The organism is Allobosea sp. 10L422, assembly GCF_056395345.1.
This window is the reverse complement of record NZ_JBFTJI010000018.1, coordinates 1-54,052: the sequence shown is the minus strand read 5'-3', so window position 1 is coordinate 54,052 and position 54,052 is coordinate 1. Positions and strand designations below refer to the sequence as shown.

Annotated in this window: 58 protein-coding genes (1 of these 58 cut by a window edge); 26 read left to right on the top strand and 32 right to left on the bottom strand. The window is 66.6% G+C overall.

Annotated elements, in window-relative coordinates:
- Positions 1-130, bottom strand: partial view of an acyl-CoA thioesterase II gene (tesB, locus tag AC1DEZ_RS25640; protein ID WP_476781048.1) — the 5' end (the start) only. 737 nt of this gene lie to the left of the window's left edge; 130 of the gene's 867 nt are visible here — the first part of the coding sequence; its start codon is at positions 128-130; its stop codon lies off the left edge, out of view.
- 122 nt (positions 131-252) lie between these two features.
- Between tesB and AC1DEZ_RS25635 the strand changes: the two genes are divergently transcribed.
- Positions 253-1,500, top strand: a complete 1,248-nt coding sequence (locus tag AC1DEZ_RS25635; protein ID WP_476781047.1) for a ubiquinone biosynthesis hydroxylase — start codon at positions 253-255, stop codon at positions 1,498-1,500.
- Positions 1,501-1,606: 106 nt separating this feature from the next.
- On the opposite strand, the gene AC1DEZ_RS25630 is transcribed toward AC1DEZ_RS25635, so the two are convergent.
- Positions 1,607-1,801 carry a Trm112 family protein gene (locus AC1DEZ_RS25630; RefSeq protein WP_441514258.1) on the bottom strand — a complete coding sequence of 65 codons (195 nt, stop codon included), beginning with the start codon at positions 1,799-1,801 and terminating at the stop codon, positions 1,607-1,609.
- Between the two features lie 14 nt (positions 1,802-1,815).
- The gene (locus AC1DEZ_RS25625; protein WP_476781046.1) at positions 1,816-6,639 is read right to left on the bottom strand and encodes an NAD-glutamate dehydrogenase; all 4,824 of its coding nucleotides are present in this window, start codon (positions 6,637-6,639) and stop codon (positions 1,816-1,818) included.
- 192 nt (positions 6,640-6,831) lie between these two features.
- Between AC1DEZ_RS25625 and AC1DEZ_RS25620 the strand changes: the two genes are divergently transcribed.
- Entirely contained in the window at positions 6,832-7,380 is a 549-nt protein-coding gene (locus AC1DEZ_RS25620; RefSeq protein WP_476781055.1) for a peroxidase-related enzyme, read from the top strand.
- A 355-nt stretch (positions 7,381-7,735) separates the two neighbouring features.
- On the top strand, positions 7,736-8,104 hold the full coding sequence (locus tag AC1DEZ_RS25615; RefSeq protein ID WP_441514260.1) for a DUF2794 domain-containing protein: 369 nt from the start codon (positions 7,736-7,738) through the stop codon (positions 8,102-8,104).
- Between the two features lie 20 nt (positions 8,105-8,124).
- Here the strand turns inward: AC1DEZ_RS25615 and AC1DEZ_RS25610 are convergent, their stop codons facing one another.
- The 4 genes from AC1DEZ_RS25610 to AC1DEZ_RS25595 all read right to left on the bottom strand — a co-directional run bounded on the left by AC1DEZ_RS25610 (position 8,125) and on the right by AC1DEZ_RS25595 (position 13,035).
- Complete coding sequence (locus AC1DEZ_RS25610; protein ID WP_476781045.1) at positions 8,125-8,661, bottom strand: N-acetyltransferase family protein; 537 nt, start codon at positions 8,659-8,661, stop codon at positions 8,125-8,127.
- Between the two features lie 91 nt (positions 8,662-8,752).
- Positions 8,753-9,526 (bottom strand): Bax inhibitor-1/YccA family protein, encoded by a 774-nt coding sequence (locus AC1DEZ_RS25605; protein WP_441514262.1) that lies wholly within the window; start codon positions 9,524-9,526, stop codon positions 8,753-8,755.
- 219 nt (positions 9,527-9,745) lie between these two features.
- Positions 9,746-12,331, bottom strand: a complete 2,586-nt coding sequence (locus AC1DEZ_RS25600) for an ABC transporter permease (RefSeq protein ID WP_476781044.1) — start codon at positions 12,329-12,331, stop codon at positions 9,746-9,748.
- Between the two features lie 2 nt (positions 12,332-12,333).
- On the bottom strand, positions 12,334-13,035 hold the full coding sequence (locus AC1DEZ_RS25595) for an ABC transporter ATP-binding protein (RefSeq protein ID WP_441514264.1): 702 nt from the start codon (positions 13,033-13,035) through the stop codon (positions 12,334-12,336).
- A 180-nt stretch (positions 13,036-13,215) separates the two neighbouring features.
- Here AC1DEZ_RS25595 and AC1DEZ_RS25590 point away from each other — a divergent pair, with 180 nt between their 5' ends.
- From AC1DEZ_RS25590 to AC1DEZ_RS25575, 4 genes are all read left to right on the top strand, one after another.
- Positions 13,216-13,824 (top strand): arylesterase, encoded by a 609-nt coding sequence (locus tag AC1DEZ_RS25590; protein WP_441514265.1) that lies wholly within the window; start codon positions 13,216-13,218, stop codon positions 13,822-13,824.
- Positions 13,825-13,903: 79 nt separating this feature from the next.
- Positions 13,904-14,959, top strand: a complete 1,056-nt coding sequence (locus AC1DEZ_RS25585; RefSeq protein WP_476781043.1) for an aldo/keto reductase — start codon at positions 13,904-13,906, stop codon at positions 14,957-14,959.
- Between the two features lie 184 nt (positions 14,960-15,143).
- A complete protein-coding gene (gene thpR, locus AC1DEZ_RS25580) occupies positions 15,144-15,716 on the top strand; it encodes an RNA 2',3'-cyclic phosphodiesterase (protein ID WP_441514267.1) in 573 nt (190 codons plus the stop codon).
- Entirely contained in the window at positions 15,713-16,009 is a 297-nt protein-coding gene (locus AC1DEZ_RS25575) for a 4a-hydroxytetrahydrobiopterin dehydratase (protein WP_441514268.1), read from the top strand. The genes thpR and AC1DEZ_RS25575 overlap by 4 nt, the downstream gene beginning before the upstream one ends.
- Before the next feature lie 6 nt (positions 16,010-16,015).
- Here the strand turns inward: AC1DEZ_RS25575 and AC1DEZ_RS25570 are convergent, their stop codons facing one another.
- Positions 16,016-16,771 (bottom strand): RluA family pseudouridine synthase, encoded by a 756-nt coding sequence (locus tag AC1DEZ_RS25570; protein WP_476781042.1) that lies wholly within the window; start codon positions 16,769-16,771, stop codon positions 16,016-16,018.
- 70 nt (positions 16,772-16,841) lie between these two features.
- Between AC1DEZ_RS25570 and ftsY the strand changes: the two genes are divergently transcribed.
- The 4 genes from ftsY to AC1DEZ_RS25550 are packed head-to-tail and all read left to right on the top strand — an operon-like array spanning position 16,842 to position 19,935.
- Positions 16,842-18,110: a signal recognition particle-docking protein FtsY gene (ftsY, locus tag AC1DEZ_RS25565; protein ID WP_441514270.1), complete on the top strand. Its 1,269-nt coding sequence runs from the start codon at positions 16,842-16,844 to the stop codon at positions 18,108-18,110.
- A gap of 29 nt (positions 18,111-18,139) precedes the next feature.
- Positions 18,140-18,754 (top strand): septation protein A, encoded by a 615-nt coding sequence (locus AC1DEZ_RS25560; protein ID WP_476781054.1) that lies wholly within the window; start codon positions 18,140-18,142, stop codon positions 18,752-18,754.
- Positions 18,755-18,811: 57 nt separating this feature from the next.
- The gene (locus AC1DEZ_RS25555; RefSeq protein WP_476781041.1) at positions 18,812-19,225 is read left to right on the top strand and encodes an MbcA/ParS/Xre antitoxin family protein; all 414 of its coding nucleotides are present in this window, start codon (positions 18,812-18,814) and stop codon (positions 19,223-19,225) included.
- Complete coding sequence (locus tag AC1DEZ_RS25550; RefSeq protein WP_476781053.1) at positions 19,219-19,935, top strand: RES family NAD+ phosphorylase; 717 nt, start codon at positions 19,219-19,221, stop codon at positions 19,933-19,935. Before AC1DEZ_RS25555 ends, AC1DEZ_RS25550 begins: the two co-directional genes overlap by 7 nt.
- Positions 19,936-19,954: 19 nt before the next feature.
- Here the strand turns inward: AC1DEZ_RS25550 and AC1DEZ_RS25545 are convergent, their stop codons facing one another.
- Positions 19,955-20,179: a toxin-antitoxin system YwqK family antitoxin gene (locus AC1DEZ_RS25545; protein ID WP_476781040.1), complete on the bottom strand. Its 225-nt coding sequence runs from the start codon at positions 20,177-20,179 to the stop codon at positions 19,955-19,957.
- A gap of 44 nt (positions 20,180-20,223) precedes the next feature.
- Entirely contained in the window at positions 20,224-21,009 is a 786-nt protein-coding gene (locus AC1DEZ_RS25540; RefSeq protein WP_476781039.1) for an SDR family NAD(P)-dependent oxidoreductase, read from the bottom strand.
- A 218-nt stretch (positions 21,010-21,227) separates the two neighbouring features.
- Here AC1DEZ_RS25540 and AC1DEZ_RS25535 point away from each other — a divergent pair, with 218 nt between their 5' ends.
- The gene (locus AC1DEZ_RS25535) at positions 21,228-21,563 is read left to right on the top strand and encodes a YkvA family protein (RefSeq protein ID WP_441514275.1); all 336 of its coding nucleotides are present in this window, start codon (positions 21,228-21,230) and stop codon (positions 21,561-21,563) included.
- Between the two features lie 111 nt (positions 21,564-21,674).
- Here AC1DEZ_RS25535 and AC1DEZ_RS25530 read toward each other — a convergent pair whose 3' ends face one another.
- Entirely contained in the window at positions 21,675-22,649 is a 975-nt protein-coding gene (locus tag AC1DEZ_RS25530; protein WP_441514308.1) for an NADPH:quinone oxidoreductase family protein, read from the bottom strand.
- A 188-nt stretch (positions 22,650-22,837) separates the two neighbouring features.
- On the opposite strand from AC1DEZ_RS25530, the gene AC1DEZ_RS25525 reads away from it, so the two are divergent.
- The 3 genes from AC1DEZ_RS25525 to AC1DEZ_RS25515 all read left to right on the top strand — a co-directional run bounded on the left by AC1DEZ_RS25525 (position 22,838) and on the right by AC1DEZ_RS25515 (position 25,398).
- Positions 22,838-23,449 carry an invasion associated locus B family protein gene (locus AC1DEZ_RS25525; RefSeq protein WP_441514276.1) on the top strand — a complete coding sequence of 204 codons (612 nt, stop codon included), beginning with the start codon at positions 22,838-22,840 and terminating at the stop codon, positions 23,447-23,449.
- Between the two features lie 224 nt (positions 23,450-23,673).
- A complete protein-coding gene (gene rlmN, locus AC1DEZ_RS25520) occupies positions 23,674-24,903 on the top strand; it encodes a dual-specificity RNA methyltransferase RlmN (RefSeq protein ID WP_441514277.1) in 1,230 nt (409 codons plus the stop codon).
- A gap of 3 nt (positions 24,904-24,906) precedes the next feature.
- Positions 24,907-25,398 (top strand): hypothetical protein, encoded by a 492-nt coding sequence (locus AC1DEZ_RS25515; RefSeq protein WP_441514278.1) that lies wholly within the window; start codon positions 24,907-24,909, stop codon positions 25,396-25,398.
- Between the two features lie 7 nt (positions 25,399-25,405).
- Here AC1DEZ_RS25515 and AC1DEZ_RS25510 read toward each other — a convergent pair whose 3' ends face one another.
- Both AC1DEZ_RS25510 and ggt read right to left on the bottom strand, forming a co-directional pair.
- Positions 25,406-26,098, bottom strand: a complete 693-nt coding sequence (locus AC1DEZ_RS25510) for an acid phosphatase (RefSeq protein WP_476781038.1) — start codon at positions 26,096-26,098, stop codon at positions 25,406-25,408.
- A 66-nt stretch (positions 26,099-26,164) separates the two neighbouring features.
- Positions 26,165-27,901, bottom strand: a complete 1,737-nt coding sequence (gene ggt / locus AC1DEZ_RS25505) for a gamma-glutamyltransferase (protein WP_476781037.1) — start codon at positions 27,899-27,901, stop codon at positions 26,165-26,167.
- A gap of 127 nt (positions 27,902-28,028) precedes the next feature.
- Here ggt and AC1DEZ_RS25500 point away from each other — a divergent pair, with 127 nt between their 5' ends.
- From AC1DEZ_RS25500 to AC1DEZ_RS25490, 3 genes are all read left to right on the top strand, one after another.
- Positions 28,029-28,631 (top strand): LemA family protein, encoded by a 603-nt coding sequence (locus tag AC1DEZ_RS25500; protein ID WP_441514281.1) that lies wholly within the window; start codon positions 28,029-28,031, stop codon positions 28,629-28,631.
- Between the two features lie 106 nt (positions 28,632-28,737).
- A complete protein-coding gene (locus AC1DEZ_RS25495) occupies positions 28,738-29,535 on the top strand; it encodes a TPM domain-containing protein (RefSeq protein ID WP_476781036.1) in 798 nt (265 codons plus the stop codon).
- A complete protein-coding gene (locus AC1DEZ_RS25490) occupies positions 29,535-30,140 on the top strand; it encodes a TPM domain-containing protein (protein ID WP_476781035.1) in 606 nt (201 codons plus the stop codon). The genes AC1DEZ_RS25495 and AC1DEZ_RS25490 overlap by 1 nt, the downstream gene beginning before the upstream one ends.
- A 21-nt stretch (positions 30,141-30,161) precedes the next feature.
- Here the strand turns inward: AC1DEZ_RS25490 and AC1DEZ_RS25485 are convergent, their stop codons facing one another.
- The 11 genes from AC1DEZ_RS25485 to acnA form a co-directional block, all read right to left on the bottom strand.
- Positions 30,162-30,902: a DUF1223 domain-containing protein gene (locus tag AC1DEZ_RS25485; protein WP_476781034.1), complete on the bottom strand. Its 741-nt coding sequence runs from the start codon at positions 30,900-30,902 to the stop codon at positions 30,162-30,164.
- Between the two features lie 95 nt (positions 30,903-30,997).
- A complete protein-coding gene (locus tag AC1DEZ_RS25480; RefSeq protein ID WP_476781052.1) occupies positions 30,998-31,933 on the bottom strand; it encodes a lipid A biosynthesis lauroyl acyltransferase in 936 nt (311 codons plus the stop codon).
- Between the two features lie 258 nt (positions 31,934-32,191).
- Entirely contained in the window at positions 32,192-33,214 is a 1,023-nt protein-coding gene (locus tag AC1DEZ_RS25475; RefSeq protein ID WP_476781033.1) for a zinc-binding dehydrogenase, read from the bottom strand.
- A gap of 13 nt (positions 33,215-33,227) precedes the next feature.
- On the bottom strand, positions 33,228-33,512 hold the full coding sequence (locus AC1DEZ_RS25470; RefSeq protein WP_441514286.1) for a type II toxin-antitoxin system RelE/ParE family toxin: 285 nt from the start codon (positions 33,510-33,512) through the stop codon (positions 33,228-33,230).
- Complete coding sequence (locus tag AC1DEZ_RS25465) at positions 33,509-33,760, bottom strand: CopG family ribbon-helix-helix protein (RefSeq protein ID WP_441514287.1); 252 nt, start codon at positions 33,758-33,760, stop codon at positions 33,509-33,511. The genes AC1DEZ_RS25470 and AC1DEZ_RS25465 overlap by 4 nt, the downstream gene beginning before the upstream one ends.
- 55 nt (positions 33,761-33,815) lie before the next feature.
- Complete coding sequence (locus AC1DEZ_RS25460; RefSeq protein WP_476781032.1) at positions 33,816-34,562, bottom strand: SDR family oxidoreductase; 747 nt, start codon at positions 34,560-34,562, stop codon at positions 33,816-33,818.
- A 13-nt stretch (positions 34,563-34,575) separates the two neighbouring features.
- Positions 34,576-35,856: a beta-ketoacyl-ACP synthase gene (locus AC1DEZ_RS25455; protein WP_476781031.1), complete on the bottom strand. Its 1,281-nt coding sequence runs from the start codon at positions 35,854-35,856 to the stop codon at positions 34,576-34,578.
- A gap of 12 nt (positions 35,857-35,868) precedes the next feature.
- Positions 35,869-37,002: a beta-ketoacyl-ACP synthase gene (locus AC1DEZ_RS25450; RefSeq protein ID WP_476781030.1), complete on the bottom strand. Its 1,134-nt coding sequence runs from the start codon at positions 37,000-37,002 to the stop codon at positions 35,869-35,871.
- Positions 36,999-37,463: a 3-hydroxyacyl-ACP dehydratase FabZ family protein gene (locus AC1DEZ_RS25445; protein WP_441514310.1), complete on the bottom strand. Its 465-nt coding sequence runs from the start codon at positions 37,461-37,463 to the stop codon at positions 36,999-37,001. Before AC1DEZ_RS25445 ends, AC1DEZ_RS25450 begins: the two co-directional genes overlap by 4 nt.
- A gap of 153 nt (positions 37,464-37,616) precedes the next feature.
- The gene (locus tag AC1DEZ_RS25440; RefSeq protein ID WP_476781029.1) at positions 37,617-37,898 is read right to left on the bottom strand and encodes an acyl carrier protein; all 282 of its coding nucleotides are present in this window, start codon (positions 37,896-37,898) and stop codon (positions 37,617-37,619) included.
- Positions 37,899-38,102: 204 nt separating this feature from the next.
- A complete protein-coding gene (gene acnA / locus AC1DEZ_RS25435; protein WP_476781028.1) occupies positions 38,103-40,802 on the bottom strand; it encodes an aconitate hydratase AcnA in 2,700 nt (899 codons plus the stop codon).
- A 236-nt stretch (positions 40,803-41,038) separates the two neighbouring features.
- Here acnA and ccmA point away from each other — a divergent pair, with 236 nt between their 5' ends.
- Together ccmA and ccmB are read left to right on the top strand one after the other, a co-directional pair.
- Positions 41,039-41,662, top strand: a complete 624-nt coding sequence (gene ccmA, locus AC1DEZ_RS25430) for a heme ABC exporter ATP-binding protein CcmA (RefSeq protein ID WP_476781027.1) — start codon at positions 41,039-41,041, stop codon at positions 41,660-41,662.
- On the top strand, positions 41,659-42,327 hold the full coding sequence (ccmB, locus tag AC1DEZ_RS25425; protein ID WP_476781026.1) for a heme exporter protein CcmB: 669 nt from the start codon (positions 41,659-41,661) through the stop codon (positions 42,325-42,327). Before ccmA ends, ccmB begins: the two co-directional genes overlap by 4 nt.
- Here the strand turns inward: ccmB and AC1DEZ_RS25420 are convergent.
- Positions 42,315-42,557, bottom strand: a complete 243-nt coding sequence (locus AC1DEZ_RS25420) for a hypothetical protein (protein WP_441514294.1) — start codon at positions 42,555-42,557, stop codon at positions 42,315-42,317. The two genes, ccmB and AC1DEZ_RS25420, sit on opposite strands and share 13 nt — an antisense overlap.
- 306 nt (positions 42,558-42,863) lie before the next feature.
- Between AC1DEZ_RS25420 and AC1DEZ_RS25415 the strand changes: the two genes are divergently transcribed.
- Genes AC1DEZ_RS25415 through AC1DEZ_RS25405 form a run of 3 tightly spaced genes read left to right on the top strand, consistent with a single transcriptional unit; the run spans position 42,864 to position 44,394 of the window.
- Positions 42,864-43,622 (top strand): heme ABC transporter permease, encoded by a 759-nt coding sequence (locus tag AC1DEZ_RS25415; protein WP_441514295.1) that lies wholly within the window; start codon positions 42,864-42,866, stop codon positions 43,620-43,622.
- Positions 43,619-43,804: a heme exporter protein CcmD gene (gene ccmD / locus AC1DEZ_RS25410; RefSeq protein ID WP_441514296.1), complete on the top strand. Its 186-nt coding sequence runs from the start codon at positions 43,619-43,621 to the stop codon at positions 43,802-43,804. The genes AC1DEZ_RS25415 and ccmD overlap by 4 nt, the downstream gene beginning before the upstream one ends.
- Positions 43,801-44,394: a DsbE family thiol:disulfide interchange protein gene (locus AC1DEZ_RS25405; protein WP_441514297.1), complete on the top strand. Its 594-nt coding sequence runs from the start codon at positions 43,801-43,803 to the stop codon at positions 44,392-44,394. Before ccmD ends, AC1DEZ_RS25405 begins: the two co-directional genes overlap by 4 nt.
- 85 nt (positions 44,395-44,479) lie before the next feature.
- Here the strand turns inward: AC1DEZ_RS25405 and purQ are convergent, their stop codons facing one another.
- The 4 genes from purQ to purC all read right to left on the bottom strand — a co-directional run bounded on the left by purQ (position 44,480) and on the right by purC (position 47,035).
- Positions 44,480-45,175, bottom strand: coding sequence for a phosphoribosylformylglycinamidine synthase subunit PurQ (gene purQ, locus AC1DEZ_RS25400; protein WP_476781025.1), 696 nt, complete (start codon positions 45,173-45,175; stop codon positions 44,480-44,482).
- Between the two features lie 3 nt (positions 45,176-45,178).
- Positions 45,179-45,421, bottom strand: coding sequence for a phosphoribosylformylglycinamidine synthase subunit PurS (gene purS, locus AC1DEZ_RS25395; protein WP_441514299.1), 243 nt, complete (start codon positions 45,419-45,421; stop codon positions 45,179-45,181).
- A gap of 193 nt (positions 45,422-45,614) precedes the next feature.
- Positions 45,615-46,199: a hypothetical protein gene (locus AC1DEZ_RS25390; RefSeq protein ID WP_441514300.1), complete on the bottom strand. Its 585-nt coding sequence runs from the start codon at positions 46,197-46,199 to the stop codon at positions 45,615-45,617.
- Positions 46,200-46,240: 41 nt separating this feature from the next.
- Complete coding sequence (gene purC / locus AC1DEZ_RS25385) at positions 46,241-47,035, bottom strand: phosphoribosylaminoimidazolesuccinocarboxamide synthase (protein ID WP_265056972.1); 795 nt, start codon at positions 47,033-47,035, stop codon at positions 46,241-46,243.
- A gap of 318 nt (positions 47,036-47,353) precedes the next feature.
- On the opposite strand from purC, the gene AC1DEZ_RS25380 reads away from it, so the two are divergent.
- Both AC1DEZ_RS25380 and AC1DEZ_RS25375 read left to right on the top strand, forming a co-directional pair.
- The gene (locus AC1DEZ_RS25380) at positions 47,354-47,677 is read left to right on the top strand and encodes a DUF1476 domain-containing protein (RefSeq protein ID WP_441514301.1); all 324 of its coding nucleotides are present in this window, start codon (positions 47,354-47,356) and stop codon (positions 47,675-47,677) included.
- Positions 47,678-47,810: 133 nt separating this feature from the next.
- The gene (locus AC1DEZ_RS25375) at positions 47,811-48,590 is read left to right on the top strand and encodes an HpcH/HpaI aldolase family protein (RefSeq protein WP_441514302.1); all 780 of its coding nucleotides are present in this window, start codon (positions 47,811-47,813) and stop codon (positions 48,588-48,590) included.
- Between the two features lie 99 nt (positions 48,591-48,689).
- Here the strand turns inward: AC1DEZ_RS25375 and AC1DEZ_RS25370 are convergent, their stop codons facing one another.
- The gene (locus AC1DEZ_RS25370; protein ID WP_476781051.1) at positions 48,690-49,334 is read right to left on the bottom strand and encodes a DNA-3-methyladenine glycosylase family protein; all 645 of its coding nucleotides are present in this window, start codon (positions 49,332-49,334) and stop codon (positions 48,690-48,692) included.
- A gap of 90 nt (positions 49,335-49,424) precedes the next feature.
- On the opposite strand from AC1DEZ_RS25370, the gene gluQRS reads away from it, so the two are divergent.
- The gene (gene gluQRS / locus AC1DEZ_RS25365; RefSeq protein WP_476781024.1) at positions 49,425-50,321 is read left to right on the top strand and encodes a tRNA glutamyl-Q(34) synthetase GluQRS; all 897 of its coding nucleotides are present in this window, start codon (positions 49,425-49,427) and stop codon (positions 50,319-50,321) included.
- Positions 50,322-50,324: 3 nt separating this feature from the next.
- Here gluQRS and AC1DEZ_RS25360 read toward each other — a convergent pair whose 3' ends face one another.
- Both AC1DEZ_RS25360 and AC1DEZ_RS25355 read right to left on the bottom strand, forming a co-directional pair.
- Entirely contained in the window at positions 50,325-51,242 is a 918-nt protein-coding gene (locus AC1DEZ_RS25360; protein ID WP_476781023.1) for an AEC family transporter, read from the bottom strand.
- 114 nt (positions 51,243-51,356) lie between these two features.
- Positions 51,357-53,378: a peptidoglycan DD-metalloendopeptidase family protein gene (locus AC1DEZ_RS25355; RefSeq protein ID WP_476781022.1), complete on the bottom strand. Its 2,022-nt coding sequence runs from the start codon at positions 53,376-53,378 to the stop codon at positions 51,357-51,359.
- Positions 53,379-54,052: the final 674 nt, after the last annotated feature.

The window sequence follows — 54,052 nt, the reverse complement described above, 5'->3', positions numbered from 1 at the left end:
GCGACTGCGCGATGACCTGCCCGCCGAAGACGCGCGGCCAGTTCGACTTGGGGCTGCGACCGCGGAACAGGTTGCGCTCGAGCGGCTCGAGGTCGAGAATCGCCGTCAGGGAGGCGCTGATCTGGGACATGGCGGCGGGCATCGCGGTCAGTTGACGGAGCGGCTGGCGGCCCCCACAGGAACAGCCGGTTCGTCTCGCATCAGCAACGAGGCGTCCCGTGCCGTCAAGACGCTTGCCGAAGGAGCAGCAGCATGGCCATCGAGCGGGATTCCGACATGGGCATCGTCATCGCGGGTGGGGGAATCGCGGGGCTGACCCTGGCGCTGGCGCTGAAGCAGGCGCTGGGGAACGATTTCGCGATTACGCTGGCCGATCCGGCGCTGGCTGCGCCGCCGCGCGCCGACAACCGCGCCTACGCGGTGGCGGCCGGTGCCCGCGCGATGTTGGAGACGCTGGGCATCTGGGACGCCGTCGCAGGCTCTGCGCAGGCGATGATGGAGATGATCGTCTCGGACAGCCGCACGAATGATGCGGTGCGCCCGGTCTTCCTGACCTTCGACGGCGAGGTCGAGCCCGGCCAGCCCTTCGCCCATATGGTGGAGAACGCAGCGCTGGTGGCCGCGCTCAAGGCGGCCTGCGAGCGGGAAGGCGTCGAGCTGCGCGCGACCGGGGTGCGCCGTTTCACGGCAGAAGAAGCTGCGGTTGGGGTCGTCTTCGGTGACGGCTCGCGCGGCGAGGCTACGCTGCTGGTCGCTGCCGACGGCGCGCGCTCGAAGCTGCGCGAGCAGGCCGGCATCGGCTGGGTCGGCTGGGGCTATGGCCAGTCCGGCATCGTCGCGACGATCGGGCATGAGCGTCCGCATGGCGGCCGGGCCGTCGAACATTTCCTGCCGTCCGGCCCCTTCGCGATCCTGCCGCTCGCCGATGGTGGCACCCTCGGCCACCGCTCCTCGATCGTCTGGACCGAGAGGAGGGAGAATGTCCCGGCCCTGCTCTCGCTCGATGCTGCCGACCTGCTGGCCGAGATCGAGACGCGTTTCGGGCTCGAGCTTGGCGAGATCACGCTCGAAAGCGCTGTGAGCGCGCATCCGCTCGGCTTCGGTGTGGCCCGGCGCTTCGTGGCTGAGCGATTCGCGCTGCTCGGGGATGCCGCGCATCTGATCCACCCCATCGCGGGGCAGGGACTCAACCTCGGACTCAAGGATGTCGCGGCGCTGGCCGAGACCATCGTCGATGCGGCCCGGCTCGGGCTCGATCCCGGCTCGCTCGACGTGCTCGAAGGCTATGAGAAGGCCCGCCGCTTCGACACCGTGGCGATGGGCGCGGTCACTGACGGGCTGAACCGGCTGTTCTCGAACGATGCGACGCCGATCAGGCTGGCGCGTGACTTCGGCCTGGGGGTCGTCGACCGGCTTCCGGGACTGAAGCGGTTCTTCATCCGCGAGGCAGCGGGTGTCGCGGGCGCGCCGCCTCGGCTGCTCAGGGGCGAGTTGCTTTGACGGCCGTCATGGTCGGGCTTGACCCGACCATCTCGGAAACCAGAGCCTTCTCGTCCTGAGATTCTCGGGTCGCCGCTATGCGGCGCCCCGAGAATGACGACTGGTCTCAATCCTCCAGCGGCCGGGCCTCTTCCGGCAGCATGATCGGGATGCCGTCACGGATCGGATAGGCGAGCTTCGCCGCCCGGCTGATCAGCTCCTGCTTCGCGGCATCGTATTCGAGCGTCGCCTTGGTCAGCGGGCAGACCAGGATTTCGAGCAGCTTGGGGTCGATACGGGTGCTGCGGTCGGCTTCGGTCATTCGGTTCGTCCTGTTCAGCCGCGCTTGCGCGGCAGGTCGGCCAGCATGCCGGCGGCCACCATCAGTTTCGGCAAGGTGAGGCCGGAACTCGCGATTGCGTTGACGGTCGAGCGGGTCCGTTCCGCCTCCTCGCCGCGCTCGGCAAGCCAGCTGTCCAGTGTGCCTTCGCCCTTGCCGGATGCGGAAGCCTCCTGGGTCAGGTTGGAGTGGGCGTCGTCGAGGGTTTCGAGCGCGCGCTCGCGGGCAAGGCGCTCGTAGTCGTCAGTCGCGGGGACGGCTGACGCCGCTGTCTTCAAGCTCGACAGGCCGAAGAGCGCGTCGATGCCGAAATGGATACGGGCGACATCGCCGATCTCGCGCTTGCTGCGCTCGGCGATGTCGACGATGTCCGTCGCCTCGGCCATCGCCGGCAGGCTGGCGACGCGGGTGGCCAGTGCTTCGGGCACGCCTTCGGAGGTCAGCACGGCGATGCGGGCGAGGCGGACCTGCGAGGCGGCCTCGGGTAGCAGGCTGCCGAGCTCGGCCGACAGCTCTTTCACGCCCCTGGCATAATGGGCGATCGTCTGCTCGATGGTGCCGGGCTTGGCGACCCCGCGACGCAGGAACCAGCCCATGCGGTTGGTGACGAGTTCCTGGGCGGCGGCATAGAGACCGAGCTGGGTCTTGCCGGGGATCTTGGCGTCGAGCGCGTCGATGTCACCGTTGAGGGCGATCAGGTCGAAGGAGTCGCGGGCGATGGCGTAGGCGGCGGCGATGGCCGGTGCGCCCGAGCGGGTTAGCGCGGCCAGGACCGGGACCAGAGCCGGGCCGCCGCGGTTGACGATCGCATTGGCGAGCTGCGTCGCCACGATCTCGCGCCGCAGCTTGTGGCTGGCGATGGCGTCCGGATAGGCGTCCCGCAGGGCCTTCGGGAAATAGCGGACGAGCTCGCTGGCGAGATAGGGATCGTCCGGCACGGAGGATTCGAGCAGTGCGTCGTGCAGCGAGAGCTTGGCATAGGCCAGGAGCACGGCGAGTTCCGGCCGGGTCAGGCCTTCGCTACGCTTCTCGCGCTCGGCGAGCTGGGCGTCGCTCGGCAGATACTCGACCGAGCGGTCGAGCCGTCCGTCCTGCTCCAGCGTCTGCATCAGGAAGCGCAGGCCGGGCGTCGCCGCGGCGCCCTGCGCCTCGGTGAGCGAGAGGGCGAGCGTCTGCAGATAGTTGTTGCGCAGGACGAGATCGCCGACCTCGTCGGTCATCGCCGCCAGCAATTCGTTGCGCTTGTCTTCCTGGAGGCGGCCGTCCTTCACCGGGCCGGCGAGCGCGATCTTGATGTTGACCTCGACGTCCGAGGTGTTGACGCCGGCCGAGTTGTCGATCGCGTCGGTGTTGAGCTTGACGCCCTTGCGGGCAGCCTCGATGCGGCCGCGCTGGGTCACGCCGAGATTGGCGCCTTCCCCGATGACCCGCGACCTGAGATCGTTGCCGGTGATGCGGATCGCGTCATTGGCGCGGTCGCCGACCTGTGCGTCGGTCTCGTCGCTGGCGCGGATATAGGTGCCGATTCCGCCGAACCAAAGCAGATCGACGCGCGCCTTGAGGATCGCCGTCATCAGCTCGGGCGGTGAGACTTCGGCCTTGTCGAGGTCGAGCAGGGCACGGACCTCCGCGGAGAGCGGGATGCTCTTGGCCTGGCGCGAGAAGATGCCGCCGCCCTTCGAGATCAGCGTCTTGTCGTAGTCAGCCCAAGACGAGCGCGGCAGTGCGAAGAGGCGCTGGCGCTCGGCCAGCGAGGCGGCAGGGTCCGGATTCGGATCGAGGAAGATGTCGCGGTGGTCGAAGGCCGCAACGAGCTTGATCGCCGGCGAGAGCAGCATGCCGTTGCCGAAGACGTCGCCGGACATGTCGCCGACGCCGGCGACCGTGAAGGGCGTCGTCTGGATGTCGATATCGACCTCGCGGAAGTGGCGTTTCACCGCCTCCCAGCCGCCGCGGGCCGTGATGCCCATGCCCTTGTGGTCGTAGCCCTGCGAGCCGCCGGAGGCGAAGGCGTCGCCGAGCCAGTGGTGCTTCTCCAGCGAGATCGCGTTGGCGGTGTCGGAGAAGGTCGCAGTGCCCTTGTCGGCGGCGACGACGAGATAGGGATCGTCGCCGTCATGGCGCACCGTATCCGGCGGCGGCACGATCGTCTCGCCATCGAGATTGTCGGTGAGCTCTAGCAGGTTGCGGATGAAGATGCGGTAGCTCTCGGTGCCCTCGGCCAGCCAAGCGGCACGGTCGGAGGCCGGAGGCAGCTGCTTCGGAACGAAGCCGCCCTTGGCGCCGACCGGCACGATCACGGCGTTCTTGACCTGCTGCGCCTTGACCAGGCCCAGCACCTCGGTGCGGAAGTCCTGCGGCCGGTCCGACCAGCGCAGGCCGCCGCGGGCGACCTTGCCGAAGCGCATATGGACGCCCTCGACACGTGGCGAATAGACGAAGATCTCGTAGAGCGGGCGCGGCAGCGGCAGGCCGTCCACCTTCGCGCAATCGAATTTGAAGGTGATGGTCTGACGCGGATGGCCGTCCGGGCCGGTCTGGAAGAAATTGGTGCGCAGCGCAGCGTCGACCAGATTGATCAGGCGACGCAGGATGCGGTCTTCGTCGAGGCTGGTGACGGCGTCGAGCGCCTCCTCGATCTCGGCGCGCTTCTGGGCCATGCGCTGCTCGCGCTCGCCGGCCGGAACGCGCGGGTCGAACTTGGCATTGAAATAGGCGATCAGGCCCGAGGCGATGTCGGCGTGGCGGGTCAGCGCATCGGCGATATAGCCCTGCGCATAGGGCGCGCCGGCCTGGCGGAGATAGCGGCCGAAGGCGCGCAGCAAAGCGGCCTCGCGCCAGGCAAGGCCGGCGGCGAGGACGAGCTGGTCGAAGCGGTCGGATTCGGCGAGGCCGCGGAACTGCGCCATCAGGGCGGCCTCGATCGTCGGATCGAGATGCTCGATGTCGATCTCGCCGTCGTCGGCGCGCTCCAGCGACATGTCATGCAGCCAGACGCGGGCGTTCTCGCCGGTGCCCTGTGGCATGACGTTGTAAGTCCGCTCGTTGACGACGCGGAAGCCCATGTTCTCGAGCACTGGCACGCGGGCGGACAGCGAGATCGGCGCTCCGCGCGAGAAGACCTTGAGATTGGCGCGCTTGGCGTCGTCGCCCTCGCGCCGGTAGAGGTTGACGGCCCGGCCGCGCTCCGGCGTCAGCTGCTGCAGCATCTCGATGTCGACAAGCGCATCGGCGGCAGAGAAGCGTTCGCGATAAGCGGCGCCGAAGGCCTCGGCGTAGCGTTCGGCCAGTGCGCGAGCGGCCGGCCCGGCCTTCTCCTGATCGAGCACGTCCTTGAGGCCGTCGCCCCAGGTGCGGACGATGGCGCTGATGCCGGCCTCGAGCGTGGCGCGGTCGATGCGCGGCGTTTTGCCCTCGTCGCGGCCGATGATGTAGTGGGTGCGCGAGAGCGGGCCTTCCGGATAGGCCGGATAGGCGGCCGAGATGCGGCCGTTATAGATCCGCGCCAGGAATTCGCCGACGCGCTGACGGACCGTGGTGTCGTAGCGATCCTTCGGGATGAAGACGAGGATCGAGACGAAACGGTCGAACTCGTCGACGCGGGCAAGCGCCCGGATGCGCGGGCGCTCGGTGAGCTGCAGGATGTCGAGTGCGAACTGCTCCAGGGTCGTCACATCGATCTGGAAGAGCTCGTCGCGCGGATAGGCGTCGAGCACGTTCATCAGCGCGCGGCCGGAATAGCTCGCCGGATCGAAGCCGATGTTCTTGGCGACGCGCGCGACCTTCAGCCTGAGATAGGGGATGGCGCGAGCCGAGCCGGTATAGGCGTTCGAGGTCAGGAGGCCGACGATGCGCAGCTCGCCGTCGAGCCGGCCGTCCGGCGTGAACAGCTTGACGCCGACATAGTCGAGATGGACGCGACGGTGGACCAGGCTCTTGACATTGGCCTTGGTGATGATGAGCGCCTGGGGCTTGGCCAGGAAGGAACGCACCTCCGGCGTGGTCGTCACCAGCTCGCGGCCCTTGCGCAGCACCTTGACGGAGGGGTCGCGCAGGATGCCGAGGCCCGAGCCCTCGATCGGGTCGGCCGCGACGTCGCCGCCAGGGAACCGGTAGGCGCGGATGCCGAGCAGGGTGAAGTTGTCGCCGGCGATCCATTCGAGGAATTGCAGCGCCTCGGTGATCTCGTCCTCCGGCAGCGGCGGCGGGTTGGCGCGATAGGCCTGTATCACTTCGGTGATACGGCCGCGCATCGCGGCCCAGTCGTCGACCGCGAGCGCGACATCGGCATAGACATGCTCCAGGCCGGCGCGCAGCTTTTCGCGCGCTGCGGGCGTGTCGATGCGCGGGATATGGATATGCAGCAGGCTTTCCCGCCGCGTGCCTTCCGGCGCGCGGCCGGTCGCTTCGCCGGCGAGCGAGACGAACTTGCCCTCGGCATCGCGCGCCACCGCCAGGATCGGATGCGCGACGAGGCGCGGCTCGTAGCCCTGATCCTGCAGCTCCGCGAGCGTCGAATCGAGCAGGAACGGTTTGTTGTCGTTGACGACTTCCAGGATGGTGACCTGGCGCTGGCGGTCACCCTCGCCGAACGCGTCGTCGCGGAAGCGCAGGTTGATCGTCTCGGGCTTGCGAGGCTCGGCCAGGTGCTCGTAGGCGGCGGCCGCGGTCTGAGCGAGCATATCCGGCGGCAGGGCTTCGAGGTCCTCGGCGACAGAACGACCGTAGAGAAGGCGGGGGAATTCGGCCGGCATCGCGCTCTTCAGGCCCGTCGCCGCGGCTTCGATGGCTGCGATCGCTCCGGCGGTCGCGTTCGTCACCCGTTTGCCCATGTGTCACCCCAGTTGTTTTGCAGCAGCGATGGCATAGGCTGCTCAGGCTTTCAACTTTGCCTTGCCTGAAAAAGCGGCAAAATTGCCGCTCAGGATCTAACAGGATGCACCATGGCGACGAAGCATGACAAACCAAAGGTAGGCGAAGAGCCGGCGCGGCAGGATGCGCCGCCGCGGGTGATGGCGTTGGCGTTGAAGCCGGGACAGCTTTCGCCGGAGAATGACGCCTATTTCGAGAAGTGCCGGGAGAAGCTCGGATTCGTGCCGAATGTGCTGACGTCCTACGCCCATGATGACGCCAAGCTCTCGGCCTTCGCCGCCTTCTACAACGACCTGATGCTGGCGCCCTCCGGCCTGTCCAAGCTGGAGCGCGAGATGATCGCGGTCGCGGTGTCCAGCGTGAATCGCTGCTATTACTGCCTCGCGGCCCATGGCGCGGCCGTGCGCCAACTCTCCGGCGATCCGGTGCTGGGCGAGATGCTGGTGATGAACTACCGTGCGGCGGAGCTGTCGGTGCGGCATCGTGCCATGCTGGATTTCGCCGTGAAGCTGACTGAAACGCCGCATCTGATCGGCGAGAATGACCGGGAAGCCCTGCGCAAGGCTGGCTTTGGCGAGCGCGACATCTGGGACATCGGCGCGGTCGCGTCCTTCTACAACATGTCGAACCGGATGGCCTCGGCCGTCGATATGAGGCCCAACGCGGAGTATCACGGCCAGGCGCGCTAGCTCGCTTTCGTCGGTCATCGCGGCCTCGCGAAGCGAGGCCCGACCCTCAAAAAGAAAACGGCCGGCGCAATGCCAGCCGCTAGTTGGCCTCGACTCGGTGGCCCGGCTCCACCGGAACTCCGGGGGGCTGGGGGGCTGACAAACCGGCGTTCAGCGAAACCGGGCCGTCGAGGCAACGAGGGGAGTTGAGCGGTGTAACTTGGCGGTCGCTGGGCGCGTTCGCGGCGAAAATGCGGCATTTGCGACGAATGCTTACCCAGCGCGCCAACGCGGACGAGCGCGATCGCTTGCCAGCGCAGCAGTGTGGGCGCATCATCGCCCGGTCACTTCGAGAGGCTCCGCTCAGGGAGGCGCCATGAGCGAAAGCGAAACGCCGCAATCGCAACCGGCTGGCGCGGTCGTCCATTTTCCGTCGCCGGCCCGGCCGGCGACAGTCACCTTCGACCGGCGCGAACTCAACGAATTGCTCAATCTCTATGGCCGCATGGTCGCGGCTGGTGAATGGCGCGACTACGCCATCGATTTCCTGAAGGACAAGGCGCAGTTCTCGGTGTTCCGGCGTTCGTCGGAGATGCCCCTCTACCGAATCGTCAAGGATCCGGCGCTGGCCCGCCGGCAGGGCGCCTATTCGGTCGTCGCCGCGACGGGGCTGATTCTCAAGCGCGGCTCGGAACTGTCACGCGTCCTGCAAGTGCTAGACCGCAAGCTCAGCATCGTGAACTGACCATCAACGGAGGTGTCGCTTCAGAAGGCCGGTCGCGAGCGGTCGCCTTCGCCCAGCTCCTTCTGCATCAGCATCTGGTCGAGCCAGCGGCCCTGCTTGAAGCCGACCTTCTCGGCCACGCCGATCAGACGGAAGCCGGCCTTCTCATGCAGGCGGCGCGAGCCCACCGAGGCGCCCGTGCCGTCCCCGATCACCGCGATCATCTGGCGGAAGCCGCATTCGGCGCAGGCATTGATCAATGCGTCGAGCAGGAGGCCGCCGACGCCGCGTCCCTGGGCTGTGGGAGCAACGTAGATCGAATTCTCGACCGTGGCGCGATAGGCGGGGCGCGGGCGGTAGGCGCCGGCATAGGCATAGCCCAGCAGTTCGCCTTCGCCTTCGGCGACGAGATAGGGGTAGCCGCCTGCCAGAATGGTCTCGAAGCGGCGGAGCATCTCCGTCTCGGCTGGTGGCTCCAGTTCCCAGGATGCGGTCCCATGCAGGACGGCATGGGCGTAGATCGCGCGGATGGCGGCGATGTCAGCCGGGCAAGCGGGTCGGATCGCGGGCGTCGTCATCGCTGCAGAATGAGCAATGCCCGTGCCAAAAGAAAAGCCCCGGCCGGGAGGCCGGGGCTTGCTCCGGGCATGACGCCCGCTGAAGGTCGGCTCAGCGGCGGTCGCCGAGCAGGCTGATCAGCATCTGGAACATGTTGATGAAGTTCAGGTAGAGCGACAGCGCGCCGTTCACCGAGATCTTCGCAGCCGATTCCGGATCCAGATCCGAAGAGAGATACATCTCCTTCAGGCGCTGGGTGTCCCAGGCGGTCAGGCCGGCGAAGATCAGGACGCCGATCACCGAGATGCCGAAGGACAGCGCGCTCGACGCCAGGAACAGATTGACCACCGAGGCGATGATCAAGCCGATCAGGCCCATGATCAGGAAGGAGCCCATGCCCGACAGCGACTTCTTCGTGGTGTAGCCGACGAGGCTCAACGCTCCGAAGGCGGCGGCCGTGATGAAGAAGACGCGCGTCACCGAAGCGCCGGTGAAGACGACGAGGATGGACGACATCGAGATGCCCATGACCGCCGCGAAGGCGAAGAACATGGTGCGCGCCGAAGAGGCGCTCATGCTTTCGGCCTTGAACGAGAAGAGCATGATGAAGGCGAGCGGGGCCAACATCACGACCCATTTCAGCGGGCTGAGATAAATCGCCTGGCCGAGCGCGGTCAGGCCGGTGATCTTGCCGTCGGGCGTGAAGCCGGCAATCGCCAGCATCGAGATGCCGAGCGCGGCGAGGCCGGTAATGCCGAGGCCGATTGCCATGTTGTTGTAGACGCCGAGCATGAACGAGCGCAGGCCCTGATCCATCTCGACGGCGCTGGTCTGCTGTGCGCGGCCGGCACCCCAGACTGGAGCATTGCGGTCGAAGTTGCTCATTAAGAGAGTTTCCCCTGACGTAGTTTCGGACGACGGAAGGCACGCGAATGCCAGCCGTCCTCGCGCATGATCGGCGCGGTGAGTGGAATATGAGGGGCTTTTGCCTTCCTTACAAGGGCCGGCCATGGTTAAGCCCGGCTGGGCTATAGAAATTCGGCGCTGCACAAAGGCAGAATTACAGGATCTTAATGTCTATCGAGAGTCGTTCCCAGATAGTCATCATAAATTCCTGAGATGAGAAGCGGGGGCTTTCGCGAGTATTTTTATCGTACCGACGAGCCCGAACAGGACGGTAACACCAACTGCCGCAGTCGCGGCCAGCATCGCGCCGGTCGGATCACTGACGAATTCGATTCGCATCACTTGCGTGACGATGCCCCAGCCCGCCGCTGTACCCGCAACAACGCCGAAGACGGCCGCGACGAGGCCGATGGCGGCGTATTCAAGGGCGTACGACGAAAGTATGAAGCGGCGGGTGGCGCCGAGGGTCTTCAGGATCATCGCGTCATAGAGACGCGCCCTCTGTCCGGCGGCGAGGGCGCCGCCCAGAACGAGAAGGCTCGCCGCGATGGCGAGGCCGGAGGCGCCGCGGATAGCCATGGCGAGCTGGGAGACGATGGTGTTGACCGCTTCGAGCGCGTCCTTGACGCGCACGGCCGTGACGGCGGGGAAATCGAGCGCGAGGCGGCGCATCAGCACCGCGTCGGTCGCTCCCTGGCCGTCCGGGCTCGCCGCGATGGTCGCGAGGTTGGTGTGCGGCGCGCCGGCGAAGGTGTTGGGCGAGAACACCATGACGAAGTTGATGCCGAAGGAGCGCCAGTCGACCGTGCGGAGATTGGCGACGCGGGCGGTGATGTTGCGGCCGAGCACGTTGACGGTGAGCCGGTCGCCGATCTTCAGGCCGATGCCGGCGGCGTTCTGGGCATCGAAGGAGACTAGTGGCTCGCCGCGGTAATCCGGCGGCCACCATGCGCCGGCGGAGACGCGCGAGCCCTCCGGAATTGCCGCCGCATAGGTGATGCCGCGGTCGCCGTCGAGCACCCAGGCGGATTGCTCGCTCGCCTTGATGTCTTCGGCGCGGGTCTCGTTCACGGCGACGATGCGGCCGCGCATCATCGGCACGCGCTCGGTCTTCGCGCCCGGGCGTTGCTCGGCGAGGAAGGCGTCGAAACGCCCGGAATCGCGGCTGGGCACATCGAGGAAGAAGAAGCTCGGCGCCTTGTCGGGCAGCGCGCCGGTGAGCTGCCGGGTCAGGCTGACATCGATGAAGGAGAGCGCCGAAAGCAGCGCGACGCCCAGCCCGAGGGAGAGCACGAGCGAGGGCGTCAGTGCACCCGGCCGGTGGCTGTTGGCGAGCGCCATCCGCAGGGCCGGACGGCGCGGGCGCGGGATGCGGCGTGCGAGCGCCATCAGGCCAAGCGAGACGACCCGCAGCAGCACGAAGACGCCGAACATCACGCCGATATAGATCAGCGCGATCCGGCGGTCATAGGCGAAGCCGATGGCGACGCCGGCGAGCCCGGCCAGCGCCAGTGCGCAGAGGGCGAGGTAGATCGCGCGCGGACGTCGCGGATCGGGCTCGATGCGATCGCGGAAAAGGGCCGACACCGGGATATCGTGCGCCCGGCCGAGCGGAATGACCGCGAAGACGAACGCCGTCAGCAGCCCGTAGAGCGCGGCGATGGCGAGTTCGCCCGGCGCCAATGTCGGCTCGAAGGGAACCGGCAGGATGCTCTGGACGACGGCGCCCAGGCCAAAGGGGGCGGCGGCGCCGAGTACTAGGCCGATCGCCGTGCCGATAGCGGCGACGAGCATCACCTCGGTCAGGTGGATCGCGACGACGCGGCCGCCGCTGGCGCCGACCGCCTTCATCGTGGCGAAATCGAGCTTCTTGGCCTCGACGAAGCGGCGCACGGCATTGGCGACGCCGACGCCGCCGACCAGCAGGGCGGTGAGACCGACCAGCGTCAGGAACTGGGTGAAGCGTTCGAGATTGCGCTGGAAGCTCGGCGCGGCATTGGCGCGGGAGCGGATCTCCCAGCCGGCGTCGCGCTGCTGGGTGCCGACATCGGCGACAAGCAGTTCGAGATCGGCGTCGCTGGAGGCAGTCGGCGGAAGCTGAAGGCGATAGGTCCAGCGGATGAGGCTGCCCGGCTGGATCAGGCCGGTGGCGCGAAGGGCTTCCTGCGAGATCAGGAGGCGCGGGCCGAAGCCGACGCCGGCGGCGATCTTGTCAGGCTCGGACATCAGATTGGCGCGCAGCTGGATTTTTGCGCTGCCGACCGTGACGATGTCGCCGGGCCTGAGATCGAGCCGGCCGAACAGGACGGGATCGGCGGCGGCGCCGAAAACGCCGTCGCGTTGTTCCAGCAGCCCGGGCAGCGGAGCTTGCGGGTCGGTCTCGACCGCCCCGATGCCCGGATAGCTGGAATCCACCGCCTTGATCTCGACGAGTGCTGCGCCCTTGTCTCCCGCATTGGCCATGCCGCGCATGGTCGCGATGCTGGAGACCGTGCCGCGCGCGGTCAGGAAGGCGAGTTCTTCGGGCGTTGCCTCGCGGTGGATCAGGCTGAAGGCGGCGTCGCCGCCGAGGATGCGTCGTCCTTCCCGGGCAAGGCCTTCGGTCAGGCCGCGCGAGGCGGAGGCGACGGCAGCGATGGTCATGACGCCGAGCGCGAGGCAGGCGATGAAGATGCCGAAGCCACGCAGGCCGGCACGCAGGTCTCGGATGGCGAGGCGAAGGATGAGGCCGATGCCGAGGGAGCGGGAGGCCGGGCCGTGTGGTGGCTTGACGGGGGCGTGCATCGTCAGGCGACCGCCGTCTCGTGCTCGGCCTCGATCACGCCGGAGCGCAGGCGGACGGTGCGCTCGCACAAGGCGGCGAGCGAGAGGTCGTGGGTGACGAGCACCAGCGTCGCGCCGCGCTCGCGCTTGAGGGCGAAGATGAGGTCGACGATCGAGCGGCCGGTCGCTTCATCGAGATTGCCGGTCGGCTCGTCGGCGACGAGGATCGCGGGATCGGGAGCGACGGCCCGTGCGATGGCGACACGCTGCTGCTCGCCGCCGGAGAGCTGGGCCGGATAATGGTCCATGCGGTGGCCGAGGCCGACATTGCGCAGCTCGGCTTCGGCGCGGGCGAAGGCGTCGGGATGGCCGGCGAGCTCCAGCGGCAGCGCCACGTTCTCGCGCGCCGTCATCGTTGGGACGAGATGGAAGGACTGGAAGACGATGCCGATCTGCCTGCCGCGGAAGACGGCGAGCCCATCCTCGTCGAGGGCGCCGAGATCCTGCCCGGCCACATGCACGAGGCCTGAATCAGGGCGTTCCAGTCCGGCCATGATCATCAGCAGGGTCGATTTGCCGGAGCCGGAGGGGCCGACAAGCCCGGTCGCCTCGCCATTTGTCAGCGACACCGAGACGCCCTTGAGGATATGGACGCGGGCGGCGCCACGCCCCAAACTTAGGTGGACATCCTGCAACTCGATCGCCGGGGCGGCCTTCTCGCTCATCACGCCATGATCCTGACTTCGCTATCCATCGCCATCCCCGCTGGCGCCAGATCACGCCCGGAGCGGGGCGGAAACGCGGCGCGGCGCGGTCTGCGGCCATATGGGCGCGGTTTCGCGCTTCTCCAATCGGCTGCGGCGTTTTTCGTTATTCTCCTGCTGCTTTTCATCGGTTCCAGCGACATGGCCAGCTCCCAGACCGCCAGCACCAACCCAACCGCCGCGAGGCCGCTGAAGCTCGTCGCCTTCGGCGATTCGCTGTCTGCGGGTTACAATCTGCCGGGCAGCGCGGCTTTTCCCGCCGTCCTGGAGCAGGCTCTGCGCCGGAAGGGCGTCGCTGTCGAAATCGTGAACGCCGGCGTGTCCGGCGATACGACGCAAGGGGGGCTGGAACGGCTCGACTGGTCGGTGCCTGATGGGACCGATGGCGTGATCCTCGAACTCGGCGCGAACGATGCGCTGCGCGGAGTCGACCCGGCGCAGACACGCCAGGCGCTGGACATGATGATCGCGCGGCTGAAGGAGCGGAAGATTCCGGTAATGATCGCCGGCATGTACGCCCCGCGCAATCTCGGGGAGGATTATGCGAAACGTTTCGACGCGATCTATCGCGAGCTTGCGGAGAAGTACGGGCTGGTGCTTTACCCCTTCTTCCTGGATGGCATCGCGGGCGACCGCGCTCTGAACCAGGCGGATGGGCTCCACCCCACGGCCGAGGGCGTCACCGTCATCGTCCGCAACATCCTGCCGACGGTCGAGCGCTTCATCGCCACCTTGCCCGCCAGGTCCTGATCCGTCCGCGGGCTTTCCGCGCGGCGATCCCCGATTCTCGTATCGCCGCCCGCCGGCCTGTTTCCGGAGTTGCTTCGCCATGGAATACCGTCGCCTCGGGCGCACCGATCTCAAGGTCTCGGTGATCTGCTTGGGAACCATGACCTGGGGGGAACAGAACACCGAGGCCGAAGGCCATGCCCAGATGGATTATGCGATCGAGCAGGGCATCAATTTCTTCGATACCGCCGAGCTCTACGCGATACCGCCCAAGCCGGAGACGCAAGGCTCGACCGAGCGGATCATCGGTAACTGGTTCAAGGCCCGCGGCAACCGCGACAAGATCATCCTGGCATCGAAGGTTTGCGGCCGTGGCGGCAACACCTGGTTCCGCGACGACAAGAGCCCGACGCGGCTGACGCGCAAGCAGATCTTCGAAGCGGTCGACAAGAGCCTGAATCGCCTGCAGACCGACTATATCGATCTCTACCAGCTGCATTTTCCCGAACGGCCGATGCCGTGGGGCTCGAACCCCACGCGCTTTTCACGGGCTGCCTATGAGAAGCCGGCCGACGAGACCTCGATCCCCGAGCAGCTCGACGCTTTCGGCGAGCTGGTGAAAGCCGGCAAGATCCGCCATCTCGGCCTCTCCAATGAGAGCGCCTGGGGCACGATGCGCTTCGTGACGGATTCGGAGGCGCGCGGCACGCCGCGCGTGCAGTCGGTCCAGAACGCCTATAATCTGCTCAACCGCACCTTCGAGACGGCGCTTGCCGAGGTCGCGCTGCGCGAGGATGTCGGCCTGCTCGCCTATTCGCCGCTGGCGCAGGGCTATCTCACTGGCAAATATCTCGACGGTGCCCGCCCGGCCGGCGCCCGCACGACGCTGTTCGATCGCGGCCAGCGCTATGAGGGCGGCGGTGCCGAGGATGCGATCAAGCGCTACATCGCGCTTGCTCGGGAGGCCGGCCTCGATCCGGCGCAGATGGCGCTGGCCTTCGTCAACAGCCGCTGCTTCGTGACCGCCAACATCATCGGCGCGACCTCGATGGAGCAGCTCAAGACCGATATCGCCTCGATCGACGTCAAGCTGTCGCCTGAGGTCGAGGCGAAAATCGACGCGATCCATCAGCTCGTCGGCAATCCCTGCCCGTGAAGAAATGCGTCGTTCTCGGGCGCCGCACAGCGGCGACCCGGGAATCTCGTCGATGAGATGCTCACGTTGAGCCCGAGCATGACGGAGCGCGCCGAGCATCGCGCAGGGGAAAAACGGTTCCCATGAGCCGGCTGCGCGCTTACCGTCTCTCCAGAGTCACAATTGCTTGGCAAGGGATTCACTCATGCCGAGGCTGTTCATCGCTCTGGAAATTCCCGCCGAGGTTGCAAGCCAGCTGACGCTGCATCGCGGGGGCCTGTCGGGAGCACGCTGGATCGAACCGGCCGATTACCACATCACCCTGCGCTTTCTGGGCGATGTCGACCGGCGGATGGCGAACGACGTCGACCACATGCTCTCCGATCTCAGCGCCTATCCCTTCGAGGTAACCCTCGATTCACTCGGCAGCTTCGGCGGCGACAAGCCGCGCGCCGTCTTTGCCCGCGCGACGCCGGTGAAGGCGCTGACCGATCTGCAGGGGGATATCGAGCGGCAGATGCGTCGCATCGGCCTGCCGGCGGAGGGGCGCAAATTCGTGCCGCATGTCACCTTGGCGCGGCTGCGCGACACCATGCCGACCGAGGTCGCGCATTATCTCGGCCTGCACCCAATCGTGCCGCCGATCACCTTCACGGTGCGCCGCGTCGCGCTGATGTCGTCGCGCGACTCGATCGGCGGTGGCCCCTATGTGTTGGAAGCCGCTTATCCGCTCGGCCCGTCCTATCCGAATCGACTGCCGCGGGAGATGCGCCGATGACAAGACCGAAGCGGCTTTCCCCGGAGGCTCAGGCCGAAGCGCTGGCGACGCTGACCGGCTGGAAGCTGGTCCAGGGACGCGAGGCGATCACGCGGCGCTTCGTCTTCCGCGACTTCAGCGAGGCCTTCGGCTGGATGACGCGGGTCGCGCTGCTCGCCGAGGCGATGAATCACCACCCCGAGTGGTCGAACGTCTATCGGACGGTCGAAGTGACGCTCGCCACCCATGATGCCGGCGGGCTGACCGAACTCGACGTCAAGCTCGCCCGGGCGATCGACGCGCTGGCGAGCTAAGCAGCTTCAGCCCGAGGCGGCGCTCCATCCGCAGGCCTTCAAGGCTGCCAACATATGCGGCGGAGGCGGCGCCTCGACATGGATCGGCTCGCGCTTGCGGTAAAGCGGCACGGTGATGCCGCGGGCGTGGAGCTGGAGACCGGGGCCGTCTTCGCGCGGGGCGTTGCCGTAGATTTCGTCGCCGAGCATCGGCCAGCCGGATGCCTGGCAATGCACGCGCAGTTGATGGGTGCGCCCGGTCAGCGGCTCCATGGCGAGCCAGGCGAGCGGGCCAGTCTCGTCCCGGCCTCGCCCGAGCACGCGATAGCGGGTCTGCGAGGGCAGGCCGGCGGGATCGACCTTCATCCACCAGCCGCGCTCCGGCGAGCGCCGGGCCAGCGGCAGATCGATCAGCCCCTCGTCCTCTGCCGGATCGCCCTGCACGACCGCCCAATAAGTCTTGTCGATCCGCCCGTCGCGAAACATCTGGTTGAGCTCGGCCATTGCGCGGGGATGGCGGCCGAGAATGAGACAGCCGGAGGTATCCTTGTCGAGACGATGCGCGGCTTCCGGCCGGCGCGGCAGGCCGAAGCGGAGCTGGTCGAGATAATCGGTCAGAACGGGAATGACGCGGCGCTTCGCCTGCGGGCCGCGATGCGAAGGCAGACCGGCGGGCTTGTCGATGACGAGCATCATGGCGTCGCGATAGAGCAGCGGCACCGGCAGCTCGGCGTCGATTTGCCTCTGCGGCTGCGAATTGTCTGGTTGATCCGGCTGAGCCATGGCATTGCGCTAGCGAAGCCGGCACGGCGGCGCAACTGAAGATGCCCGCCGAACCGAAGACAGGATGGCGATGAGCGAGACCGAACCGAAGAAACGCGGCTTCTTTTCGAAGCTGTTCGGGCGCGACGAGGAGCCGGCCAAACCGGCACCGGCGCCCGAGGCGGCAACCGAGCAGGCGGCCGAGTCCCTCGAGGACCTGAAGCCGGAAGCAGAAGAGGTCGTTGCGCCGTCGGTTGCCGAGGCGGAAGTTCCCGCTGTTGAAGTTCACGCTGCCGAGCCCGTTGTGTCGCCCGCTCCGGTCGAAAGCATTGCGCTGCCGGCGGAACCGGAACCGAAACCCGAGGTTGCCGTCGCACCGCAGCCTGAACCCGTTGCTGCTCCTGAACCCGCTCCCACCCCCGCCCCGCAGCCGAAGCGGAGCTGGTGGAGGCGCCTGACGGATGGGCTCTCGCGCACCTCCTCGGCGCTGACGACGGGGATCACCGACCTTTTCACCAAGCGCAAGCTCGACGCGGGCACGCTTGAGGATCTCGAGGACATCCTGATCCAGGCCGATCTCGGTCTCGCGACCTCGGCCAGGATCGCCAAGGCCGTCGGCGACGGGCGCTACGACAAGCAGATCGAGCCGGCCGAGGTGAAGACGATACTGGCGCGCGAGGTCGAGACGATTCTCGTTCCCGTGGCGCAGCCGCTGGTGATCGACGCCACGAAAAAGCCGTTCGTGCTGCTGATGGTCGGGGTCAATGGCTCCGGCAAGACCACGACGATCGGCAAGCTCGCTGCGAAATTCCGCGCCGAGGGCAAATCCGTGATGCTGGCCGCTGGCGATACCTTCCGCGCCGCCGCGATCGAGCAACTGCGCGTCTGGGGCGAGCGCACCGGCGCCAAGGTCGTCTTCGGCCAGCAGGGGGCCGATGCGGCGGGCCTCGCTTTCGAGGCGCTGGAGAAAGCCAAGGCTGACGGTACCGACGTGCTGCTCGTCGACACCGCCGGGCGGCTGCAGAACAAGCAGGGGCTGATGGACGAACTCGCCAAGGTGGTCCGCGTCATCCGTAAGCAGGATCCGAGCGCGCCGCATGCGGCGCTGCTCGTGCTCGACGCCACCGTCGGCCAGAACGCGATCAGCCAGGTCGAGGCCTTCCGCGAGACGGCGGGCGTGACCGGGCTGGTAATGACAAAGCTCGACGGCACGGCGCGCGGCGGCATCCTGGTGGCGCTGGCGGCGCAGTTCGGCCTGCCCGTGCATTTCATCGGCGTCGGCGAGAGCGTCGAGGATCTGGAGCCGTTCTCGGCGCGCGACTTCGCGCGTGCCGTGGCGGGATTGGGAGAGGCGGCGTGAGCGACGGCGCAAGCGAGACGACACGGCAGATTCCGGCCGAGGCCGCGAAAGGCAGGGCGATAAGCCCCCTGCTCAAGCTGGCGCTGGAATTTGGGCCGCTCGCGATCTTCTTCTTCGCGAATTCCTATGGCGACCGGCTGTTCCACGTCGCCGAGGACCGACGCATCTTCGTCGCGACCGGCATCTTCATCGCGGCCTCGCTCGTGGCGCTGGCGCTGTCGCGGGTGCTGATGGGCTATCTGCCGCGCATGGCGATCGTGAACGCCATCGTCGTCACCGTCTTCGGCGGGCTCACGCTGGCGCTGGACGATGCCTTCTTCATCAAGGTCAAGCCGACCATCGTGAATGCGCTGTTCGGCTCGGTGCTGCTCGGCGGGCTTTTCTTCGGCCGTTCGCTGCTCTCGCTGGTGCTGGAGACGGTGCTGCAGCTCGACGCGGAAGGCTGGCGCAAGCTCACCTTCCGCTGGGGACTGTTCTTCTTCGTGCTGGCGGCGCTCAACGAGGTGGTCTGGCGCACACAGACCCAGGATTTCTGGGTCGCCTTCAAGGTCTGGGGCGTGATGCCGCTGACCATGGCGTTCGCCCTGGCCCAGACACCGCTGATCCTCAAGCACGAGATCAAGCCGACGAAGATCGAGGAATAGCGGCATCTTGCCATTTGGCAGAGTTGTCTCCATTTTATGCCAAATGGAGGATCTGCCATGGCGGCCCTGCTGCGCATCGAAACAGGCCAGCGCGACTTCGCTCCCGATCCGATCACGGACGAGGAGGCGGCCGCCATGTTTCGCGCTGCCGTGAACCTGTTCCGGCTCTGGCGCGTCACCGACGAGGAGGCGGCGGTGCTGATCGACCTGCCGGTTCGGAGCTATCGGCGCTGGAAAGCCGGCGAAACCGGCCGCATCTCGCGTGACGGCAAGGCGCGGCTGTCGAACCTGATGGGCATCCACAAGGCTCTGCGATTGATCTTCACCGAGCCGCAGCGCGGTTATGATTGGATCAAGCGGCCGAACAGCGACTTCGGGGGCAAATCGGCGCTGGATATCATGCTCGGCGGCGAGCTAACCGATCTAATGCGGGTGCGCCGCCTGCTCGATGCCGAGCGGGGCGGCTGGTGATCGAGCCGCAGAGCCTGCCGGTCGCAGAGGTCGAATGGCAGGGGGCGGTGCGGATCATCCGCAGCATCTTCCCGCCGATCGACCTGTTCGAGGATATCGCCGACCCCGCGGACTGGCCGCTGCTGATCGCCGCCGAGCAGAAGACCAATCCGCGGCTGATGGAGACGATCGGCAATCTCGATCTCGTGCCGCCCGGCAGACGCGTATCGGGCCAGGGTGCGAGCTGGCTGATGGCCCCCTTCACGCATGTCAGCCCGGACCGGCCGAGCCGCTTCAGCGACGGTGGCTTCGGCGTGCTCTATGCCGGGGACCGTTTCGAGGTGGCGCTGCTCGAGACGATCCACCATCACGCCCGGTTCATGCTGGCGACGGCGCAGCCGCCGGGCTGGACCTCGCAGTTCCGCGAGATCGTCCTGGAGATCGACGCGACCCTGCACGATGTCCGGGCGCTCGGGGCCGAAGCTGCCCCGCTGCTCGACCCGGCCGACTATGCCGGCAGCCAGGCGCTTGGCGCCGGGTTGCGGGCGCTTGGCTCGGCAGGCGTCGTCTATCCCAGCGTGCGCTGCCCCGGCGGAGAATGCGTCGGCCTGTTCTATCCCGACGGGGCCGGTCACCCGGTGCAGGGTCGGCATCTCGACTATCATTGGAACGGCGAGCGCGTGGATCTCTACCGGGACCGCAGCGCCGGCGAGGTCTACCGCATTCTGTGACCGCGGTGGCGCGAGCGCCTCAGTCGTCGGAGCGACGCATTCGCGTCACCTTGTACACCTGACCGACCGCATCATAGGTTGTCCATTCCCCGACCTGCTCGCCCTTGTCGAAATGGCCGGAGGGCAACCGGGTGCCGTCCTTGCGGAACCACTCCCAGTAGCCGGTGGGCAGGCCATCCAGGGTCTGGCCTCGTGCCCATGGGCTGCCGTCCTTGTGGCGCTTCTCGAAAGGAACGGGTTTCACCATCGCCTCCTGTGGTGGACCCAGCCCGGGGCAGGCGGAGGCCGCTATTTCGGCGCGAGGCGGATCGCGCCGTCAAGACGGATCGCGGTGCCGTTCAGCATGTCGTTCTCGATGATGCTGCGGGCCAGCGCCGCGTATTCCGTGGGTCTGCCGAGGCGCGACGGGTGCGGCACCGAGACGGCGAGCGAGGCTTTCGCATCCTCGGGAAGGCCGGCGAACATCGGCGTCTCGAACAGGCCGGGCATGATCGTGACGATGCGGATGCCGAGCCCGGCCAGATCGCGTGCGATCGGCAGCGTCATGCCGGCGACGCCGGCCTTGGAGGCGGCATAGGCGGCTTGGCCGATCTGCCCGTCCTCGGCTGCGACCGAGGCTGTGCAGATGATGACGCCGCGCCCGCCATCGGCCGTGATCGGTTCGAGGCTTGCCAGTGCCGTCGCCGATTTGGCGATGACGCGGAAGGTGCCGACGAGGTTGATCGCGACAGCCTTCTCGAAGGTGGCGAGATCATGGGCGACGAGCTCGCCGGTGTCGCGCTTCTTGGAGACGACGCGGCGGCCCGGCGCGATGCCGGCGCAGTTGACGATGATGCGGGCGACGCCATGGGCGGCGCGGGCCCTGGCCAAGGCTTCGTCGACGGAGGTTTCGCTGGTGACGTCGCAGGCGCAGAAGATGCCGCCGATCTCCTGCGCGATCGCTTCGCCGCGCTCGGCATTGAGGTCGAGCAGCGCCACCTTGACGCCCTGGCTGGCGAGCATGCGGGCGGTTGCCTCGCCGAGGCCGGAGGCGCCACCGGTGACGATGGCGGCGAGGGAGGAATCGAGCTTCATGGTACGTTTCCCGTGCTTTTTGGTTCTAAAGCCGGTTTAGAGCGCGTTTCATGTCGCTCCAAGCGGGTTTTCCGGCCGGCCTCTTGTGCAGGATTGCGACGGGGCCATCTTTCGACATGGCGCGCCGATCTCGAGCGCGCGATCATCGGCGTCATCGGACGCAAAGGAGCAAGACCGGGATGAGCCAGGGGTTCAGCGCAAGCTTCAGCCGCGAGGAGATGGAGGCGATCCGCAAGAGCCTGCGCGACGAAGCGAAGTTCGGTGCCGATTTCATGGCCCGGCTCAAGCGCGTCGCGAAACGCATTCCGTTTGCCGAGGATCTGCTGGCCGCGTGGTTCTGTGCGCGCGATCCGGCGACGCCGCGCCGTGTGCGGCTGACGCTGCTCGCCGCGCTCGGCTATTTCGTGCTGCCGGTGGACGCGATTCCCGACTTCATGCCGCTCATTGGCTTCACCGACGATGCGGCGGTGATTGCTGCGGCGATCGCGGCCGTCGCCGGCTCGATCACGCCGGAGCATCGCGAGCGGGCGAAGGCGAAGCTGGCGGAGCTTTGATCCGGCGGCGTCATGTTCGGGCTGGACCCAGCATCCCGGAAACCGGCGCCTTCTTGTCGTGAGATTCTCGGGTCGAAGCTTTGCTTCGCCCGAGGATGACGCGGGACCGATCTACAGCGTCAGGACGATCTTGCCCTTGGCCTTGCGGTCGCCAATCAGCGCGTAGGCTTCCGTCCAGCGCTCCAGCGGGAAGGTCGCATGGACATGGGCGCGGATATGGCCGCCTGCTGCCCATTCCAGCAGGCGTTCCATGTTGCGCCGATGCGCGGCCGGCTCGCGGACGACGAACTCGCCCCAGAAGACGCCGCGCAGGTCACACCCCTTGAGCAGCAGCAGGTTGAGCGGAATCTTCGGGATCTCGCCGCCGGCGAAGCCGACGACGAGGTAGCGCCCTTCCCAGGCCATCGAACGCAGGGCGGGCTCGGCGAGCTCGCCGCCGACCGTGTCGTAGAGGACATCGACGCCGCGCCCGCCGGTGAGCTTCTTCAGCGCGGTGCGAATGTCGTGCTGCGCATAGTCGACCTCCTCCTGCGCCCCGTGCTCGCGGGCGAGCGCGAGCTTGTCGGGCGAGGAGGCGCAGGCGATGACATGGGCGCCGAGCAGCGCGCCGATCTCGACGGCGGCGAGCCCCGCTCCGCCGGAAGCGCCGAGGATCGCCAGCGTCTCGCCCGCCTTCAGATGCGCGCGCTGGATCAGCCCGTGCATCGCAGTGCCATAGGTGACGAACAGGCTCGCGGCCTGCGCGTCGTCGAGCTTGTCGGGGACGCGAACCAGTGCGTCGGCGGACACCGCGACCTTCTCGCGCGCAGCGCCATAGCCCATCCAGGCTCCAACGCGCTCACCGACGCGCCAGCCGGCGACGCCTTCGCCCAGGGCGGCGATGGTGCCGGCGCATTCGGCCGAGGGAGAAAAGGGGAAGGCCGGCTTGGTCTGGTAGCGGCCCTTGATGATCAGCGTGTCGAAGAAGTTGAGAGCGGCAGCCTTTACGTCAATGACGACCTCGCCGCGGCCCGGCAGCGGCTCGGGCAGGTCGCGGATGACGAGTTCCTCCGCCGGTCCGTGATGTTCGCAGAGCAAGGCTTTCATCGCCACTTCACCGTTGCCATCCTCGGCGCGGAACTCTGCCACGGCCGCTCGGAACGGGGAACCGGCCGGCAATGGTGCCGTTCGCATTTTCGCCAGGATCGTGACACTCTATGCCGCCGTCCCGCGCGGTCCGCTCCTCAACAGGTGGTAAACGCGGTATTAAGTTTTTTAGTGACTGATGGCGGTCCATGATCAAGTCCTTCTTCCGCACCCGCGACGCCGCATTTTTCCGCATCGCCGCCGCGCTCGGCCTGACGGCTGGATTGCTGGCCCTGGCCGGTCTGCCGGCTGAGGCTGCGCCGGCCAAGCCGAAGCCCGCCGCGACCGCCGCTGCCACGCCTGCCGCCAGCCCCGGACAGGGGCAGGCGATGCTGCTGGAGACGGCCGGCAAATGGCAGGCCTTCTCCTCGCAGCAGGGCCGTTCCAAGGTCTGCTACGCGCTCGCCAAGCCGGAGAGCCGCATGCCGGCGAATCTCAAGGATGTCGAGGGTATGCTCTTCGTCTCCAGCCGGCCGGGGGAAGGCGTGCGCAACGAGATCAGCTTCGTGATGAACTTCGACGTCAAGGAAGGCGTCGAACATCAGGCCTTGATCGGCAATGACCGCTTCGCGCTGGTCGCCAAGGGCCAGAACATGTGGCTGAAGAACCCGGCCGAGGAGCAGCGCATGCTCGACGCGATGCGCCGCGGTTCCGGGCTGGAGATCAAGGCGACCTCGAAGCGCGGCAACGCCACCGCCGACAAGTACTCGCTCGCGGGCATCAGCCAGATCGTGAAGCGCGCCGAAGACGCCTGCAAGTAGGGCGCATGGCGAAGCCTTGAGACCGAGGCCCGTCATGCTCGGGCATGCCCCAGCATCTGTGCCAGGTGATTCTCGGGTCTACGCGGCGTTTATCCTCGGGCCACAGTTCGGACCCGAGGGCTCCGCCCGCGAATGACGCTGGGGCCGGATTTCCGGTTTTCCCGCAATTGTGCTAGGGAGCGGCAAATCCCGCGCCTTTCCTGATGGGCGACGACAGAGCTCCGATGACAGTGTCCGTTTCCGCACCTGCCGCTCCGGCGGCTGAAACCGTTTTGCGACGCCCCTCGCTGGTAGGGCGTACCCGCGCCGGCCTCGTTGAGGCGCTCGCCGAGATCGGCGTTTCCGAGAAGGAGCGGCGCATGCGCGTCGGCCAGCTCTGGAACTGGATCTATCATTATGGCGTCCGCGATTTCGACGCGATGACGACGATCGGCAAGGGGCTGCGCGGGCAGCTTGCCGAGCGTTTCTCGCTCGATCTTCCGGAGGTCACGGCCGAGCAGGTCTCGACCGACGGCACGCGCAAATGGTTGATGCGGATGCCTTCGACCGGCGCGCATGACCGCGGCGCCGAGATCGAATGCGTCTACATCCCCGAAGTCGACCGCGGCACCCTGTGCGTCTCCAGCCAGGTCGGCTGCACGCTGACCTGCACCTTCTGCCACACCGGCACGCAGCGCCTGGTGCGCAATCTCAAGACCGAGGAGATCGTCGCGCAGGTGATGGTGGCGCGCGACCGCCTCGGCGATTTCCCCAACCGCAAGCCGCCGGAAGGCGCCTTCGTCCCGAATGATGGCGGGCGCTTTGTCACGAACATCGTCTTCATGGGCATGGGCGAGCCGCTCTACAATTTCGACGGCGTGCGCGATGCGATCGGCGTGATCACCGATGATCAGGGGCTGTCGCTCGGGCGCCGTCGCATCACCGTCTCGACCTCTGGCGTGGTGCCGCAGATCGGCCCGCTCGGCGAGGAGATGGGCACGATGCTGGCGATCTCGCTGCATGCGGTGCGCGACGATCTGCGCAACGAATTGGTGCCGCTCAACAAGAAATACCCGATCAAGGATCTACTCGACGCCTGCCGGAACTATCCGGGCCTGTCGAATGCGAAGCGGATCACCTTTGAATACGTCATGCTCAAGGGCGTGAACGACTCCGACGCCGAGGCGCGCGAGCTCGTCCGTCTGCTCAAGGGCATCCCGGCCAAGATCAACCTGATCCCGTTCAACCCCTGGCCCGGCACCAAGTACGAGTGCTCGGACTGGGACCGGATCGAGCGCTTCTCCGAGATCGTCTTCCGCGCCGGCTATGCCTCGCCGGTGCGCACCCCGCGCGGGCGCGACATTCTCGCAGCCTGCGGCCAGCTCAAGAGCGAGACCGAGAAGCTCTCGGCCCGCGCCCGGCTGATGTTGGAGCAGGAAGAGGCGCAGGCTGCGCCGGCCGTTGCGGCGGAGTAAGCCTTGCTACGCTGGATTCTGCTGATCCCTTTCGCCTGCCTCGTCGCGATGGGGGCGGGGCTGTTCTTCCTCGCCATGGCGAGTGTCGCCTCGCCCGCCGTGGCGCTGCTGATCGGCGGCGGCATTGAGCGGCTCATCGACGTTCTGTTCGGGTTGGCCGAGAGCGGCGTCGATCCGGCGCCGGCGGCGCAAGCGGCCTTCGCCTTGATCGGGCGGCTGGGGATGGCGATCATCGTGGCGCCGGTGGTGCTGGTCGCGGTCGGCAGTGAGCTGTTCCGGTTGCGCAGCGGCCTCATCCAGAGCGGTCTGACCGGCGCCCTCGCGGCGCTGCTGCCTCTCGCCATGCTGAGGTTGTCGCGGGCGCCGAGCCATGCGGAGATCCAGATCATCTCCGGGCTCTTCGTGGTCGGCGCCGCAACGGGCTTCGTCTACTGGTTGATCGCCGGACGCGGCGCGGGCGGGGAGCGCAACGCACCCACCGCACCGCGTAACTGAGCGTCGCTCAGAGCCCGAGCACCTTCCGCAGTTCGGCCTTGGCGGCAGCGAACTCGGTCTGGAATTCGGGCTGCTCCATGATCCGGGCGGCGATGACCGAGCCGGCGATGCGGCCGGCCTCGATATCCGAGCGGTAGTGGATGCCGCCGATCACGCGGTTCCAGCCATAGGCCCAGGCCCTGTCCATGATCTCGGTGCGCTTCTCCGGCACCATGTTGGAGAGCACGATGCCCATGAGCGTCCCGACGGTGGTATGGCCGGACGGATAGGCGCCGGAATTGGAGATCTTCACCACCGGCTTCACCAGCGGGCTTGCCTGATGCGGGCGCGGGCGCTTCCAGCTGTCCTTGGCCGGATCGACCACGGCGCCTTCGGTCGCGACGACGCGATCGAAGAAGGCGGAGAAGACCGGCAATGAGTCGGCCTTGAAGGCCGGGCCCATGACATTGGCGAAGCGCCAGATGTCCTCGCCCGCATCGGCCTGGGCCTGTGCTTCCATCTCGGGCGAGCGCGTGACCTGGATGGTGAGGACTTCGCCGATCTCGGCCTTGGTCTGAGCGGAGTCCTGGGTCGGCGGCGGCTTGAGGACGGTGCGCAGATCGATCGAGGCGGCGGTGGCGAAGGGTTTTGCGTCTTCGGCCCGCAGCGGAGCGGCGGCGAGGGCGAGCAGGGTCAGAAAGGCGAGGGCGATGGTGCGCATGGGAGCGGTCCTCTGTGGGGCGCGCGGAGCCACGCGCCCGCAAGATGACAGCGTCATGACGCAGGCTCAGTCCCCGATCGCGACCCCTTCCCGCCGGCCGTCGGCGCCGCCCAGGAAGCCCTCAGGCGTCTTCACGATGGCCTGGGTGCCGGAGGTCATCTCCAGCAGGCGCACCTCATGGCCCTTCGCTTCCAGCGCAGGCTTCCAGGCCTCGGCTTCCGTCCCACTCTCCAGCTCAGTCGGCCCGTTCCGGCTGCCGAAATTGCCGAAATCAACAGCCTGCTGCGGGTCCATCTTCCAATCGAGCAGCGCGACGAGGGTCTTGGCGACATAGCCGATGATCTGGCTGCCGCCAGGCGAGCCGACGACGGCATAGAGCCGACCGAAAGCGTCGAAGACCAAGGTCGGCGCCATCGAGGAACGCGGCCGCTTGCCGGGCTCGACACGGTTGGCGACGGGCTTTCCATCCTCCTCCGGTGCGAAGTTGAAATCGGTCAGCTCGTTGTTGAGCAGGAAGCCGCTTTGCGTCATCAGGCGCGAGCCGAAGCCGTCCTCGATCGTGGTGGTCATGGCGACGGCATTGCCGGCCGCGTCGACCACCGAGATGTGGCTGGTGCCGTTCTCGATGCCATCGGAGGGGGCGAACTGCTGCGCTCTCTTGTTCGGAGGATCGCCCGGCTTGGCCTTGCCCATCGACCGTTCCGGGCTGACCAGGCTGGCGCGGGAGCGGATATAGCTGCGGTCGATCAGGCCGCGCACGGGCACGCTGATGAAGGCGGGATCCGCAAGATAAAGCGCGCGATCGGCGAAGGCGAGGCGGCCGGCTTCGCTGAACCAGTGGGCGGCCTCAGCGCCCGGACCGATCCGGCGCAGATCTTGCCCTTCCAGCACGCCGAGAATCTGCTGGATGGCGATGGCGCCCGAACTCGGAGGCCCCATGCCGCAGAGGCGCCAGATGCGATAGCTGCCGCAAACCGGCTCGCGCTCCTGGACCTTGTAGGCGGCGAGATCGGCCAGCGCCATGTCGCCGGGATTGGTCGGGTGACCTGTGACGGTCGCAACGATGTCCTCAGCGATCGGCCCCTCATAGAGCGCTTTTGCGCCCTGCGCGGCGATGGCTCGCAGCGTCGCCGCAAAGGCCGGGTTCTTCAGGACGGTGCCGACGGCCTTGGGCTTGCCGTCGGGCTCGTAGAAATAGGCTGCGGCGAGGGCGTTTTTCGGCAGGTTGGCTTCGCCGGCGAGCAGGCCGTTGAGGCGGGGAGAGATGGTGAAACCCTCCTCCGCCAGTTTCAGGGCGGGGGCCACCAGATCGGCCCAAGGCAGCTTGCCCCAGCGGCGATGCGCCTCCTCCAACAGCTTCAGCGTGCCGGGCACGCCGACCGAGCGGCCACCGATGACGGCATCCACGAACCGCATCGGCCTGCCGTCCTTGATGAAGCGGTCCGGCCTGGCGGCAGCGGGGGCCGTCTCGCGGCCATCGAGTGTCGTCACCTTGCGAGCGGTCTCGTCCCAATAGACGAAGAACGCTCCGCCGCCGATGCCGGAGCTCTGCGGCTCGACCAGGTTGAGCACGAACTGGGTGGCGATAGCGGCGTCTGCCGCGCTGCCGCCGGCGCGCAGAATGTCGCGCCCGGCCGCGGCAGCGAGCGGATTTGCGGCGGCGGCCATGAAGCGCTGGGCCGTGCCGAGTGTCTTGATACTGCGCCCCGTGCCCGCCTCGGGCGCAGGAGCGAGCGGCTGAGCGATCGCGACCTGAGTGGTCAGCAGGGCCGCGGTCAGGGGCAGAAGGAGGGGTAGGCGCATGGCTCGACTCCGAGGATTGCGGGCAGAATAGGCCATTCGTCGCGGCCTGCCAGCTTGGACCAGCGCGCCGCGACAGGTAGAGTTCCGAATCGAGACCGTTGTGACGCTGCCAAAAGGGGTTTTCGGCATGTCGTTTTCCACCCATCTTCGCCGTCCACTCGCGTGGCTCGTGCTCGGCCTTGTCGGCATCGCGCTTGCCGGCTGCGGCTATAACAACGTGCCGACGCTGGAGGAGAAGGCGAAGGCCGCGTGGTCCGAGGTGCAGAACCAGTATCAGCGCCGGGCCGATCTGATTCCGAATCTCGTCGAGACGGTGAAGGGCTACGCCGCGCAGGAGCGCGACGTGCTGACTGCTGTGATCGAGGCCCGCGCCAAGGCGACGCAGGTCAAGGTCGATGCTTCGACGATCAACGACCCGGTCAAGTTCAAGGAATTCCAGGACGCGCAGAACCAGCTCACCGGCGCGCTCGGTCGCCTGCTCGTTACGGTCGAGCGCTATCCGGAGCTGAAGTCGAACCAGAACTTCCTCGCCTTGCAGTCGCAGCTCGAAGGCACCGAGAACCGGGTTGCGGTGGCGCGGCGCGATTACATTCAGGCGGTGCAGGCCTTCAACACCGAGATTCGTACCTTCCCGGGCGTGATCTGGGCGAAGCTGTTCTGGGGCGCCAAGCCGATGGAGACCTTCACGGCCACGGCGGGCGCCGAGCGGCCGCCCGCGGTGAAGTTCTGAGGTAACCAGCTTCGTGCGGCAGAGCGGTATGTCATGCTCGGGCTCGGCCCGAGCATCTCTTTCCGGAGATTCTGGGGTCTGCGCTTCGCATCGCCCGGGAATGACAATGCTGCGCGCCGCTGCGGCCCTGGTTTTGTTGCTCTGGTGCAGCCTCGTATTCGCCGCGGATCCGAACTACCCGGCGCTTACGGGCCGGGTCGTCGACGGCGCCAATCTGCTTGCGCCCGATGTCCGGCAGCGCATCGAGGACAAGCTCAAGGCGCATGAAGACAAGACCTCCGATCAGGTCGTCGTCGCGACGGTGCCGTCGCTTCAGGACGTACCGATCGAGGATTTCGCCAACGGGCTCTTCCGGCATTGGAAGCTCGGCGAGAAAGCCAAGAACAACGGCGTGCTGCTGATCGTCGCGCCGAAGGAGCGCAAGGTCCGAATCGAAGTCGGCTACGGCCTGGAAGGGGCGCTGACCGACGCGCTCTCCAAGGTCATCATCACGACCGCCATCGCGCCGAAATTCAAGAGCGGCGATTTCGCCGGAGGGATCGATGCCGGGGTCGATGCCATCCTGACCATTCTGGCTGGGGATGCCGAGGAATGGCAGCGGCGCGCCGAGGTTCGCTCGGACGAGAGCTCATTGGGCGAGGACATCGCCGTCATCATCGCGATGATCTTCATCTTCCTGTTCATCGTCGCTTTCCTGCGGGGGATCAGCCAGCAGAACGGCGGAGCGCGGCGCCACCGGCTGCGCAACGGGCAATGGGTGATCCTGCCTCCGAGCACGGGCTCAGGATCAGGCTGGAGCGGCGGTTCCGGCTGGGGTGGCGGCGGAGGCGGCTGGAGCTCGGGCGGCGGCTTTTCGGGCGGCGGAGGCTCCTCTGGCGGCGGCGGGGCTTCGGGAGATTGGTGATGGATACCGCTGACAGGGATGCGATCGCGGAGGCCGTGCGCCGGGCCGAATTGCTGACGGCAGGCGAGATCGTGGTGGTGATCGACCGGGCGGCTTCGAGCTACCGCAACGTGCCGGTGGTCATGGCACTCACGCTCGCGCTGTTCGTGCCATGGCCGCTGCTGTCGCTGACGGCGATGAGCGCGCAGCGAATCTTCATGATTCAACTCTTCTGCGCAGCCCTGCTTCTGGCAGGGCTCCTCTGGTACGGGCGCGGCGGGCGTTTTGTGCCGGGCTTCGTCAAGCGCCGGCGGGCGCACGAAGCGGCACTGCGGGAGTTCACGGCGCGTGGCATGACGCGGACGAGGGGGCGCACCGGCGTGCTGCTCTATATCGCGCTGCAGGAGCGCTACGCCGAGATTCTCGCCGATATCGGGATCGACGGGCTCGTGGACCAGGGCACCTGGAGCGGCATCATCGAGCCGCTGTTGGCGGCGGCGCGCGAGGATAGGCTGACCGAGGGGCTGATCAAGGCGGTCGATGGTGTCGGTGCAGTTCTCGCACAGCATGTCCCGCCGGTTCCCGGCGACGTCGACGAGCTGTCGAACAAGGTCATCCTGCTCTGAGACTCTGCCGCGGCGGCAAGTTCAGCGTGTCGCCGGGCCCTTGGCGGCGGCCAGAATCGCGCCCGGCATCACATAGCCGTGCTTGCCCGGCCGGTCGGCCTGGATGACGACGACATAGCCATCGGCTTCGGGCGCCTGCGTGGCGGCCAACGGGGCGGTGATGGTCGCCTCCTGCCCGTTCCAGTCACCGACACGCACCATGCCGCGCACCACATTGGCGTAGGTCAGCGTCTTGCCCTGGTTTTCACCGCGCGTGATGGGCACCGTCGCCTGATGCGAGATGGGTAGAACCCAGACACCGGAGACCTCGTCGCTCGCGGCGCCGGTCGGCGCGATCTTGATCTGGAGGTTGCCGTTCTCCTCCTTGAGCGCAAGCTTCGCGGCGAAGCCGGTGACGGCGAACTGGTTCACCGCCTTCTCGATCTCCGCTTTCTCCGAGCCTACCGCATGGGAGGAGCCGCTGATGACGATTTGCGGCGTGTAGACCTGCCCATCGCCACGGGCCTTGGCATAGAGCTTCTGGCGCTTCGCGAAGGAGTCCTTGCCGAGCGTGTCCTTCCAGCCGAGATAGTCCCAATACGTCACCGGCATCGTCAGCGCGATCAGCGTCGGGTCCTTGGCCAGCTCGAGGACCAGCGCATCGGCGGGTGGGCAGGATGAGCAGCCCTGGCTGGTAAAGAGCTCGAGCACCGCCCGCGGCACCTTCGTCCCCGTCTGCGCGAGGGCCGCCGTCATGCCCAATACAAGGACGGCAGCAGCCACGGTGGATCGGCGCAGGACAGGGACCATGATCTCGACTTTGAAGATGACTTATTTTCCGAAGGTTACCAAAGCCAGCAATTCATCGCAGAGGGAAATCACGTTGCCTTGAAAACGGGCATGGTCGCGCGGGCGTGATCGAACTCGGCCAAGGCGGCAGCCGTGATCATCTTGGGCCGCCAGCGGCGGTGCATCCAGAGCCATTGCTCGGGGTGCTCGCGCACCCAGCCTTCGACCACCGCCGTCATCATGGCCATGGCGCCCCGCACATCGATCTCGCCCGCGGCGTCGCGCGGCAGGTCGAGCGGCGGTGTCAACTCCAGCCGGAAGCGGTGGTTCGGCAAGCGGATGACGCGGACGCCATGCACCGGGCACTCGAAGCGTCGCGCGAACTTGCCCATGATCGGATTGGTCAATGCCGGGCGTCCGAAGAACGGTACGACGACGCCCCGGGTGAAATGCTGGTCGATCAGCATGCCGAGATGCCCGCCCTTCTCGAGGACGCCCTGCATGGCGAAGGCTGCTCCCTGCTTGGCGGCGGCGAGGCCGCCCATCGCGCCGGAGCGGATTTCGTGCACGACAGCGGCGATGGCGGGGTCGTTGGGCGCGCGAAAGACGGCGGTCGTATCGAGATCGTAAGCGGCGGCGCAGATCGCCGGCAATTCCCAATTCGCCAGATGGGTCGAGAAGATCAGGCCGGGCTTGCCATCCTCCCTGAGCGCAACGAAGTGCTCGATCCCCTCGACCTCGATGCGCGAAGGCTTGTCCGGATTATCGTAGTCGTAGTCGAAGAGCGTCTTCAGATGAGCGTATTCGCCGGCGACGCGGCCGAGATTCTCCCAGGCTCCGCGTGCGATGCGCTTCACCTCCGCCTCGTCCTTTTCAGGAAAAGCTGCGCGGATATTGGCTAGCGCGACGCGGTTGACCGGGATCAGCGGGCTCACGGTCCGCAGCAGCCAGCCGCCGAGGTCGCTGGCGCGATCCGGCCCGAGCAGCCGCAGGAACCCGAACAGCGCGCGGATCACGCCAATCATGATCGCCGCGCCGATGCGCGCGGCGATTGCTTTCAATCGTCTCAAGGTCGGTCCAGCCCCAGAGCATGTCCGCGCTTCTTCGCAACGCGGACAGGCCCTGTCCTTTTGTTTTGTCGCATTTTCTTCACGCGAACCGGTATCCACTTCGCTCGAAAATGCTCTAACTCGCCCGTGCCGAGAGCAAGACCGGGCCTGAAAGGCGCGATCTGGGGCAGGAATGCGCTGGCGTCAAGTCTTGCGGCAGGCAGGCCGCTCCGCTCAGAAGGCGATGACGACCTTGCCGAAGACCTTACGGCCCTCGATGCGGGCGAGACCTTTCTCGAATTCGGCGAGGGGGAAGACCGAATCGATCACCGGCTTCATGCCGCCSGCCATCTTCTGCAAGGACTGCGCGATGTTCTCGATGCGGCAGCCGAAGGAGCCGGTGATCCGGTATTGCTGCTGGAAGAGCTGCATCAGATTGATCGTCGCCGAGGGGCCGGAAGTCGCGCCGCAGGTGACGAGCCTGCCACCGCGCTTGAGGCAGAGCAGCGAGCCGTTCCAGGTGTCGGCGCCGACATGCTCGAAGACGACGTCCACGCCCTTGCGGCCGGTGAGCTTGCGCACGACGCCCTCGAAGCGGTCCTCGCGGTAGTTGATGACGTGGTCGGCGCCGAGTGCCTTGGCCTTGGCGCCCTTCTCGTCGTCGCCGACGGTCGTGTAGACCGTGCAGCCGATCGCCTTGGCCATCAGGATCGCCGCGGTGCCGATGCCGGAACCGCCGGCATGGACGAGCACCGACTCGCCCGGCTCCAGTTTCGCATTGTCGAACAGCATGTGTTGCACGGTGCCGAAGCCGATCGGCGCGCATGCGGCATCCTCGAAGGAGACGCCCTTCGGCGCCTTGATCGTCAGGCGAGCCGGACGATTGAGCAACTCACGGGCGAAGCCGTCGATATGGAAACCCATAATGCCGGCGACGTTCTCGCAGAGATTGTCGCGGCCCTCGCGGCAGGCCTTGCACTGACCGCAGGTGTCGGCGCCATAAGCCGTCACGACGTCGCCCGGCGCGAAGCCGGTGACGCCCTCGCCGACGCAGACGATCTCGCCGGCCGCCTCGACGCCCGCCGCCTGCGGCATCTTGCGCTTGGCGAAGGCCATGCCGCGGAAGCCCCAGAGGTCGAGATAGTTCAGCCCGACCGCCTTGATGCGGATCTGGACCTCGCCCGGAGCGGGCGGCGGTGGCGGCTCGATCTCCTCGAGGCGGAGGTCACGATCACCATGGAGCTGGAGGGAGCGCATGAGGCGAACTCTTTCAGATCTGATCCGGCCATTGCCGGGAGGTGTGCATGACAGCGAGGATTTCGACCCGGCCGTCGCGTACGCGGTAAGGAAGAATGTAGGGCGTGCCGGTCACAACAAGTTCGCGGCTCTCATCGACGCGCCCCGACCTGCCCATGTGAGGCTGCTCGCCGAGCTGGTTACCCGCCCTCCTGAGGCGGCGCACCAGGGCCAAAGCGGCGGAGGCGCTGATCGGCGCGACATAGTCGGCGATTTCATCAAGCTCGACCCGCGCTCGGGCCGTCCAGATGACTCTCATCGCCCGGCATCGATCATGGCTTGCAGTTTGGCTTCGATCGCGTCGAGCTCTTCCTCGGTCGCGAACTCGCCGCGATCCGCTTCGGCGATCCCTTCCTTGATTCTCGCGATCTGCCACGCGTTCAGCGCGACATAGTCCTCGATCGCCTTGGTCGCGAGCCAGCTCCGCGAGCGGTCGGTGTCGGCGGCGAGCGCGTCGAGCTTGGCCAAGGTCTCGTCGTCGAGGCGAATGGTGAAGGCAGCCGTCATGTCGGTTCACTCCGGTTCGAAGTGAACCCTATCATGAGATGCCGTTTCGGTCGATTCAGCGATGAACGCCAAGCTGGGCGGTCAGTCCGCCGTCGATCGGCAGCACCGTGCCGCTGATATAGGCGGCGGGCTCGCTCATCAGGAAGGCGGCGAGGCCCGCAACCTCTTCGGGCTTGGCGAAGCGCCCGGCCGGGATCTGCGCCTGCATCTTGTCGCGATAGGCGGCGTAGGGCGCCATCATGTCGGTGTCGACGAAGCCCGGCGCGATGATGTTGACGGTGACGCCGCGCTTGCCGGTCTCCACCGCCAGGGTCTTGGCGTAAGAAATCAACGCACCCTTGGAGGCAGCATAGGCTGCGTTGCCCGGATTGCCACGCAGCGCCGCTACCGAGCCGATGGCGACGATGCGGCCCGCCCTCGCGCGGATCATGTTGCGCATCAGGCTCTTGGCGATGCGGGTGAAGGCCCAGAAATTGACCTGCATCGCCGCTTCCGCCTTGTCCTGCGCCATCATCGCGGCGAGGGAATCATAGGGCTGGCCGGCGTTGTGGACGAGGCCGAAATAGCTCTCGCCCTCGCGCGCTTCACAGAACGCGTCGAGTGCGGCCTTGTCGGAGAGGTCGAGCGGCAGCGCCTTCACGGCTCGGCCGGGATGGGCGGCGGCGATCTCCTCCGCCAGCGCCTTCGCCTGCTCGGCCGAGGAGCGGAAGGTGAAATCGACATCGTGGCCGGCCGCGGCGAGCGCGCGCACGATCGCGGCGCCGACGCCCTTGGCGCCGCCGGTGACGAGAACTTTTGTCATGAGAGAGCCTGGGTCATGCCGCCTCCGGAGGCGCCGTAAGCACGAGGCAGGTGTTCTGGCCGCCGAAGCCGAAGGAGTTGGAGAGAACCGTCTTCACCTTGGCCTTGCGGGCCTCGTTGGGCACGACATCCAGCGCGATGGCGGGGTCGGGGTTCGCGTAGTTGATCGTCGGCGGGATCGTGCCATTGGCGATGGTCAGGAACGAGATCACCGCCTCGACCGCGCCAGCCGCCGTCAGCGTGTGGCCGATCATGGACTTGTTCGAGGAGATCGGCAGCTCGGCCATGCGCTCGCCGAAGACGGCGGCGCAGCTCATCGCCTCCATCTTGTCGTTTTCGGGCGTCGAGGTGCCGTGGGCGTTGATGTAATCGACGTCATCGGGCGTCAGCCCGGCATCGGCCAGCGCATCCCGCATGGCGAGGATGGCGGGCTTGCCGTCCGGGCTGGAGCGGGTGCGATGGAAGCCGTCGCCGCGCTCGCCGCAACCGGCGACGATGCCGAGGATGGTGGCGCCGCGCGCCAGAGCATGGTCGTAATCCTCCAGCACCAGTGCACCGGCGCCCTCGCCCATGACGAAGCCGTCGCGGTTCTTCGAGAAGGGCTTGGCGGCGCCTTCCGGCGGGTCATTCTGGGTCGAAAGGGCCGAGAGCAGCGAGAAGCGGATCAGCGCTTCCGCATGGATCGAGCCGTCGGTGCCGATGCAGAGCGCAGTTTCAGTCTCGCCGCGGCGGATGGCCTCGACGCCCATCTGAATCGCGGTCGCCCCAGAGGAGCAGGCCGTCGAGAGCGAGATCGGCGAACCCTTGGTGCCGAAGCGGTCGGCGATATGGTCGGCGACACCACCGAAGACGAAGAGTTCGTGCATGGGCGCGAATTTGCGGGTCGCGGCAGCACGCAGCAGGGCGTCATAGTCGACCTCGCCATCGACGGTCTCGGCGAGTTCCTGCTTCTGCGGCCATTCCATCTCGACGGGTGGGACCGCCATGAACAGCTCGCCGGGAAATTCGCCGTCCTGGCCGAGGCCGCTCTGGCCGACAGCTTCCTCGGCAGCCAGCGTCGCAAGCTTCTCGGAGAGTTGCGGCGCGGTGAAGGGACCGTCGAACAGGAAATCGACGGTGCCGCCGATGGTGGTGCGCAGCCCTTCGGTCGGGAAGCGCTCGATGCGGTGGATGCCGGATTTGCCGGCGGTCAGAGCCTGCCAGTTGGCGTCCTTGCCCTGGCCCAGTGACGTCACGACACCGAGGCCGGTGACGGCGACGAGCGGGCGGCCCTTGGCATCACGATGCGTGGTCATGGCTTCAATCTCTCACGCTTGGACCAGATGCGCGGCGCCTTCGCCACGCCAGTGGCCGGCGCCGGTGACGATCGCCTCTTTCGCCTGCCCCGCCGACAGGGCGATTGCCGCCAACGCCACGGAAACAGGGAAGGCGGCCTCGACGCCATGGCCGACGAGATCGCCGACGGCGATGCGCTTGGCGGAAGGGGCGGCCGCCTGCAAGGCAGCGGCCTCCTCGGCGGTGATGCCGGCGCAGCCGGTCGCGGCGGAGATGGCGAGGCTGTCCGGGCCGATCGCGCCGAAGGCACTTACGAGCTTCGTCAAGGCGGATTCGACGGTGCCCGGCGCGCGGCGGCTGCGGGCGGCGCCGGCATGGCCGAGCCGGGCGTGTATCTTGGCGTCCCGCGCGGCGGCGCGCTCGGCCGATTCCAGCACGAGGAAGGCGCCGGCGCTGCCGGTGATCAGGCCCGGCGCCTCCTCGCGCTCGAACACGGGCGCGAAGTTGTTGCGGCGGAGATAGCCACCGAGTTCGAAGAGCAGCAGCATGTCACGGCGCTCGGCATTGTAGGCGCCGCCGACGAGCATCAGGTCGGACTGGCCGGAGGCGATGCGGGCATGCGCCGTGCGGATCGCGTCGACGCCGGCCTGTTCCTCGCCCATGAACGTGCGCGACGGACCGGTGATGCCATGGACGATGCCGATGTTGCCGGCGAGCAGGTTGGAGAGCTGGGCCAGGAAGAGCGTGGGCCTGAGATCGCTCATCAGGTGCTCGTTGAGATAGGCGCCCGGCTCGTTCGCGCCGCGCAGACCGCTGAGGATGGCGGAATCGACGGCGTGGTCGCGCTCGCCGCCGCCGGCCGCGACGATGACCTGCAGGGCGCTCTTGGCCTCGGCATCCTCCTTCAGCCCCGCCGAGTCGAGGGCGAGCCCGGCGGCATAGACGCCGAGGCGCTGCCAGGGCTCCATCTGGCGCTGGTCGGATTTCTTCGGGATCTGCTTGTCCAGCTCCAGCGCCATCAGCGGGTGGACCGGATAAGGTTTGAAAGTCTCGGTGTCGACGACCGGCGGACCGCCGGCTGCGAGCGCTGCAGCATGAGCTTCGACGCCTTCGCCCAGGCTGGAGGCGATGCCGATGCCGGTGATGACCACGTCGCGGCGGTTCATGGGGCAGGCTCCGGCGTCAGGCCGATGGCTTCGATGCGGCTAAGCATCAGCGTGCGCATATCGGCGGGAAAGGGCATCAGACGGAAGCGGAGCTCGGCATCGCAGATCGGCTTGCCGCCGCTGGTCAGCTTCGCTTTGGTTGCCGCATAGCCCGAGCCTTCGATGATGAGTTCGGCGCTGGCTTCCAGCTCCGTGTTCGGCTCGACGAAGGTGCGGAAGCGCGCCTTGTCGACCGTCATCAGGAACGGCATCTGGCTGAGCCCGTTGAGGCCAAGCAGCAGATAGCCCGAGGCCTGCGCCATGGTTTCCGTCAGCAGGACGCCGGGCACCAGCGGGTGGCCCGGAAAGTGGCCCTCGAAGACCGGGCTTTCCGCGGGGACGGTGGAGCGCGTGACGATGCGCTTCTGCGACGGATCGAAGGTCACGACCCGGTCGATCATGTCGAAATATTCGAGGCGCATGCGATCCTTGGTCTGCTGGGCGCCAGAACGGCGCAAGGCCGCAGCACGGATCAGCTGATCCGCGCGACGGCCCCTATGCTCTATCGGGAGCGACGCTTCGGCTCAAGCCCGGCAAGCCTGCTGGCTCCGACCGAGGCTTTCACGCTTTCGTCGTCACGCCTTCTTGGCGGCGACGAGGTCGTCGATGCGCTTGCAGAGGTTCTCCAGCACGAAATACTGCTCGGCCGGGGCTTTGCCCTCGTTGACTTCCTGCGTCCACTGTTCGAGCGGCAGTTTGATGCCGAACGCCTTGTCGATCGCGAAGGCGATGTCGAGGAAGGCGAGGGAATCGATGCCGAGGTCTTCGATCGCGTGGCTCCGCGGTGTAATCTTCTCGCGCGGAATATCGCAGGTTTCGGAAATGATGCCGGCGACCGTCTCGAACGTGGCGGACATGCTGCGGGTGCTCCCGTCTGTTGTCGGTGATGGCGGACGACATCCGAGCGCGGGATTGTCGCCTGCGCTTGCCCCTAGTCGCCACCGAGGATGACTGAAATGCCCCCTTACACTGCGGCGGGCGCGAGGACAACCGGGGCCGGCCCTCAATGCATCATGGCCGGCTTGCGCCGGCCATGACCTGCTTCGGTGCTGCTATCCAGCTCAGGCGGCGAGGCCGCGCAGGACGTAGTGCAGGATGCCGGCGTTCTTGAAGTAGTCGATCTCGTCCAGCGTATCGATGCGGCAGAGGATCGGCACCTTCTTCACCGTGCCGTCGGCATAGGTGATCTCGGCTTCCATCATCTGGCGCGGCTTGACGTTGGCCAGGCCCTTGATGCTGACGAGCTCATCGCCCTTGAGGTCGAGCGAGGCCCAGCTGGTGCCTTCCGCCAGTGTGAAGGGCACGACGCCCATGCCGACCAGATTCGAGCGGTGGATGCGCTCGAAGCTCTGSGCGATCACCGCCTTGACGCCGAGCAGGTTCGTGCCCTTCGCGGCCCAGTCGCGCGAGGAGCCGTTGCCGTATTCGACGCCGGCGAAGATGACGAGCGGGACGTTCTCCTGCTTGTACTTCATTGCCGCGTCATAGATCGGCAGCTCTTCCTTCGACGGGTAGTGGATGGTGTAGCCGCCCTCGCGGCCGTTCGGGCCGAGCATGTGGTTGCGGATGCGGATGTTGGCGAAGGTGCCCCGCATCATCACCTCATGGTTGCCGCGGCGCGTGCCGTACTGGTTGAAGTCGGCGACCGCGACGCCGTTCTCCGTCAGATACTGACCGGCGGGCGAAGCAGCCTTGATCGAACCGGCCGGGGAGATGTGGTCGGTGGTGATCTTGTCGCCGAACAGGCCGAGTATGCGGGCACCGGCGATGTCGGTGACGGGGTCCGGCTTCTGGTGCATGCCCTGGAAATAGGGCGGGTTCTGCACATAGGTCGAATCATCGTCCCAGGCATAGGTCTCGCTCTTGGGCGCGTCGACCGCCTGCCAATGGGCATCGCCCTTGAAGACGTCGGCGTATTTGGCCTCGAAGATCGCGCGGGTGACGTTCTGCTGGATGAAGTCCTGGATCTCCTTGTTGGAGGGCCAGATGTCCTTCAGATAGACGTCCTTGCCGTCCGAGCCCTGTCCCAGCGGCTGCGTCGTCAGGTCCATCTGGACCGAACCGGCGAGCGCGTAGGCGACGACCAGCGGCGGCGATGCCAGGTAGTTCGCCTGCACGTCCGGCGAGACGCGGCCCTCAAAGTTGCGGTTGCCGGAGATGACGGCGCCGGCAATCAGGCCCTTCTCGTTGATCGTCTTGGAGATCGGCGCCGGCAGCGGGCCGGAATTGCCGATGCAGGTGGTGCAGCCGAAGCCGACCAGATTGAAGCCGAGCGCGTCGAGATCGCCTTGCAGGCCGGCCTTGGCCAGATACTCCGCCACGACCTGCGATCCCGGCGCCAGCGAGGTCTTCACCCAGGGCTTGACCTTGAGGCCCTTGGCGACCGCATTGCGGGCGAGCAGGCCGGCCGCCATCAGCACCGAGGGGTTCGAGGTGTTGGTGCAGGAGGTGATGGCTGCGATGACGACGTCGCCATGCCCGAGATCGAAGTCCTCACCCTCGACCTCGACGCGGCGCGAGAGTTCGCCGCCCTTCTTGTAGTCGGTCTCCATCGCGGCGGCGAAGCCGGCCTTGACGGCGGAGAGATCGACGCGCCCTTCGGGGCGCTTCGGACCGGCCATCGAGGGCTGGACCGTCGAAAGATCGAGCTCGAGCGTGTCGGTGAAGACCGGATCGGCGGTTTCGCGGGTAGCGAAGAGGCCTTGCGCCTTGCTGTAGGCCTCGACCAGCGCGATGCGCTCCGACTTGCGGCCGGTGGTGGTGAGATAGTCCAGCGTCTCTGCATCGACCGGGAAGAAGCCGCAGGTCGCGCCATATTCCGGGCCCATATTCGCGATGGTCGCGCGGTCGGCCAGCGTCAGGTTGTAGAGGCCGGGGCCGAAGAACTCGACGAACTTGCCGACGACGCCCTTCTTGCGCAGCATCTGGGTGACGGTCAGCACGAGRTCGGTSGCGGTGATGCCTTCCTTGAGTGCGCCGGTSAGCTTGAAGCCGATSACCTCSGGCAGMAGCATSGACTGCGGCTGGCCGAGCATCGCGGCTTCCGCCTCGATGCCGCCGACGCCCCAGCCGAGCACGGCGAGGCCGTTGACCATGGTGGTGTGCGAATCGGTGCCGACGAGCGTGTCGGGATAGGCGACCTCGACCTCGACGCCGTCGATCGTCTCGTTACAGGTCCAGACGGTCTGGGCGAGGTATTCGAGATTGACCTGGTGGCAGATGCCGGTGCCGGGCGGCACGACGCGGAAATTGTCGAAGGCGCCCTGGCCCCATTTCAGGAACTTGTAGCGCTCGGCGTTGCGCTCATATTCCAGCTCGACGTTCTTGGCGAAGGCCTTGGGCGAACCGAACTCGTCGACGATGACGGAGTGGTCGATGACCAGATCGACCGGAACCAGCGGATTGATCTTCTGCGCATCGCCGCCGAGCGCCTTGACGCCATCGCGCATCGCGGCGAGGTCGACGACCGCCGGAACGCCGGTGAAGTCCTGCATCAGCACGCGGGCCGGGCGGAAGCCGATCTCCTTGCCGGCCTTGCCCTTGTCGTCGAGCCAGCCGACGAAATTCTCGATGTCGGTCTTGGTGACCGAGCGGCCGTCCTCGAAGCGCAGCAGGTTCTCGAGCAGCACCTTCATCGAGAAGGGCAGCTTCGAAATGCCGGGCAGGCCGTTTTTCTCGGCATCGGGGAGGGAATAATAGGTGTAGGTCTTGCCGCCGGCGGTGAGCGTCTTGCGGGCTTTGAAGGAGTCGAGCGAGGCCATGTCGGGCTTGATCCTGATCAAGGGGTTGCGGTCACGACCGGCAAGTCTTCAAGGGTTTCTGCCCTTGCGGACGGCGCCGTTCGAAGGCCTAATGCGCATGACGCGCGCGCCGCCTCGGGAGTGCCCGAGCCCCGCGCCGGATCGGCGTGCGGCGTAGCCGCGGGTTCTATAGAGCAATTCCAAGAAGCGCGCTAGATGAACGAGATGTGGTCGAACCTATCGTCGGCAGCGCTGCCTTGACTCAAATTTCATTCCCGCCGACGCGCCTCTTCGCCGAGAATCTCGCCTGCCGCCGCGGTGGCAGGCTGATCTTCGAAGCGCTGAGCTTCGACCTCGGATCCGGCGAGGCGATCGCCCTGACCGGTCGCAACGGCGCCGGCAAGTCGAGCCTCCTCGCCATGCTGTGCGGCCGGCTGCAGCCGGATGGCGGCGTGATCCGGCTCGAAGGGGGCGAGGATGACGCCCATCTTGCCGAGGTTTCGCATCTGGTCGGTCATCGCGACGGGCTGAAGACGGCGCTGACAGCGCGGGAAAATCTTACCTTTGCGCAGTCCATCCTCGGTGATGCCGCTCTCTCACCGGAAGGCGCGCTGGCTGTGGTCGGGCTTGCCCATGCAGCGGAACTGCCGGTGGGCTACCTCTCGGCCGGGCAGAGGCGGCGGGTGGCGCTGGCGCGCCTCCTGGTTTCGCGCCGTCCCTATTGGCTGCTCGACGAGCCGATGTCGGCGCTCGATACCGCCTCCCAGGCCATGCTCGCCGGGCTGATGCGCGATCATCTAGTGGCGGGCGGCGCGATCCTCGCTGCGACGCATGGCCCTCTCGGTCTCGGTGGGGCACGCGAACTCAGGATCGGGCCATGAGCCGGGCTTTCATCGCGATCCTGAAGCGGGATCTCGCCCTGGCGTCGCGCGCCGGTGGCGGAGGAGAATTGGCGCTCGTCTTCTTCCTCACGCTCGTCGTGCTCGTGCCGTTCGCGCTCGGGCCGGATCTCAACCTGCTCTCGCGGATCGGCCCCGCAATCCTGTGGCTCGGCGCGCTCCTTTCGGTGCTGATAGGGCTCGACCGGTTGTTCCAGAGCGATGAGGAGGACGGCTCGCTCGATCTGATCCGGGCTTCGCGCCTGCCGCTCGAACTCGCCGTGCTGGCCAAGGGGCTGGCGCATTGGCTGACGACCGGCCTGCCGCTGGCGCTGGTTTCGCCGCTGCTCGGCCTGCTGGTGGCGTTGCCGGGCGAGGGCGTGCTGCCACTGGTCGCGACGCTGCTGGTCGGCACGCCGGCGCTCAGCTTTATCGGGGCGGGCGGAGCGGCTCTGGCGGCGAGCATCAAGCGCGGTGGGCTGATCGTGCCGGTGCTGGTCGCGCCGCTGACGGTGCCGGTGTTGATTTTCGGGGTTTCGGCCGCCAATGCGGCCGTTGGCGGCACGGTGCCGTTCCTGACACCGTTCCTGATTCTGTGTGCGATCTCGCTGGCAGCCATCGTCGTGGGGACGATCGCCGCGGCCGCGGCCCTGCGTCAGGCCGATTGAATGCTGCCGCCTCTGGCTCCGCCGAGCTCGACCGCACAGCCGCATTGCGCGGCGAGGCGCGCGACCGTGGCGACAATAGCGTCGAGATCGACCTCGCCGGTGTCGTGCCGGCTGCGAATCTCTTCGGCTGTGGCGTATAGATCGATGACGAGGGACTGGCTGGCTTTCGAGCGGATCGCCTGCTCGACTTCGCGCTGGACCTCGTCGGATAGCTGAAGCCGCATCTTCATCCCCCGCATCCAGAAAGGCAGGCTAGAGGATCGGTCTGGGGCTTGCAAGCAGCGAGGGCAAAAACTGCAACCGCTTCAATGCGATAACTATTAGCCGGCATCGGTCAACGGGCACCTCTCAAGGCACAATTCTGGGCACGATCGGAATTCCGCCGGTTCGACAAGGGTTTGGATCGAGGGGCGCCACCGCTCACACGCGCAGCTTCGTGATGTCGCAGCCGGGCTCGGGCGCATTGCTTGGAACGGGTCGAGATTGCTAAAAGCTCCGATCATGGCACCTGCGCCCCGGATGACCCCGCCAGAACGATGGCCAGCCTGATCGACCTCGCCAATCCGACGCGCTTCATGCGCTTTTCGGCCGTGCTGCTGCCCTGGCTGGCGGCCGCGGCCGCGCTGCTCATCGTCGCCGGCCTCTATCTCGCCTGGCAGGCACCGGCAGATTACCAGCAAGGCGAGACGATCCGGATCATGTTCATCCATGTCCCGGCCGCCTGGCTCGCCATGATGTTCTACTCGATGATGGCGCTCTCGGCGCTTGGCACATTGGTCTGGCGCCATCCTCTGGCCGATGTCGCCCAGAAGGCGGCGGCACCGGTCGGGGCCTGCTTCGCGCTGGTCTGCCTGATCACCGGCGCGCTCTGGGGCAAGCCGATGTGGGGCACCTACTGGGTGTGGGACGCGCGGCTGACCTCGGTGCTGGTGCTGCTGCTGATCTATCTCGGCATCATCGCGCTCTGGCGCGTGCTGGACGAGCCGTCGCGGGCGGCGCGTGCCGTGGCGATCCTCACCCTCGTCGGCTTCGTCAACGTGCCGATCATCAAGTTCTCGGTCGACTGGTGGAACACGCTGCACCAACCGGCTTCGGTGCTCCGCATGGGGGGGCCGACGATCCACCCATCCATGCTCTGGCCGCTGCTGATCCTGGCCGTTGGATTCACGCTCTTCGCCCTCGCGCTACATATGCTGGCGATGCGGGCCGAGATCATGCGCCGGCGGGTGCGGACGCTGACGATCCTGGAAGCAGAGCGGCTCGACAGACTCGCGGTGCAGGGATTGCCGGCATGAACGTGCTTGTCGAAAGCATCGGCCCGCATGCCGGCTTCATCCTCGCCGCTTACGCGGCGGCTGCGCTCATCCTGATCGGGCTGACGCTCGCGACCCTGCGCGATCACCGCGCCCAGAAGCAGGCGCTCGATGCGCTGGAGCGTCGCGGCGCCGGCCGCCGCTCTGGCCGGGAGACGTCATGAGCCAGATCGAAACCGCGCCGCGGCGGCGTTCACCGCTGCTTTTCCTGGTGCCGCTGATGATCTTTGGCGCGCTCGCCATCATCTTCGGCATCGGGCTGTTTTCGGGCGATACGAGCAAGGTGCCGTCGGCGCTGATAGGCCGCCTCGCGCCGGCGATCACGCTCGCGCCGCTGGAAGGGCTGCAGCGCGACGGCCAGCCGGTTCCGGCTTTCGGCAATGCCGATCTCGCTGGCGGACGGACGACGCTGGTCAATGTCTTTGCGAGCTGGTGTGCGCCCTGCCGGGTCGAGCATCCCGTGCTGATGGGCCTTGCCGAGACCGATGCGGTGAAGCAGGGCAAGGTCGCGCTGGTCGGGATGAACTACAAGGACGAGGCCGAGAATGCTCGCCGGTTCCTCGGCGCGCTCGGCAATCCGTTCTCCGCCGTCGGTGTCGATCGCGCCGGTCGGTCGGCGATCGAGTGGGGCGTCTATGGCGTGCCCGAGACCTTCGTCATCGGGCCGGACGGGCACATCCTTGAGAAACATGTCGGCCCGCTCGATCAGCAGGCCGCAGCCAAGCTGCTGCAGCGGGCGCTGAAGGCGCGGTGACCCGAGCGTCTGCTGCCGACAAGGGCGTTCTATCCTGAAAGAGATTCTCGGGTCTGCGCTGCGCTTCGCCCGAGAATGACGCGCTTCAGGCCGCGCGCTTGGAACCGACGAGGCTTTCGAACAGGCCGCGTCCATCGGTGCCGCCGACCAGCGAATCGATCAGGTTCTCCGGATGCGGCATCAGGCCGAGAACGTTGAAGCCGGGCGAATAGATGCCCGCGATGTTGTTGAGCGAGCCGTTCGGATTGGCTTCGGGCGTGACATTTCCCTGCGCATCCGCATAGCGGAAGGCGACGAGGCCTTCGCCTTCGAGGCGGGCCAGCGTCTGCGCGTCGGCGATATAGTTGCCCTCGCCATGAGCAATGCAGACGTCGATCGCCTGCCCCTGCGCATAGGCGCGAGTGTAGGGCGTGTCGCTGCGCTCGACCTTGAGGTGCTGGCGCTTGCAGACGAACTTCAGATTGGCGTTGCGCACGAGGATGCCGGGCAGGAGCCCGGCTTCGCAGGCGATCTGGAAGCCGTTGCAGATGCCGAGGACATAGCCGCCGCGGGCGGCATGCGCGCGAGTTGCGTCCATGATGTGGGCGCGGCCGGCGATGGCGCCGGTGCGCAGATAGTCACCATAGGAGAAGCCGCCCGGCAGCACGACGAGATCGATACCCTCAGGCAGCTCGGTATCGCCATGCCAGACATGGGTGACTTCGGCGCCGGCCTGCTTCAGCGCCTTGGCGACGTCGCCGTCACGGTTGGAGCCCGGAAAGGTGATGACGGCGGCCTTCATGGGTCAGGCTCCGATCTCGACGCGGTAGTTCTCGATCACCGTATTGGCGAGCAGCTTCTCGCAGGCGGCTTTGAGCGACGCTTCGGCCGCCGCCTTGTCGGAGCCGGCGAGCTCGATGTCGAAAACCTTGCCCTGGCGCACGGAGCCGACGCCGTCGATGCCGAGCGACTTCAGGGCGCCTTCGATCGCCTTGCCCTGCGGATCGAGCACGCCGTTCTTCAGGGTGACGGTGACGCGGGCTTTCATGAGGTTCTCCGGACGAGATTTGTTGCGGGTGCCTTAGAGCATGTTCCGCAAAAGTGGAAACCACTTTTGCGATCAGGACATGCTCAGCCTATTGGTTTTGCGCGAATTGCCTTCGTTCGGCTGATACCAGCCGAACGGAAAGCGCGCGGAAGAATCGCGGCCGGCTCAACCATTTCCCGCCGTTTCACGTGAATCAGCGGCTGCGCCAGGCGGCCTCGGCGTCCCGCCGCGCGGCTTCGGCCGTGTCGCTGACGCCAAGGGCCACCACGAGTCGGTTCGCTTCCCGGCCGTAGAGAATGGCGGTGACGGCCTGGCGCCCCGGCGTATCCAGCGAGCGGATCGTGACGAGGATGCCGCGTGCCTCGGCCGAATCGAAACGTGCGACATCGGTCGCGCTGCGGGGCGCCTTCGGCTCGGCATTCTTTTTCGGGTTCCGCTGTGCCTTGCGGCGTTCGGCGGCCTTCGCCGCCGCCTGCCGGGCGAAAGCTTCTCCGAGGCGTGCGGGGCTTTCAGAGAGAGCCCGTTCCATGTCGCGGGCCTGCTCACCTTCCAGCGCAATGACCGCGGCAAAACCCTGCTGGACGCAGGATTCGCGCGGACAGAAGACCATGGCGCGGGCTTCGAGGCCCTCGTTCAGCACCCAGGAGCCGATCGGCAGCCGGTGCCAGCCCGCCGATGCGGGCAGCTCGGCGATCCCGGCGCCGAACTGGTTTGCACAGCCGGCGAGCAGGAGAGCGCCGGCGGCGAAAAGGGCCGTGACATGAAAACGGGAGCGCATGCGCTCCCGTTTCGTAGGCGATAATGGCGGAGCGATGGCGCTCACTGCACCAGGCGCGGGCCGGTCGGGCCGGGATTCTCGTTCTCGCCCAAAATGCCGAGGCGGCGGGCGACCTCCGAATAGGCCTCGATCAGGCCGCCCATGTCACGGCGGAAGCGGTCCTTGTCCATCTTGTCCTTGGACTTGATGTCCCAGAGCCGGCAGGAATCCGGGCTGATCTCGTCGGCGACGACGATGCGCATCATCTCGCCTTCCCAGAGGCGGCCGGTCTCCATCTTGAAATCGACGAGGCGGATGCCGGCGCCGAGGAAGAGGCCGGAGAGGAAGTCATTGACGCGGATGGCCAGCGCCATGATGTCGTCGATCTCCTGCGGAGTCGCCCAGCCGAAGGCGGTGATGTGCTCTTCGGAGACCATCGGGTCACTSAGCGCRTCGTTCTTGTARTAGAACTCGATGATCGAGCGCGGCAGCTGCGTGCCTTCCTCGAGACCCAGGCGGGTCGCGAGCGAGCCGGCGGCGATATTGCGCACGACGACTTCGAGCGGGATGATCTCGACCTCGCGGATCAGCTGCTCGCGCATGTTCAGCCGGCGGATGAAATGCGTGGGCACGCCGATGTCGTTCAGGTTGGAGAAGATGTGCTCGGAAATACGGTTGTTGAGCACGCCCTTGCCGTCGATCACTTCATGCTTCTTGGCATTGAAGGCGGTGGCGTCGTCCTTGAARTGCTGGATSAGCGTACCGGGCTCSGGTCCTTCATAGAGGACCTTCGCCTTGCCTTCGTAAATGCGACGGCGGCGATTCATSGGGATGTACCGTGGCTTGAGGAAATCCAAAGGTTGCCCTTCTCTGGACGCGATGAGGTCGCGGCGGGATCTTGGCCCCTGATCTTGTCGGTCCTGCCACAGCCCGGCGATCCGGTCGGGATCGATCTTCGAGCCGGCGCAGGCGCCAGTAGTGCACGGGATGCCCGAGGGCACCCATGCGCCTGCTATATGGAGCCTCCCGGCCGTAAACGCAACAAAACGCCTTTCGGCCGCGCAAGAAGGCTTAAGCGAGGCTGAATCGGAGCGATCAGGCTGGCTCTCGGCGCCCCGACATCCTATATGATCCAGCAGTGCTAATTCCCGCCCGCGAGAGGACATGGACGCCGCATGACGACCTTCGATCAGCGCAAGGACGCCTTCGAGAACAAGTTCGCCCATGACGAGGAGCTGCGCTTCAAGGCAACTGCCCGGCGCAACAAGCTGCTCGGGTTCTGGGCGGCGGAGAAGCTCGGCAAGAGCGGCGCGGACGCCGAGGCCTATGCCAAGTCCGTCGTCGTCGCCGATTTCGAGGAAGCCGGCGACGAGGATGTGGTTCGCAAGGTCAAGAACGATTTCGCGCTCGCCAACATCAATGCGTCCGACGCCGAGATCCGCCGCGTGATGACCGAGCTGTTCCTGAAGGCCGCCGAGGATATCCAGGCCGGGCGCTGACGCATCCCGGCAGACGCAGGACGTCTCTGAAACGGGCGCATGGGCGCCCGTTTGCATTTCCGGGCCGGCCGGGTCCAACGTGCGGAAGCCTCGCGCCGTCCAAAGTGCGGGCCTTGAAACGGATGAACGCACCATGGCCAAGCCCACCGTCCTCTCCTCCCTCGCCGATCGTTTCGCCAAGGGCGACAGCATCGTCTCGGCCTGGTGCGGGCTGCCCGATCCCTCGATTTCGGCGATTCTGGCGCAGGAGGATTTCGACGCGATCACGCTCGACATGCAGCATGGGCCGATCACGCTGGGCGAGGTCATCCGCGCGATCCCGCTGATCAATGCCGCGGGCAAGCCGGCGATCGCGCGCATTCCGGTCGGCGAATTCCAGAACGTCTCGAAGCTGTTCGATTCCGGCGTCTCCGGCGTCATCGCGCCGATGATCAACACCATGGAAGACGCGCGGCGCTTTGCGGCCTACGCCAAATATCCGCCGATGGGCGAGCGCAGCTGGGGCAGCTATGGCGGCCTCGGCGCCTCCGGTCTCGACCAGAACAGCTATCTCAAGGCCGCCAACGGGTTCTCACTGACATTCGCGATGATCGAGACGCGTGAGGCGATGGCGATCGTCGACGATATCCTGGCGCTGGACGGCATCGATGCGCTGTTCGTCGGTCCCTCCGACCTGTCGATCGCGCTGTCCGGCGGCGCGCAGGTCGATGCCACCGCCCGCGAAGTCGACGAGGCGCTGAAGCATGTCGTGGCGCGCGCTTCCGCCGTGAACAAGCCGGTCGCGCTCTATGCGGCGACGGCCGAGCGGGCCAGGCAAGGTCTCGCCATGGGCGCGCGCATGGTGACGGTGATGAGCGATTCGACGCTGCTGCGGGCGGCGGCGCAGACGGCGCTCAAGATCGTGCGCAGCTAGAGCCCGTCTGAAAGCTCCCGGCCCTCATGCTGAGGAGGCCCGCGAGGGCCGTCTCGAAGGATGGGGCTCGCGGAGCTGCCAAACGGCTTCTTGGCCAGTTCAGGCGTTGATGCCCTCGCGGCGCTTCAGGATGGCGTAGTAGGCCCAGAGCAGCCGCGCGGCGACGCCGCGCCATGGCCGCCAAGCCTCGGCCATAACCTGCAGCTCTGCCGCTTTCGGCCGCTCGGTGAGGCCGAAAGCGTGCCGGGCGGCTTCCTGGATCGCGAGATCGCCGGCGGCGAAGCCGTCGCGATGGCCAAGGCAGAACAGCAGATAGACATCGGCCGTCCAGGGGCCGATGCCGGAGATCGCGGTCATCTGCGTGTGGACCCCCTCAGGCGTCGCCTGTTCGAGGGCCTCGAAAACGAAACGTTTCTCGACGAGCGCCGCGGAAAGCGCCAGCAAGGTGCGCTGCTTCGGCCGCGATAGACCGGAAAGGCGCATGTCGTCGTCGGTGGCGGCGAGCATGCGCTCCGGCGTCAGCGGGACGAAGACGCTCTCGAAGCGATTCCAGACCGCGCGCGCGCTGGCGACCGACAATTGCTGTGAGACGATGATCGAGGCGAGGCCAACGAAACCGCCTTCGCGCAGCCTCAGTGGCGGCAGTCCGGTGCGCTCGACGATGGCTTGCCAATGCGGATGCAGGGCAGCCAGCGCAGCCATACCTTCTTCGAGATCGCTGTCGCAGGTGATTCGTTCGGTCATCGCATGAGCATTGATGAAGCAGGAGCCCGCCTGCGTCAGCAGCAGTGCTTGCTGCTTGGCGGGCAGCACCAGGCCTCCTAGACAAGAACGATGGCGTTCATACCACCCGATTCCCGCAAGCCGGTCTTCCGTTTCGCGCCAAGTCCGAACGGGCGGCTGCATCTCGGCCATGCGCTCTCGGCCTTGGCCAACGAGTCACTGGCCGAAAGGATCGGTGGGCGCCTTCTTCTGCGGATCGAGGATATCGACCTCACCCGCTCGCGGCCGGAGTTCGTCACGGGGATCGTCGCGGATCTCGATTGGCTCGGAATCCCGTTCGAACCGGATATCCGCAGGCAGTCCGAGCATTTCAACGATTACGCGGCGGCTCTCGGTGCCTTGCAGGAACGCGGGCTGGTCTATCCCTGCTTCTGCTCGCGGCAGGACATTCGCGCCGAGGTGGCTCAGCGCGAGGTCGAAACGGGGCGGCCCTGGCCAGTGGATCCCGATGGGGCACCGCTCTATCCCGGTCACTGCAGGACGCTTGAACCGGATGAGGCGACGCGGCGCATCACGGCCGGCGAGCCGCATGTGCTGCGTCTCGATATGGCCAAGGCTCTGGCGATCACCGGCAACGAGCTGAGCTATACGGTTTTCGACGGCGAAGGCGGTATCCGGATCGTCTCGGCCCGGCCCGAACGCTGGGGCGACGTCGTGCTTGCCCGCAAGGACGTGCCGACGAGCTATCATCTCGCCGTTGTCGTCGACGATGCCTTGCAGGACGTGACGCATGTCGTGCGCGGCCACGACCTCGAAGCAGCGACCGATATCCATGTCGTGCTCCAGCACCTGCTCGGGCTGCCGACGCCGCTCTATCATTTCCATCGCCTGGTGCTCGACGAGGACGGACGCAAGCTCGCCAAGAGCCGGCTCTCGGAGAGCCTGGCGGAACTCAGGGCGAAGGGGGCCCGCCCGGCCGATATTCGCCGGCAACTGGGCTTCGCTTGAGCCCTAGCCAACGCCGAGGAACGTCAACCAGGCAGCGGTCGTGAACAGCGAGAGCAAGGTCGAGAGCGTGATTGCGCTCGAGGCGTCGGCCACGCCCTGCCGGTAGCGTTCGGCGAAGAGATAGGCATTGATCCCGCAGGGGCACGCCGCAAACAGCACCGCGACGCCCGACCAATGGGGGGGCATGTCGAAGATTTTCGTCGCGAGCCAGTAGACCAGGAGCGGGTGCAGCCCGAGCTTCAATCCGCTCAGCACGGTCGGCAGGGCAAGCCCCGATTCCAGCCCGTAGCGACGCATGGCGATGCCGAGGCTGATCAACGCGCAGGGTACGGCAGCACCGGCGAGCAGATCGACCAGTGTCCAGGCCGGCTCCGGAATCTGGCAGACGAAGGGGCGCACGGCCGAGCCGAGCAGGATGCCGACGATGATCGGATGGGTGAAGAGCCGCTTGATCAATTGCGGAATCGAGGCGGAACGGCCTTCGGCCAGGAGCGTCGCCACGGTCATCGTGACGGGCAGGTGAATGGCGAGCAGCAGACCCAGCGGAACGGCGCCGGCGTCGCCGTAAGCCTTCAGGATCATCGGTACGCCGACGAAGACCGTGTTCGACTGGGCGGCGGCGAAGCCTGAAACCACCAGCTCCGGCCCTTTCCGGGCGAAGAACTTGCTCGCGATGAGCATGGCCAAGGCCCAGACCACGGCGAGCCCCGCGAAATAGGCGATCCAGTAGCCCCAGGGCTGGGTCGCGGGGATGTCGGCCTTGGCGAGCGTGCGGAACAGCAGGCAGGGAACCGCCAGCACGAAGACGAAATCCGACAGGCCTTCGCCGGTCGTCTCACGCAGCAGCCTCGACCAGCGCGCGAAATAGCCGAGGCCGATCAGCCCGAAGACGGGCAGGACGACGAGGAAAGAGGCGAGCATCGGCCGGGGACCCGCGTGACGAGAGAAAGCGCCTGTTCAGGCGGTGTCGCCTCGGGGCAGCTCTGTCAAGCGTCAGATGCCTATCGGCGCCCCAATCGCCGAGCCGTCATGCGTTCAGCGCAATTGAGCGACTGCTCCGCCCGCCTTCTCGATCAGCCCGCGAATTTCATCGCGCTGGCGTTTGAATTCGGTGAGCATCGGCCCCTGCAATTCGCGCCCGCGCGGCACGCGAATCTTCAACGGATTGACGAAGTTTCCGTTGACCAGCACCTCGTAGTGCAAATGCGGTCCTGTGGAGAGGCCGGTCGAGCCGAGATAACCGATGACCTGGCCCTGGCGGACCTTGGCGCCCGGTACAATGCCGGAAGCGAAGTTCGATTGGTGCGAATAGGTGGTGACGTATCCGTTGGCGTGCTGGATCTCGGTGTGCTTGCCGTAGCCGGAAGACCAGCCGGCCTTGGTGACGACGCCATTGCCGGCGGCAAGGATCGGGGTGCCGATCCGATTGGCCCAGTCGATGCCGGTATGCATCTTCGAATAGCGCATGATCGGGTGGTAGCGCATGCCGAAGCCGGAGCGCAGCTCGCCGTCGGCAATCGGCTTGCGCAGCAGGAACTTCTTCAGCGACTTCCCTTCTTCGTCAAAATATTCGATCAGCCCATCTTCGGGGGACTGGTAGCGGAAGACCCGGCGGCTTTCACCGTTCACGGTCAGGGTTGCGGAGAGAATCTCGCCGCGCTCGCCCTCGTCATCCTCAGTGAAGATCACTTCCAGATTGTCGCCGGCATGGACGCGCTGCTGGAAGTCGAGATCATAAGAGAAAATCCGCACGAGCTCGTCGATCAGCGGGCGCGGCAGGTCGTGCCGCGCCCCGGTCTCGTAGAGGCTTTCATAGAGGCGGGCGCCGCCGGTGCCCTCATCTTCGTCCTCCTCCTCCGTCTCCTGCCGTTGCGGCCGCTGGAGGGCAAGATTCTGACGGGGCAGATCGACCGTGACGTAGGCGCCCTTGTCGTTCATCGCGATCGTGCCGTCCGGCTGTCCGTTGCTCAGCAGCGAGACTCGCATGATCTGGCGGCCGTCGCCCGGACGGGGGCCTGGTGCGTAGAGCACCTGCAGAACCTGGCCGTCGGGAAGGGCTGTCGTCCGAACCTTGCCGCCAAAGGCCGTCATCATCGCCCGGACCTGATCTGGCGTCGCGCCGGCGCCGCGCAGTGCCTGCTCGAAATTCTCGCCGCGCTTGGCCATCACCAGCTTGTCCTCGACAAGCGGCTCGCGGGAGGCAGGGATCGGCGTCTTCGGTGCGTTGGTCACGTTCTCCGGGACGACGCGAACCTCGATGCCGGAGAAGCGCGTATCTGTTGCCGGCGCATAGGCAAGGATGTCGCCGCTGCCGGCGGTCGCGCCGGTCAGGGTGCGGCTGAGCATCAGCTGTGGCGGAATCGGCAGGGCGCGCTGGCGGCCGGAGTTTGCCAGATTGGCACGCTCCTCTTCGACCTGGGAGATGATGTCGTTGTCGCTCAGCTGCGGCTTGCCGGCGGGGGTGACGATGTCGCCGAGGTCGCGTTTGACGATGGTGACGTCGGCGTCAGGCATGTCCTGGGCCGGCTCGGCATAGCGCTCTTCCGGCTGGCCGCCTTCCGCGAAAAGCCGCAGCGGATTGAAGGGCGGGATATTGCTCGCGTAGACGCCGGTGGTGAGGGAGAGGTCGGATGCCAGCCGCACGAAGGGGCGGACGCGGATGACTTCGCGGTTCCCGACCTTCTGCGACATCGGCGCCCTCAGCGTATGGCGCGCCGACATGATCGGCTGGTCGGCGACGAGCTTGTCGGCCTTGCGGGCCCCGCCGCCTTCACCCGCGGCCGACGAGCTACGCACGGCCACGGTTTCGGGCTGCTCCGGGTAGCTGGTGTCGCCACGCATCGCGACGAGTATCGCGGCACCAAGCAGCGCCGCGCCGCAAGAGCCGACGAGCGCGCAGGCGAAAAGCCATCGCAGCGAGACACCGCGCCGATCGAGCGGCTGCTGACGGGATTCGGCGGGCTGGATCGGCGGCTCGATCCCGAGATCGACCAGCAGAGCCGCAGCCTCGGGGGCAAGCGGTTCGACTGGCTGAGCGAACTCGGGATGGGCGTTCATATCGTGCGGGCTGCTTCTTGCGGGCGGTTCTGCGTGCGGGGTGCTGGATACCTCGGTGGCGTGCTCCGCCGCGGCGAAGAAGCCTTGAGCGCAATCTGACGAAAGCGCGCAAGACCATGCCCGTGCCGGAAGCGGGAATCAATCCGTCCAGCCATGGGCTGCCTCCTGTGCGGAGAGATTGCGGCTGTTTTGGGAAGCGCAGCGAATATGGTGCGACACAGCTCGCGCGTGAGCGCAAGCAAGCGCATTCGCGATGCCTTGTCACGATAGGCGGCCTCAGGACACGCCTGCTGGTTGTGGCCGCATGGGCCGGTCCGACTTTCACCTGGCGGCGGGAGGCGCTCTCGTTGTCGATCCGGACCGAGGCCGAAAGCCCGATGCTCGCGACACCGAAACAGGGCACGGTGGCGAGCCCCGGCCAGGTGTCCGAAAGGCCGCGAAAATGGTTCGTCTTGCGGGCTCGGAAAAAGAAATGCGCTCCGTCAAAAAAACTTCATGAGCGTGTTGACATGCGTTCTGGGGGTGGCCTATAAGCCACCCATCGAGACGGCGCCGCCGCTGAGCGGCGCCTCTTCTGCGCTTCCTAAGGACGCTGGGGCTGAGGCCGGTTCGCCGGGTGAGGTTCTGTCGGTTTTGTTGAAGCCCTGCTGTTTGAAAATTGAAGACAGAAAGAG

Bases quoted from the DNA above. Each gene is read 5' to 3' on its own strand.
- AC1DEZ_RS25470 (WP_441514286.1), bottom strand. From the start codon at position 33,512: ATGAGAGTCATCTGGACGGCCCGAGCGCGGGTCGAGCTTGATGAAATC.
- AC1DEZ_RS25620 (WP_476781055.1), top strand. From the start codon at position 6,832: ATGGCGTTGGCGTTGAAGCCGGGACAGCTTTCGCCGGAGAATGACGCC.
- purS (WP_441514299.1), bottom strand. From the start codon at position 45,421: ATGAAAGCCCGCGTCACCGTCACCCTGAAGAACGGCGTGCTCGATCCG.
- gluQRS (WP_476781024.1), top strand. From the start codon at position 49,425: ATGGCGTTCATACCACCCGATTCCCGCAAGCCGGTCTTCCGTTTCGCG.
- rlmN (WP_441514277.1), top strand. From the start codon at position 23,674: ATGACAGTGTCCGTTTCCGCACCTGCCGCTCCGGCGGCTGAAACCGTT.
- AC1DEZ_RS25615 (WP_441514260.1), top strand. From the start codon at position 7,736: ATGAGCGAAAGCGAAACGCCGCAATCGCAACCGGCTGGCGCGGTCGTC.
- AC1DEZ_RS25445 (WP_441514310.1), bottom strand. From the start codon at position 37,463: ATGCGCCTCGAATATTTCGACATGATCGACCGGGTCGTGACCTTCGAT.
- AC1DEZ_RS25465 (WP_441514287.1), bottom strand. From the start codon at position 33,760: ATGACGGCTGCCTTCACCATTCGCCTCGACGACGAGACCTTGGCCAAG.
- purQ (WP_476781025.1), bottom strand. From the start codon at position 45,175: ATGAAGGCCGCCGTCATCACCTTTCCGGGCTCCAACCGTGACGGCGAC.
- AC1DEZ_RS25450 (WP_476781030.1), bottom strand. From the start codon at position 37,002: ATGAACCGCCGCGACGTGGTCATCACCGGCATCGGCATCGCCTCCAGC.
- AC1DEZ_RS25440 (WP_476781029.1), bottom strand. From the start codon at position 37,898: ATGTCCGCCACGTTCGAGACGGTCGCCGGCATCATTTCCGAAACCTGC.
- AC1DEZ_RS25605 (WP_441514262.1), bottom strand. From the start codon at position 9,526: ATGAGCAACTTCGACCGCAATGCTCCAGTCTGGGGTGCCGGCCGCGCA.
- AC1DEZ_RS25455 (WP_476781031.1), bottom strand. From the start codon at position 35,856: ATGACCACGCATCGTGATGCCAAGGGCCGCCCGCTCGTCGCCGTCACC.
- thpR (WP_441514267.1), top strand. From the start codon at position 15,144: ATGCCGAGGCTGTTCATCGCTCTGGAAATTCCCGCCGAGGTTGCAAGC.
- ccmD (WP_441514296.1), top strand. From the start codon at position 43,619: ATGAACGTGCTTGTCGAAAGCATCGGCCCGCATGCCGGCTTCATCCTC.
- AC1DEZ_RS25420 (WP_441514294.1), bottom strand. From the start codon at position 42,557: ATGAAGATGCGGCTTCAGCTATCCGACGAGGTCCAGCGCGAAGTCGAG.
- AC1DEZ_RS25495 (WP_476781036.1), top strand. From the start codon at position 28,738: ATGCTGCGCGCCGCTGCGGCCCTGGTTTTGTTGCTCTGGTGCAGCCTC.
- ccmB (WP_476781026.1), top strand. From the start codon at position 41,659: ATGAGCCGGGCTTTCATCGCGATCCTGAAGCGGGATCTCGCCCTGGCG.
- AC1DEZ_RS25575 (WP_441514268.1), top strand. From the start codon at position 15,713: ATGACAAGACCGAAGCGGCTTTCCCCGGAGGCTCAGGCCGAAGCGCTG.
- AC1DEZ_RS25490 (WP_476781035.1), top strand. From the start codon at position 29,535: ATGGATACCGCTGACAGGGATGCGATCGCGGAGGCCGTGCGCCGGGCC.
- AC1DEZ_RS25610 (WP_476781045.1), bottom strand. From the start codon at position 8,661: ATGACGACGCCCGCGATCCGACCCGCTTGCCCGGCTGACATCGCCGCC.
- AC1DEZ_RS25460 (WP_476781032.1), bottom strand. From the start codon at position 34,562: ATGACAAAAGTTCTCGTCACCGGCGGCGCCAAGGGCGTCGGCGCCGCG.
- AC1DEZ_RS25390 (WP_441514300.1), bottom strand. From the start codon at position 46,199: ATGCGCTCCCGTTTTCATGTCACGGCCCTTTTCGCCGCCGGCGCTCTC.
- AC1DEZ_RS25375 (WP_441514302.1), top strand. From the start codon at position 47,811: ATGGCCAAGCCCACCGTCCTCTCCTCCCTCGCCGATCGTTTCGCCAAG.
- AC1DEZ_RS25480 (WP_476781052.1), bottom strand. From the start codon at position 31,933: ATGATTGGCGTGATCCGCGCGCTGTTCGGGTTCCTGCGGCTGCTCGGG.
- AC1DEZ_RS25635 (WP_476781047.1), top strand. From the start codon at position 253: ATGGCCATCGAGCGGGATTCCGACATGGGCATCGTCATCGCGGGTGGG.
- AC1DEZ_RS25405 (WP_441514297.1), top strand. From the start codon at position 43,801: ATGAGCCAGATCGAAACCGCGCCGCGGCGGCGTTCACCGCTGCTTTTC.
- AC1DEZ_RS25370 (WP_476781051.1), bottom strand. From the start codon at position 49,334: ATGACCGAACGAATCACCTGCGACAGCGATCTCGAAGAAGGTATGGCT.
- AC1DEZ_RS25590 (WP_441514265.1), top strand. From the start codon at position 13,216: ATGGCCAGCTCCCAGACCGCCAGCACCAACCCAACCGCCGCGAGGCCG.
- AC1DEZ_RS25630 (WP_441514258.1), bottom strand. From the start codon at position 1,801: ATGACCGAAGCCGACCGCAGCACCCGTATCGACCCCAAGCTGCTCGAA.
- AC1DEZ_RS25585 (WP_476781043.1), top strand. From the start codon at position 13,904: ATGGAATACCGTCGCCTCGGGCGCACCGATCTCAAGGTCTCGGTGATC.
- AC1DEZ_RS25595 (WP_441514264.1), bottom strand. From the start codon at position 13,035: ATGAGCGAGAAGGCCGCCCCGGCGATCGAGTTGCAGGATGTCCACCTA.
- AC1DEZ_RS25600 (WP_476781044.1), bottom strand. From the start codon at position 12,331: ATGCACGCCCCCGTCAAGCCACCACACGGCCCGGCCTCCCGCTCCCTC.
- AC1DEZ_RS25540 (WP_476781039.1), bottom strand. From the start codon at position 21,009: ATGAAGCTCGATTCCTCCCTCGCCGCCATCGTCACCGGTGGCGCCTCC.
- AC1DEZ_RS25530 (WP_441514308.1), bottom strand. From the start codon at position 22,649: ATGAAAGCCTTGCTCTGCGAACATCACGGACCGGCGGAGGAACTCGTC.
- AC1DEZ_RS25380 (WP_441514301.1), top strand. From the start codon at position 47,354: ATGACGACCTTCGATCAGCGCAAGGACGCCTTCGAGAACAAGTTCGCC.
- ggt (WP_476781037.1), bottom strand. From the start codon at position 27,901: ATGCGCCTACCCCTCCTTCTGCCCCTGACCGCGGCCCTGCTGACCACT.
- AC1DEZ_RS25525 (WP_441514276.1), top strand. From the start codon at position 22,838: ATGATCAAGTCCTTCTTCCGCACCCGCGACGCCGCATTTTTCCGCATC.
- AC1DEZ_RS25535 (WP_441514275.1), top strand. From the start codon at position 21,228: ATGGAGGCGATCCGCAAGAGCCTGCGCGACGAAGCGAAGTTCGGTGCC.
- ftsY (WP_441514270.1), top strand. From the start codon at position 16,842: ATGAGCGAGACCGAACCGAAGAAACGCGGCTTCTTTTCGAAGCTGTTC.
- AC1DEZ_RS25555 (WP_476781041.1), top strand. From the start codon at position 18,812: ATGGCGGCCCTGCTGCGCATCGAAACAGGCCAGCGCGACTTCGCTCCC.
- AC1DEZ_RS25355 (WP_476781022.1), bottom strand. From the start codon at position 53,378: ATGAACGCCCATCCCGAGTTCGCTCAGCCAGTCGAACCGCTTGCCCCC.
- AC1DEZ_RS25570 (WP_476781042.1), bottom strand. From the start codon at position 16,771: ATGGCTCAGCCGGATCAACCAGACAATTCGCAGCCGCAGAGGCAAATC.
- AC1DEZ_RS25415 (WP_441514295.1), top strand. From the start codon at position 42,864: ATGGCCAGCCTGATCGACCTCGCCAATCCGACGCGCTTCATGCGCTTT.
- AC1DEZ_RS25500 (WP_441514281.1), top strand. From the start codon at position 28,029: ATGTCGTTTTCCACCCATCTTCGCCGTCCACTCGCGTGGCTCGTGCTC.
- AC1DEZ_RS25510 (WP_476781038.1), bottom strand. From the start codon at position 26,098: ATGCGCACCATCGCCCTCGCCTTTCTGACCCTGCTCGCCCTCGCCGCC.
- AC1DEZ_RS25360 (WP_476781023.1), bottom strand. From the start codon at position 51,242: ATGCTCGCCTCTTTCCTCGTCGTCCTGCCCGTCTTCGGGCTGATCGGC.